The organism is Chelativorans sp. (genome assembly GCF_031180965.1).
Lineage (GTDB): Bacteria > Pseudomonadota > Alphaproteobacteria > Rhizobiales > Rhizobiaceae > Chelativorans.
The window spans coordinates 1-55,638 of record NZ_JAPSLH010000023.1; the positions used below are offsets into that span (position 1 = coordinate 1).

Consider the following 55,638-nt stretch of genomic DNA (forward strand, 5'->3'; position numbering starts at 1 on the left):
GCCGGCCTGTCGCGGGCCCTCAGCATGCCTCCAGGTACCGATCCCTGGAGGGGGAGGTTGCCGCCGCTCTCCCGAACACCCGGTGCGCATCCGGTTCCCGCAAGAGCGATGGGACAGATGATAAGAGGGCTGCCGGGGGGTGGGGATAAATTTTCCGGCGAAAAAAAGCGGAAATCGTGCAGGAGCTTGTTTTTGCTGCAGATTATTTTTGCGCATCCGGACGGCGGGGCCGATTTGATCCACACCCCGCTTGGCGGGCGGGCGGAGGGTGAAGGATCGGTTCGAAAGAACCCCTCTCTGGCGTTTTCCAAGCACTTGCTCGGGGACAAACCCGCTCGCAAGTGCAGGAAAACGCTTTCTCCTCGCAAGGGGGGAGATCTCGCCGGCATCAGGCTCGCCGCCTATCGTCGAGGTTGCCGGGCCGGGTCTGGTGCGGCTGCGAAGGAACGCCCTGGTCCCTCGCCGAGCGTCAGAAGGCGGAGCGGATGATGCCGCCCTCCATGCGCCAGACCACGCCATTGACGGCAGGGTTGGTCATCATGGCGACGACGCCGCGTCCGTAATTGGCTGGGTCGATGAGGCCCTGGACGAGGGAGGTCGGCTCCTTCTCGACGAAATAGTTCTTCTCCACCTCCTCATAGGTGATGCCCTGCTCGGCGGCGATCTGGTTGAAGTAGTCGCGCACGGAATCGGTCGCCGTCGGGCCGGGCATGAAGGAGTTCACACGCACCTTCGTGCCCTTGGTCAGCTCGGCCATGCCGCGGGCGAGCGCCACCTGCGCCGTCTTGGTGAGCGAGTAGTGGATCATCCAGGGCACGATCTTGGTCGCCGCGTCGGACGAGGTGAAGAGGATGGAGCCGGAATTGCGCTCCAGCATCTCCTTCAGCGCGATCCGGCTCATGCGAATGCCTGTCATGACATTCACATCCCAGTAGAGCTGCCACTCGGCGTCGGAAATGTCGAAGAACTCGCGCACATTGAAGATGCCGAGATTGTTGATGAGGTATTCGACCGGGCCGCGCTCGGAGGCGAACCGCCAGAGCCGCCCTGCCCCCTCCTCGGTCGTCAGATCGACGGAAAGCCCGTGCGAGTTGCCGCCGATATCGGCAAGCGCGGCGTCGATCTTCGCCTGATCGCGGCCGTTGATGACGACCGTTGCGCCCTCCTCGGCGAAGGTTTTCGCGATCGCCTTCCCGATACCGGAACTGGCGCCCGTGATCAGGGCGACCTTGCCCTCAAGACCGTAATCCATGGGATCCTCCCTGCCCTTCCCCTGCCCGGCATTCTGTGCCTTATGGAGACTTGCGGAGCCGGCGGCGGGGAAAGCCTATGGAAGTTATTCCCTTTGTCAACGCGCTTGCGCGGAAATTATTTTCCACTATCGTGAACGGCACCGGCGCGCCGACCCGGGGGGAGGTGAAGGATGAGCGAGACTGCGCAAGGCCAGGCGGTGCTGAGTTCGATCAAGCGCAGGCTACCCTATCTCAATCCCGCCCTGCGGCGCATCGCCAACTACACCCTGCGCAATCCCACCATCGTCAAGTCGCTGACCATCGGGGAACTGGCGGAAAAATGCGAGGTGTCGGAATCGACCATCACCCGCTTCGTCAAGGAGCTGGATATCCGCAGCTTCCCGCAGCTGAAGATCCTGATCGCGGAGGACCTCTCGCGCGCGCCGCAGGCGCCGGAGCAGACGGAAGAGGCGCGGTCCGTCTATGAGGACATCACCGTCGAAGACAATGTCGACACGATCACGCGCAAGATCCGCTACCGGCTGCAGCACACGCTGGACGAGACATTTTCCCAGCTCTCCATCCCCGAGATCATCCGCGCCGTGGAGGCGATCGAGAAAAGCGAGACGCTCGCCTTCTTCGCCGTGGGCTCCTCGACGCTGGCGGTCGGCAGCGGCCTGATGCGCTTCGTGCGCGTGGGCAAGAAGTGCCAGTTCTTCGAGGAGCAGAACCTGCAGCAGATGTCGGCGGTGGCGCTGGACGAAAGGTCGACGGCGATCGGCATCTCCAATTCCGGCCGCAGCCAGGCGGTCGTGCGCGCCCTGCAGGTGGCGCAGCAGGTGGGCGCGCGCACCATCTGCATCACGGCGTTTCCCGGTGCGCCGATCGTCAATTATTCGGATGTGAAGCTGATCACGCCGACGACGACCGTGCCCATCGGCCGGCCCGAATACCACGAGTCGATGACGTCCAAATTCGCCCAGATCGCCATCATGGACCTGGTCTATTCCATTTACGCCGTGCGCAATTACGAGCGCTCCATCGAGAAGCTGGAGGCGACCAACCGGGTGTCGGAGGATACGCGGTTTCTGTAGAGCCCGCATGCTGGTAAGCGCTGGCGGCGCTTCGATGTTCCGGCATGGATCCTCGGGTCACCGGCGAACAAGAATAGAGCTCGGGGAATAGCCCGCCGCTCAATTACCCGGCTCCGAACGCGTCAGCGCCAGGAACAGCTCTTCCAATGTCGCGCGGCGGCGCGTGACGGAGAGCACGATGCCGCCGGCATCGATGGCGGCGCGCGCAAGGGCGGCGCGGGCCTCCGGCACCTCCTCGGCGAGCTCCACCTCGATCGCCTCCCCCGCCGCCGAAGCGCTGGCCACGAAGGGCAGCGCGGCAAGCCGGGTTGCGACGGCTTCAGCCGCCGAGCCGGGCCCAAGCTCGATGGCATAGGCAAGGCCGCGCAGCTGGCGGCTCACCGCGTCCACGGTGCCTTCGGCCACGAGACGGCCGCGGCTCATGATGCCGACCCGGTCGCACAGTTTCTCGGTTTCGCTGAGATGATGCGAGGAGAGGATGATCGTGCGGCCTTCGCCCCTCAAGGCCAGGAGGAGTTCGCGCACCTCCGCCAGCCCGCGCGGGTCGAGGCCTGAGGCGGGCTCGTCGAGCACGAGCAGTTCCGGATCGTGCATGAGCGTGCGGGCGATGCAGAGCTTCTGCTGCATGCCGCGGGAATAGGCACCCGCCGCCAGGTCGGCATGGGCCGCGAGGCCGACCTTCGCGAGCAGTTTTTTCGCCCGTGACTGCGGCTCGCGCAGCCCATAGAGCCGGCCGAAAAAGGCGAGATAGTCGAGGCCAGTCATGTCCGGGTAGAGGCGCGGCTTCTCCTGCAGCGCGCCGATGCGCCGGCGCAGCGCCGCGCCGCGCGTGCCGAAGGGGATGCCGAGGACGTGGAAGGAGCCGCCGTCCGGCGGCAGGAGGCCAAGCAGCATGCGCAGCACGCTGGTCTTGCCGGCGCCGTTGGGGCCGAGGAAGCCGTAGATCGCGCCCGCAGGCACGGCGAGCGACACGGCATCGACGGCGAGGAGGCCGCCATAGCGCTTGGTGAGCGCCTGCGTCTCGACCGCAAGCGGTAAAGAGGCTTGCACGGCGGCGGAAGCCATCAGACGAGCTCGGCGAAATATAGGTAGACCAGTGTCGAAACGATCATCACAACTGCCGAAAGGAGCAGGAACTCCATTGGCCAGCTGACAACGCGGAAGCGGTCGTTTGCCACCTTGCCTGCCGCCATGATCGCCGTCGCGGCGGCCAGCGCCGGCCAGTGGTCGAGATTGCCGGAGATTGCGGTGCAGCCGCCGAGGAGCAGCATCAGGATCAGGACAAATCCGGTCCAGGAGGTGCGCGAGGTCATGCCGCCCTCCCCTCGCCGCTCACCGCCGCGGCCTGGGCCAGGGTGCGGCCGTCGCGCGGGTCGAAAAGGTAGATGCGGCGCGGATCGAAGCGGAACAGGATGGGCCGGCCCTCGCCGCCATCGATGTGCCGCGTTTCATAGGCGGCGGCGCGGGCAAGCACGATCGTTCCTCCCACATCGCCGGCAAAGGCGTTCTGGTGGCCCATGGTCTCGATGGTGAGCAGCGTCGCCTCCACGGCGCCCTCCGCGCCCGCTTCGCCCGGCAGCGCAACGCCGATATGTTCCGGCCGGATGCCGAGGCGCACCGCGCCGTCGGAGCGCTGAAGGTCGCCCGAACGCGCGAGCCAGTCCGGATCCACCTCGATGCGGAAGCCATCACCCTGCAGGAAGGCGCGCGCCCCCTCGGTCGTCAGGCGGCAGTCGAGCACATTCATATGCGGCTCACCGATGAAGGTGGCGACGAACTCGTTGGCGGGCCGGTCGAAGACGGCCTTGGGCGTGTCGAATTGCTGGATGGTGCCGTCGCGCATGATGAGGATGCGGTCGGCCATGGTCATGGCCTCTAGCTGGTCGTGCGAGACATAGATGGTGGTGGCCTTCAGCTCCCTCTGCAGGTGCTTCAGCTCGATGCGCATCGCTGCGCGCAGCTTTGCGTCAAGGTGGGAGATGGGCTCGTCCATCAGGAAGACGTCGGCCTGGCGCACGAGCATCCGACCGATGGCGACGCGCTGAGCCTGGCCGCCGGAAAGCTGGCCGGGCCGGCGGTCGAGCACGTCGGCGATCTGCAGGCGCTCGGCCACCGCGCTGACGCGCGACCTTATCTCCTGCCGCGACATGCGGCGCACGCGCAGCGGATAGGCGATGTTCTCGAACACGGAGAGATGGTTGTAGAGGCCGTAGCGCTCGAAGACCATGCCGACATTGCGGTCGCGCGGGCGCAGATAAGTCACGTCGCGGCTGTCGATGGCGATCCTGCCGCCCGAGGGCATTTCGAGGCCGGCGACCATGCGCAAGGTCGTGGTCTTGCCGCAGCCGGACGGGCCGAGCAGGAACAGGAACTCGCCATCCTCCACGGTGAAATTGACGTCGGCGACGGCCGCGACGGAGCCGAAGCGCTTGTTGAGGTCTGTTACGGCAACCTGGCCCATTACTTCATCATGCCCATGGAAAGGCCGCGCACGAACTGTCTTTGCACCGCCACAACGAAGAGGAGGATCGGCAGCGTGATGAACACGCAGGCCGCGCCCAGGAGATTCCACTGGATGTCGCTGCCGCCGATGAAGCTGGCCACAGCAGGCGGCAGGGTGCGGGTCTGCGCGCCGGTGAGGAAAACGGCGAAGGCGTATTCATTCCAGGAAAGGATGAGCACGAAGATCGCCGTCGCAGTGATGGACGGAGCCATCAGCGGCAGGGTCACGCGGCGGAAGGCGCCGAACCAGGTGTCGCCGTCGACGAGGGCCGATTCCTCGATCTGGCGCGGGATGTCCTCGAAGAAGCCTTTCAGCATCCAGACGACGAAGGGAAGCTGCATGCCGGTGTAAAGGAGGATGAGGCCTACAAGGCTGTCGAGCAGCTTGAAGGTCTGGAAGAACATGAAGATGGGCAGGATGACCGCCACTGGCGGCAGCATGCGGTTGGACAGGATCCAGAAGGCCACGTCGTTCTTGCCGGGGAACTCGTAGCGGGCGAGCGCGTAGGCGCAGAACATGCCGAGCACGACAGAGAAGAAGGTAGCCGAGACCGAGACGATGGCCGAATTGCGCATATAGAGCAGCATGTCGTAGCGCGTGAGCAGCGTCTCGAAGGCCTCCAGCGTGGGCGTGAAGATCCATTGCGGCGGCACGCTCTGCGCCACGGCCCGGTCCATCAGCGCGGTGAGCACGATCCAGACGATCGGCACGAGCGCGACGAAGCTGACGAGGAGCAGGATCACATAGACCCACCAATTGCGCTCTCTTGGTGGAGCGGAGGGGGAGACGGGCAGCGGCTGCGTCATGCTCATGGATCAGGCCTCGTCAAGCTGCTTTTTGGCGAAGACGCGGATGAACAGGAAGGAGAGCGTGATGATGATCACCAGGATGATGAAGGAGAGCGCGGCGGCCTTGGAGATGTTGAAGAAGCCGAAGCCGATATTGGTGAGGAGGATGTTGAGCGTCTCCGTCGCGTTGCCCGGCCCGCCCTTGGTGAGCACCGCGATCGTGTCATAGGTGCGGAAGGCGTCCATGGTGCGGATGACCAGCGCGATCATGATGGACGGCTTCAGCATGGGCAGCGTGATGGTCCAGAAGACGCGCCAGCTAGATGCGCCGTCGATTTCCGCCGCCTCATAGGGCTCCGGCGGCAGCGAGGCGAGGCCGGCATGCAGGATCAGGAACATGAAGGGCGTCCACTGCCAGACATCGATCATGATCAGCGTCTGCAGCGCCGCGTCGGGCGAGGACAGGAACTGCGGCGCGGGCAGGCCGAAGAAGCCGAAGAGGAGGGTGGAGTAGTAGGTCACCAGCCCCGAATGCGGGTAGAGCAGGTAGCGCCAGGTGAGGCCGACCACCACCGGCGGCAGCACCATGGGCAGGAGGATGGCGAGGCGGAAGAACGCCTTGCCGCGGATGCGCCGGCGGAACAGGAGCGCCAGGCCGAGCCCCGCCCAGAACTCGATGAAGACGGCGAAGAAGGTGAAGATCGCCGTGACCTTGAGGGCGTTCAGGAAGCGGCGGTCCTGCACCAGCTCGTGATACTGGTAGAGGCCGACGAACTCGGTCTCGAGATAGGGTTTGGAGAGGATGATATTGGTCGAGGCGAGATAGAGCGAATAGAGGAAGGGGAAGACTCCGAGGATCAGCAGCACGATCAGCGTAGGCGCCATCAGCGCCCAGGGGAACCAGGGCGCGTCGTGGGCTCCCGCCCGCGCGCTGCGCGCCGGCGCTGCGCCGACATCCATTCGTTCCGCCGTTTCCTTAAGTGCAACCAAGATGCCTCGTCCCTTCCTCTACCCGGCGCGGAGCAGACCCGTTCGTCAGCGGAAGCCGCCCCGGCCACAAGCACTTCGCGAAACGAAACCGGGAACGGGGCCTGCCCCGTCCCCGGCCATGCCCGTCCGCCGCTATTTCCAGCTCGAGGGCTTTGCGTCGTAGACGCTCAGGTCACGCCACAGCTGCGGCGGGTTCTTCGCGCCCTCGCGATAGTAGCCGCCGCGCCGGAACGCCGCCTTGATTTCGCTCTCCATATTGGTGAGCGCCTCCTCGGGCGTGATTTCGCCGAGCCAGGCCTGGTTGCCGTAAAGGCCCATCACGTCTGAGATCTCGGCCCATTCCGGCACGCGGATGCGGGTGTCCGGATTGGTCGTGTTCAGCATGAAATCGTAGATGCCCACATAGTGCGGCGTATACTGCTTGGCTTCCTCGCTCTTGTAGGTGGAGTGCCGCGTCGGCGCCGTGCCCCCCTTGAGCGCCTTCAGCGACTGGTTCTTGTGCGTGATCCACTGCATGAAGGTCCATGCGGCCTCCTTGTTCTTGGAGTCGCGGGAGATGCCGAGGCCCCAGGAGCCGAACCACGGGTCGATTTTCCCGTGCGGGCCGATGGCCGTGTGGAGGTAGATGTTCTTGCCGGAGATTTCCGCATGGCGCGGGTCCTCAAGATCGCCCGCGACGAACTCCGTATACATGAGTGCGCCGGCGGCCTTGCCCTGCTGGTAGAGCGACAGCATCTCGGGATAGCCGAAATTGGCGCTGCCCGCAGGGCCATATTTGGCGAGACCCACATACCATTTCAGTGCTTCCAGGTTCTGTGGGCTGTTGATGGTGACGTTCCAGTTCTCGTCGACGAACTCGTCGCCGGCGGTCTCGTCGGTCTGGAAGGCGTGCATGAGCTGGGTGAAGGTCCAGCCCCAGAACCAGCGCTGCGGCTGGCTGACATAGCCGGCGACACCCGCATCCGGATTGTTGAGCTTTTCCACCGCTTCCATGAAGCGCTCGGTGGTCCAGCTCTTGTCATACCACTCGGGAACGGCGAGGCCCGCCTGCTCCATCATGTCCTTGCGGAAGACGTGGCCGGTCACGCCGGCGCCGATCGGAAGATTGTAGATGGCGCCATCCCACATGCCGTTGCCGCTGTAGATGCGCGGCAGGAAGTCGTCGACGTCGTAGTCGGCGGCCGTCAGCTCGGGATCCTTCACATATTGGGTGAGCGGGTGGAGATAGCCGGCCGAGACATATTCGGCGAGCCACATGACGTCGACGGTGAAGATGTCGTAACGCCCGGTGCCCTGGCTCATGTCGAGCAGGCTCTTTTCCCGCATCTGGTCGAAGCTTGCCTCCTCCAGATTGACCTTGATCCCGTATTGCTGCTCGAATTCCGGGATCTGCGCCCAGAGCGGCGCGTATTGCGGCATCTGCACGGCGAGGATGTTGACGGTGGCGCCGGCAAGCGCCTTCTGGCGCTCTGTCTGGGCGGCCGCCGGCATGGCCGTGAAGGCCAGCAGGGCAGCCAGGCTCGCGGCTGCCTTCAGCCCGCATCCCCGTTGCGGTCTCGTTTTCGCGTCCATCGTGATCTTTCCTCCCTGTTGCGACGCTTGCGGCGTCCTTCCTTAGTTCAGCCCGGCCACGGCAAAGCGCGCCTGCACGGCCGTGCGCCCGTTTGCCCTGTCGAAAAGGTAGATGCGGCGCGGATCGACCCGACACCGGGCAGGATCGCCGATCCCGCTCGGAATGCCATCGGCCGGACCGAGCCCGGTGCGTACCCGCAGCATGCCGCCGCCCCCGAGCTCGATGTCGTAAATGCGCTCGGAGCCGAGTTCCTCGACACCGAAGATGCGCCCCTCGACGACGTTTTCCCCCGCGCCCGGCCGCAGCATCTCGATGTCCTGGGGGCGAATCCCCATCAGCCACTCGCGGCTGCCCGCAAAGCCGTCGCGTGAGGCGGCGCCGCCATCGTCGAAGGCCAGGCGGAAAGATTCGGAGACGAGGAGTGTCGCCTGCCCTTCGCGCAGAAGATTTACCGGCAATATGTTCATGCCGGGCTCCCCGACGAAGGAGGCGACGAAGACATTGGCCGGGCGATAGTAGATGTCGGTCGGGGTTCCCGTCTGCAGCTTCACGCCCTTGTCCATGACGACGATCTGGTCGGCCATGGTGAGGGCCTCGAGCTGATCATGCGAGACGAAGATGATGGTGGCGCGGAACTCGCGCTGCAGCTTCTTGAACTCCACGCGCATATGGGCGCGCAGCTTGGCGTCGAGATGGGAAATCGGCTCGTCGAGGAGGAAGGCATTGGCGTCGCGCACCAGCGCCCGGCCGATGGCAACGCGCTGCATCTGGCCACCGGAAAGCTGGTTCGGCTGGCGGTCGAGCAGCCGGCCGATCTGCAGCACCTCCGCGACTTCCGCGATCTTCGCGCGGATCGCCGCTTCCGGCATTTTGCGCACGCGCAACGGGTAGGCGAGATTCTCGAAGACGGAAAGGTGCGGATAGAGCGAGTGCTTGTCGTAGACCATCGCGAAGTTGCGGTCGCGCGGCGGCAGGCCGGTGATGTCGCGGCCGTCGACCTCGATACAGCCTTCGTCCGGCCGCTCGAGCCCGGCAAGAAGACGCAGCGTCGTGGTCTTGCCCGCGCCGGAGGGGCCAAGCAGGAAGGTCATCTTCTCGTCGGCCGCCTCAAAGCCGAAGTCATCGAGGGCAACAACCCGGCTGCCGAAGGTCTTGCGCAGGCCGCGCGTTGCGATCGACGCCATGGTCAGCGCGCCTCCCGGGCCCGCAAGTGAACGCCGCGCCGAACCAGAAAACCACGCACGAACTTTATCCTCCGCTGTCAGGCCGGGCGTCTCCCGAGTGACGGCCGCAGGGGCGGCCCGAGCCCTTTCCCTCCGGCTCTTTTGAAGCTTGAAAGAAATTAATTTCGATGTCAACATGAAAGCATGGAATTTTGTGTTGCGGCGGAGCGCGCACAAAAGGGGCACCGAAAGGAAGAGTGCGAATGCGCGGTTCCGAGTGGATTCAACGGCTTGAATATTGACGGCCGCCGAGGCTTTGATGTTCAGGCAGGAGTCCTTCTGGTCAAGCCGCAGGATGACGATTGCGCGGCGGTGTCTGCATTCTGCAAGGCTGGGGAGAGCCTTGCCGTCGTCATCCTCAACCGGAGGGACCGCGCCTCAGCGGCGCAACTGCAGGAAGGCTGAATTCGGGCCCGGTGCACACCAGCTGCCGCGGGCATCAAGGGAAGGTTTTCGAGATGGATTTGGGACTGAGCGGGAAGGTGGTTCTGGTCTCCGCATCGAGCGGCGGGATCGGGCTTTCGACAGCTGAATGCTTTGCGCGCGAGGGGGCCCGGGTGGTCGTCAATGGCCGCACGGAACAGACCACCGGCGCGGGGATCGAGGAACTGCGCCGGCGCCTGCCCGGCGGCACCTTCCTTCCCCTTGCCGCCGATCTCGGCACGCGCGAGGGATGCGATCAGGCCATCGCCGCCTTTCCGGATGTCGACATCCTCGTCAACAATCTCGGCATCTACGGCGCGCGCGATTTCTTCGCCATCACTGACGAGGAATGGCTCGAGATGGTCGAGGTGAATGTGATGAGCGGCGTGCGCCTCTCGCGCCACTATCTGAAGCGCATGCTCGAGCGCAATTCCGGCCGCATCATCTTCGTCTCGACGGAATCGGCCATCAACCCGGACCCGGAAATGGCGCATTACAGCGCGTCTAAGACGATGCAGCTCGCCATATCGCGCAACCTCGCCGAGCTCACCAAGGGGACGGGCGTGACCGTCAATGCCGTCCTGCCCGGTCCGGTGCGCAGCCCCGGCGTGGAGAAGCTGGTGGTCGACATCTTCAAGACCGATCTTGCCACGGCAGAAAAGCGCTTCATGGCGGAGAACCGCTCGCACTCACTGATACAGCGACTGACCGAGCCGCGGGAGATCGGCGACGTGATCGCCTTCGTGGCGAGCGACCTCGCCTCGGCGATCAACGGCGCGGCCGTCCGCGCCGACGGCGGCATGGTCCGCTCGGTCTTCTGATGCAGGGGAGGACGGCGCTTCTCCTTGCGGCATCTGCCGCGGCGGTCGTGGCGGCCGCGGGCGCCATCCTGCTGCGCGCGTCGGAGCGGGGCGAGGTGGCCGGGACGGTGAGGGATGCCCGCTCCGGCTTGCCCGTGGCGGGCGTCACCCTGGTGCTGGGTGAGCGCGTGCAGACGCTGATGGCGTCGAGCCGCTTCAGCTTCGGTGAAGGCGGCGGGACCCTTCATGCGAGCGCGCCCGGCTACGAGGATCTCGCCGTTGCCATAGGCGGCGGGCCGCTCGACCTGCGCATGGAGCCGCGGACCGTGCCGCAGGCCCAGTCGCTGACCGCGTTCCTGCGCCTTGCTGGGGACGCGCTGATGATCGACGTGCAATTGCGCGGGCGGGAGGGGCTGGCGCTCGAATTCTTTCCGGCCATCGACATTCCGGCGGAGGTGCGGCTCGCCACGGAGGACGGGCGCGTCCTCTTTGAAGGCCGTCTCCAGTCCGAGATCGACCCCGGAGCGCGCTTCGAGAAGCTGAAATACCGCCTGCCCGGCTCCGCCGTGGCCGGGCTTACTGGGACGGAGCGCTTTCTGCTCGACATCGCCCTCGTGATGCCGGAACGGGTCATCTCCTGGCGGCGCGAGGGGCTCGCCCTCTCCAACGCTTCCTCATGATCGCCGCCTCCTGGCAGATCTTCCGGCGCGACCTCATGCGGCTTGTCGCCAATCCCGGCACATGGGTCATGATGGCGGCGATGACATTCGCGGCGACGCTCGTGCTGCGCAACCTCGTCTCCACATTCGACACCGAGTCCGTGCTGGTCTCCACGCTGCCGGGCGGCGCGGTCGCGGGAGGGCTGATCGCCGTCGCCGCCATGCTGGCGGCGATCCACACGGCGACCGCCATCGCCGCGGAACAGGAGAACGGCACGCTTGAAGTGCTCTTCGCCGGCCCGGTCAACGCCGCCGATTTCGCCGTGGCGAAAATGCTGCGCGGACTTGCCGTGGCAGCTCTCCTGGTAGCGCCCATCCTCTACCAGCTCGCCGCCATCGGCCTTCTGTCCAACCTGATGATGGGCTGGCGCGCGGCCCTGCTGCTGGTCCTCGCCGTGCCGCTCTGCGCGCCGGCGATCGGGCTGGGGCTGGTGATCTCCAGCCTGTGCCGGAGCGCGCGGGCGGCGGTCGTGCTCTCGACGGGATTCTTCGCCTTCCTCATCCTCCTGCATCTGAGCTTCCTCCGGCTCGCCGCGGCAGATCCGGCAGAGCTCGATCTCTTCGCCCACTACCTGCGCGAGGCGGCCCTCGGCGCAGCGCCGGTGCTCTCCTGGCTGTCGCCGGTGGACTATGTCGCCGAGCTGGCGCAGGAGCTGCGGCAGCAGAGCCTGACCGCCCCCTGGGCGAAAACGGCGGCAGCGCTCGCCTATGCTTCGCTCTGCACCGCCGCGGCGGCCATCATTCTGCGTTTCAGGGGCGCGGCCTCGTGAGGGCCCTTCTGCTTCTCGCGCTGGCTCTGATCACCGCGCCCTTCCCGGCGCGCGCCATCGAGCCGGAGCAGGTGGAAAGGATCGCCTATCGCCTGTCGAGCTTCGACGGGGCGGAGCACGGCCCGGCCGCCTCGCTTTCCGCGGGCGAGGAGATCGTGCTTCTGGCCGATACGGTGAACATCATCGATCCGCGCCAGACCCTCGTCTATTACTGGCCGCTCTCGCGCTCCTTCCGGGCGGATTGGGACCGGCTCGACGTGGAAGCGGCGGGCGAGCTCGAGATCGCCGACGAGGAGGGAGACGCGCGCACCCTTAGGCGCGAGTCGGTGGTGACGGTCTATCCTGCCGGGGTCGGCGGCGGCTTCTCCCTGATGATGGCTGGAGCGGAGGCGGAGAAGGCGCGCCGTTCCTACGAGCAGATCCAGTCGGCCTTCAACAGGGCGCTGTCCGAGGCAACGCGGGCACGCATCGCTCATGAGCGGCTTCTGCGCGACAACCCGGCGGAAGCGCGGAAGCGCCCGCCCCCGCCGCCCGATCCGGTGCCGCCGCCGCTCTTTGTTTCCGAGCCGCGCAGCGCCTTCGTGCTGAACCTGCCGGCGGGAGACTATCGGCTGCGCCTGAAGCGTGATGGCCGCATCGTGGAAGGATCGGAGCGCCGGCTGCGGGTGGTCTCGCCGATCGCATCAGGCTCGGTCACGTGGCAGGTCATACCGGAGGAACGCTGGACCAGGCGTCTGGCGGCCGAGCACCCGGAAAGCGCCATCTATGCGGCACCGGGCGCAACGCTCTATCTGGTGCCTTTCCGCGCCGATGCGTATCGGGCCGCCGACATCGCCCGACTGAAGGATCCGCAGGCGCCGCTGCCGCCGCCAGGCGAGCAGTGGATCGTCCGGGAGCCGCTGACGGGGACGCGCCTCCTCGCGGGCGACGTGGAAGCCGAGCTCAAACCCTACCGGGTGGTGCAAAGGCCCGGCGCGGCGCTCGGCTACCGCATCGAGGAAGCCTCGGCCCCGCAGGAGGCAGAGCTCTTCGCCTTCGCGCTGGGGATCCCCGACGAGCTGGCGGGCAAGGATCTCCGCTTGGGGCTCGTCGACGCCGGCACAGGCGAGCCGGTGCCCGGTGCGGGGCGGACCATCCGCATTCTCGCCGCTGAGCGCTACTGGCTCGCCTGGTGCACGGCGGCCCTGCCACTCCTGCCGGCGCTTTTCCTTTTTCTGGGGCGCAGACGCCGATCCGGAGCGGGATGAGGCGACGGCAAAGCCGCCATGGCCGGCCGGGCGGGGCGGAACCTATCTTCGTGCAACCGCATTGCCAAGCATCTGCAACAAGCGCATGTTTCTGTGATTTTGCCGGGAGAGGAAGGCCAGATGCGGGTGCTGGTTATCGATGACAATCCCGATGACCGCTTCCTCGCCATCCGCGAAATCCGCCACGAATATCCCAAGGCTGAGTTCATCGAGATCAATTCGGAGCGCGCCTTCGCCGCCGCGCTCGCGGACGGCGCCGACGTGGCGGTCACCGACTACCAGCTCGGCTGGACCGACGGCATGTCGGTGTTCAAGCGCATCAGGGGGTCGCTGCCGGACTGTCCGGTCATCATGTTCACCGGCACGCTTGGCGAGGAGCATGCGGTGGATGCCATCAAGGCGGGCATAAGCGACTATATCATCAAGGATGCCCGCCGTCTGCCAAGGCTGCGAGCGGCGGTCCACTCGGCGCTCAAGCAGGTGCGCGAGCGGCGTGAGAGGCGCAGGGCGGAGGCGCGCCACCGCGACCTCTTCATGAATGTGCAGACCGGCCTGTTCGTCTGCACGCAGGACGGCACCTTCCTGGACGGAAATCCGGCGCTTCTCGCCATGCTGGGGCTGGCGGAGGCGGAGGAGCTGCTCAACCTCAACCTGCTCGTTCTGACCGCCTCCGAGCCTGCGCGGCGCGCATGGAGCGAGATGGGCAAGAACGGTATCCGCGACATGGAGGTCGATCTGCAAATGCCCGCCGGAGGACTCCGTACGGTCCTGCTCAATGCCCGGCCGGCCAGCAAAGAGCAGGAATTCCCGGGGGTGCTCGGCAGCATCACGGACCTGACGGAGCTGCGCAACGCGGTGGCGCAGCGGGACGTCCTGATGCGGGAGATCTTCCACCGCGTCCACAACAGCCTGCAGATCGTGCTCTCGCTTGTCTCCCAGCAGATCCGCGCCGCCCATCATCCGGAGACCAGCGAGAGCCTCGAACAGCTTGGTGAGCGGATCCAGGCGCTCGCGCTCATCCACCGGCGGCTCTACGAATCCGAGGATTATACGAGCGTGGATTTCGGCGAGTTCCTGGCTCATTTCGCGGAAGCGCGCCTGCAGCGGCGGTCAGACCTTGCGCTCCTCTTGCATTCAGGCCCGCTCAAGGTCGCCATCGAAAGGGCCGCGGCCCTCGGCCTTGCCGCCAACGAGATGCTGGGACTGCTGCGCGAACGGACGATCCTGGACGAGGGCGGGCGGCTGAAGATCGCGCTTCGGCGGGAGGGAAGGATCGCCGTCTTCGAAATGGCCGCAGACAAGGGCCGAGCCGGCGCCGCCAAGGCCGATCCGCTGCGCATGCGTCTATTGCAGGCGCTGGTCAAGCAGGTGGATGGTGAACTCCACCTTTCGCAGCAGGCCGAGCTGCCTGAGGTCGCCCTATCCTTTCCGATAAATCCGTGACGCGGCGGAGCGATTTGATGAAGGATGAGCAGACCGACGCCGGCACCGGGGGAGCGGTGCTGCCGGACAGGCGGCTAAAGGAACGGGAGGAAGGCCTGCGCCTGCTCGTCGAGAGCGTCTCCGACTACGCCATATTCATGCTCGACCCGGCCGGCTTCATCATGAGCTGGAACGCGGGCGCAGAACGAATGAAAGGCTGGCGCGCGCACGAGATCATCGGGCAGCACTTTTCGCGATTTTATTCGGCCGAGGATGTCGCGGCGGGCAAACCGGTCATGGAGCTGAGGATCGCCACGGCTGAAGGCCGCTACGAGGAGGAGGGATGGCGCTTCCGCAAGGACGGGACGCAGTTCTTCGCCCATGTCAGCATCACGGCCGTGCGCGACGCCGCCGGCACCCTGCGCGGCTTCGGGAAGGTGACGCGCGACATAACGGAGCGCATGCGCACCGACATGGCGTTGCGCGAGAGCGAGGAGCGGTTCCGCCTTCTCGTTGAGAGCGTCGGGGACTATGCGATCTACATGCTGGACCCGGAGGGATATGTCGCGAGCTGGAACACCGGCGCGGAACGCCTGAAGGGCTGGCGGGCGGACGAGGCGATCGGCCAGCATGTCAGCCTGTTCCACACGCCCGAAGGGCGCGCCGCGCGCAAGCCGCAGATCGAGCTGCAGATCGCGCGCGAGCAGGGCGTCTTCCGCGAGGAGGCGGAACGGCTGCGCAAGGACGGCTCCATCTTCATGGCCGACGTGACGCTGACGGCGCTCTTCGACGAGCAGCGGCGGCTGCGCGGCTTTGCCAAGGTCACGCGTGACATGACCGAGCGCAAGCGTGCGGAGGACGCCGTCCGGGAGCTCAACCGGGACCTGGAGCTGCGGGTCGCGGCGCGCACGGCCGAGCTCAGCGAGCGTAATGCGGAACTCAACGCCTTCGCCTATTCGATCGCGCATGATCTGCGCGCGCCGCTGCGCGGCATCATCGGCTTTGCGGATGCGCTGGCGGAGGATTTCGCTGACATCCTGCCCGCCGAGGCAACCGGCTATCTCGGCCGCATCACCGCCGCGGCCGGCCGGATGAACGACCTGATCGAGGACCTGCTCGCCTATAGCCGCCTGGGCCAGGGCGAGATAAGCCCCGTGCGCGTCGACCTGGAGCCCTTGTTGCGCGACATCCTGGAGAACATGCGCACACGCCTCGATGAACGCAACGCCGAGGTCGAGATCATCCGGCCGCTCGCGACCCCTCGGGCACATTATGCGACGCTGCAGCAGGTGGTGGTCAACCTGATCGAGAACGCGGTAAAATTCGTGCCGCCTGACCGTCGCCCGCATGTCCGCATCCACACGGAGACGCATGGCGGCGCCTGGGTCCGCCTCTGGGTGGAGGACAACGGCATCGGCATCGCGCCCGAACACCAGACCCGTATCTTCAACATCTTCGAACGCCTGCATGGACAAGGCAGCTATGAGGGTACCGGCGTGGGGCTGGCGGTGGTCCGCCGCGCGAGCGAGCGGCTCGGCGGAAAAGCCGGCGTGGAATCGGAGCCGGGCAGCGGCAGCCGGTTCTGGGTGGACCTTCCCGCCGCGTCGGAGAGGAGCGAATGAGCGGGCCCTGCATCCTTCTCGTCGAGGATGAGCCAGACGACGCGGCGCTCATCCAAAGGGCGATCTCGAAACTGCCGCAAGGGCAAAGCCTGGTGCTGCGGCATTTGTGGAACGGCGACGAGGCGGTGGCCTATCTTGCGGAAGCGGGGCCATCCGGCAGCGCAAGGGATTCCCTGCCCGATCTCATGCTCATCGACCTGAAGCTGCCGCGGCGCTCCGGCTTCGAGGTGATCGAATGGGTGCGCGGGAGGGACGGCCTCCGGCGGCTGCCGATCGTTGTCCTCACATCATCCGCGCAGCAGGTCGATATCGACGGCGCTTACGATGCCGGCGCGAATGCGTATCTCGTGAAGCCGAGCAGCCCGCGCGAACTTGCGGCGATGCTGGAGACAACCCTCTCCTTCTGGCTGCACTTTGCGGCGCGCGGCGCTATCCGGCCGTCCTAGCACCCGCAAGCGACCGCAGCCGTCAGGCAAGCCTCCTCGCCCCCGGCTGATCCGGATCGATGGCGTCAAGGAAGCGGCTTATCATATCCGTTCCATCGAGCGGCTCGCTTCCGGCCATCACGGCGACCGAAAAGGCGATCAGGGACGAGGCGGGCGTGTGGCTGCTTGCGCCGGCGCGCAGATTCATGACGAGCGCCGGGCACAGGAAAAGCGCGAGCCTCACCACGCGGCGCCAGTCTTCCGGCAGCATCGCGCGATGCTTGAGTTCGCGCAGCAGCGGCCGCCAGAGCTGGAGGGCCTTCACCTCGAGCAGGCCACGCCGGATGCGCGAGAGCTCCCAGTCGGTCTCCACCGCGAGCGTACCGCTCGAATAGGTTGCGCGCGCGAAATATCGCTGCGTCGCCTCGGCCGGATCGTAGAGCCAGAGCGGGTGGGCAAAGATGTTGTGAAAGGTCGTCTTCACTTCCGCGAGAAGCGTCGGCACGTTCCGGCCGGCAAAGGCGGGGTCGAACAGGACGAGCCGCGGCGAGCCGCCGTTCTGCTCGTACCAGACATTGGCGTTGTGCGCGTCGCCATGGGCTGTGACGCCGCCCGCGTCCGCCAGCCTTTCGGGGCGGAGCCGCTCGCCAGCGGCCGCGAAAAGTTCCCCTACGGTGGAGCCGTAGCGGCGGCCGTTAATGACGAAACGCGCTTTCGCAAAATCGTCCCAGGCGAGCTCAAGATCCGGAAACCGGACGGTCCGGCCGATATAGAAGCCGGCGTAACGTCCGCCCGGCATTGCGCCTGTGCGCGGATCGATCAGGCGCTCGTGGAAGAGCCTGTGAATGGGCTCGGCGGCCACCTCTTCCGCGGTCACCGGATGGAGCGTCGCACGATAGACGGCAAGAAGCTTCTCCGACAGCTCCCTCTCAGCGCGCAGAGCTTGCTCCTCGGCCTCATTGTCAGGCTCAAGGTCGAGTTGGCGCAGTACATCGGAAAAGCGCGGATCGGAACGGCGGCGATAGAGGAGGATCTGCTCGCCGGGGAGTGCCGACACGTGCACGGGACGGTCAACCGGGAGGCCGGCATTGGCCAGGATATCGGCGCGGTAATATTCGCCCGACATCGCCTCCTCGCCCTCCTCCTGGTGGAACTTGAAGAAGAAGTCCTCGCTTCCCGCTTCGAGAAAGCCGTTGAGGGAGTTCAGGCTGTACTGGTCGTGGTTGAACCTGATGGAGCGGGCCTCGATGCCGAAGAGGTCGCGCAGCAGGCCGAACAGCAGCCGGGCCGCACTTTCTCCGTCCGCGCGGGCAAGGCGGCGTATCTCCGCGGTCCTGCTCCCGGCCCCGGTCATTGGCGATCCGCCCTCGGGCTCGTCGCGGCCGGAGAATAGCGGCTGCCCAGGGAATATCGGCCGCCCGCATAGACAAGCCTGTTGACCGTGGCCACTATGCTGCCGGACCAGGTGCGGCGGTGGAGAAGCAGGCAGGGATCTCCCTCTTGCAGCATCAAGAGCCGCGCCGTCTGCTCGTCGGCGAGGATGGCCGAAATCACATGCTCGACCTCGGTCAGCGGTGTGCTCTGCTGCAGATAGTCGTAGGTGGTGATGGCCTCGAAATCCTGCCTGTCATAGGCCGGCACGAGCTCGGCATTGACGAAGCGCTCCTCCAGCAGCACGGGCAGGTCGTTCTCGTAATGGACGATGAGGGAATGGCCGACGGGCAGGCCTCTTCCCGAATATTCGAAGGCGGAGACAAGCTCGGCGGAAGCGTCGATCGTTTCGAGCACGATGACGCGCGACCGGTGCCGCCCGTTCCGCTGCCGGATCTCGCTGGCGATGTTGTTGATCTCGATCAATGCCGACCGGGGCTTGGGCGGGGCTATGAAGGTGCCAACGCCCTGGACCCGCAGGAGATAGCCCTCCGAGGTGAGTTCCCGCAGCGCGCGGTGCACGGTCATGCGGGAAACACCGAGGGACGCGACGAGCTCGTTCTCCGAAGGGAGCCTGTGATGCTGGCTCCACTTCCCGCTGCCGATATTGGCAAGCACATAGGCCTTGACCTTTTCGTAGAGCGGGCTCGCCGTCGCGGGGAGCGCCGCGCCGCCGATTTCCCCGGCCGATCCCTCGCCATTCTTCATGAGCCGCCGTTCCCGATCCGAATGATGGTTTTGAGGCCCCGCGCCTGCCCCGCCAGCAGCCGGGCATAGGCCGCCGGAATCTCCTCAATGCCGATTTCGCGGTCGATCAGGCGCCGCAGCGGGGAGGACAGTTCGGGCAGCATGGCGACGGCCTGCGGAAGCTCGCCGGCGAAGGCATGGCAGCCGACCAGGGCGGTTTCCCGCTCCACGAGGGTGTTCGGATCAAGCTCGATCTTGCCGTGGGCGATCCCGACCAGCGCCAGGGAACCGCCGCCGGCAAGAAGGCCGAGGAGGGCCGACAATACCTCGATGCTGCCGGTTGCATCCAAGGCGTAGCGCAGCACGCCCTCGCCAAGGACGGATTGGACGGAGGGGCGGTCGAGGGTCACCACGGCGGCTCCCGTCACCTGCGAGACGAGAGCGGCGCGTTCCAGGTTCCGGTCCGCGACCAGCAACCGGCCTTCATGCAGCCGCGAGAGAAGCAGCGCGGCGAGCCCGCCGATCGGGCCGCAGCCCGCGACGAGGACCGGCTCTCCGGCCGGCGGGGCAAGTCTGCGGATCGCATGCAGCGCCACCGCGAGAGGTTCGGCCATGGCGGCGACAGCGGGATCGAGTCTGGGGTCGTGCTTCACCAGGAGCCGCGCGGGAAGCAGAACCTCCTCCGCGAAGCCGCCGTCGCAGACCTCGCCGACAAATCCCAGGTTGAGGCATAGGTTCTGCCGGCCGCTTCGGCATGCGGGACATTCGCCACACCAGAAGCGACTGTCGGCGACGACGGGGTCTCCCGGCGCCAGTCCCTCGACGCCTTCTCCCACCTGCGTGACGATGCCTGCAAATTCATGCCCGGCGACGGAGGGGGACCTCGTGATCCACTGGCCGGTGCGGAAATTGTGCAGGTCCGAGCCGCAGATGCCCGCCGCAGTCACTCGCAGCCGGGCCCACCCCGCCTCGGGGGCGCCGAGCGGGGAGATTTTCTCGACCCGCAAATCTCCCGCCGCATGGAGCCTTGCCGCGATCATCCTAGAGATAGGCCTTGCGGATGTCGGAGACGGCGTGCTCGTGGGACGAAAAACCCTCATAGCGCGCCAGCGTCACGGCGTGTCTTGCGAATTCCGGATAGGCGGAGGCCGTGACATAGCCGATGGAGGAGCGCTTGACGAAATCCATGACCGAGAGCGGGCCGTAGGTGCGCGCCCAGCGGCTGGTCGGCAGGACCGCATTCGGTCCGAGGCCGAAATTGCCGATCGCCACGGGCGTGTGCGGGCCCATCAGGATTTCGGCTGCCTCGGTGATATGGCCCAAATGGGCGAAGGGATCGGTTGAAAGGATCTCCAGGTGCTCCGGCGCGTAGTCGTTGATGAAGCGGTAGCTCTCCTCGACCGACGGCGTCAGCACGATGCCGCCACACCTGCCGGTGAGCACCGCCATGGAGAAGGCCACGCGCTGCTCGGTCATGCGCGCCCAATGCTCAGGCAAGGCGGCAAGCGCCTCCTCCGCCACCCGGCGGCTGTGCGTGACGAGATAGGCGGATGAGTCCGGGCCGTGCTCGGCCTCGATCAGGAGGTCCAGCGCGGCGAGTCCGCCCTTGACGCTCTCATCGGCGAAGATGATGGCCTCCGACGGTCCGGCGGGCAGGCCGGGATCGATGACGCCGGCAAGCAGGCGCTTTGCGGCAACCACCCATGGGCTGCCGGGTCCGACGATCTTAAGAGCCGGCTTCACCGTCTCCGTCCCGTAAGCCACGGCGGCGACGGCCTGGGCACCGCCCACTTTATAGACGGTCTCCACTCCCGCAAGACGGGCGGCGACCAGCGTCGCTGCATCCACGGAGCCGTCCGGCGCGGGCGGCGTAACGATGGCAAGCTCCGGCACGCCGGCAACGACCGCGGGCACTGCGGTCATCATGGTGACGGACGGAAAGGCGCCCTTTCCGCGGGGGACGTAGAGCGCCACCGACCTGATCGGCGTGAAGCGGTCGCCGGCATAGGCGCCAGGGCGCATCTCCTTCAGCCACATGGCCTCGGGCTTCTGCTCCTCATGGAAGCGGCGGATATTGTCGATGCCGAAGCGGATGGCTTCGATCACCTCCTTCTCGACCTTGCCGAACGCCGCTTCGAACTCGGCTTCGCTCGCCTTGAGCCCGCCGATCGCGAGATCGGCTTTGTCGAGCTCGCGGGCAAGGCGAACAAGGGCTGCGTCCCCTTCCTCGCGCACGGCCTTGATGATGGGCTGCACCTTCTCGACGAAGGCCGAAAGGTCGGTTTCGGAGCGGCGAAGCAGTGCCGCGCGGCCCGGCTCGTCGAGCTTTTCCAGTTCGTGAAAGGAGACGTCGGACATTGCTTTTCCTGCCGTCATTTGGATTTGAGGAAGATGTCGAGCCCGACCAGCCGGTCGAGCAGGACGATTGCCGCCGCTGCGCAGGCGATGAAGACGACCGAAATCGCTGCCAGATCGGGCGTGATGATGGAGCGTATGGAATTGTAGATCTGCACCGGCAGCGTGACGATGCGCGCGTCCACCAGAAGCAGGCTGACAAGGAATTCGTTGAGCGCCAGGATGAACATCAACAGCGAGCCGCTGATGACGCCGGGCATAACCGCCGGCAGCGTCACATGCAGGAAAGTGGAGAGCGGCGGCGCGCCGCAATTGGCGGCGGCGAGCTCGAGATCCGGATCGAGGCTCGCCGCGCTCGCCGTCACGGCCCAGATCATGAAAGGCAGGTTGATGACGCAGCAGGCAACGCCGATGGGCCAAAGCTGGCCGAGCACTCGCGCCTCGCCGAAGACGAGCATCAGCCCTATGCCGGAGCCGATCAGCGGGATGGTGAAGGGCAGGAGCAGATAGATCTGGATCGTCCGCTGGAAACGTAGCGCGTATTTGGCGAGCGCGATCCCGGCCAGGGTGCCGACGGGAATGGCGATAATGGTGCAGATCGCCGCCACGTAGAGAGAGCGGAGGAAAGCGCCGCGCAGGTCGCTCGCGCCGGCGATCCTGGCATACCATTTGAGCGACAGTCCCTCGGGCGGAAAGGTTATGATATTACCGGAGGTGAAGGATGCGCCGAGCACGACGATGGTCGGCGCCGAGAGCATCACCAGGACGGCGATGACGAGCGACCAGAGAAAGATGGCCTTGCTGAGCGGCATTGTCATCGGCGCGCCCTTCCCATGGCGAGCGTGCCGGCGCCGAAAAGGGTGAAGACGAGGCCGACGAGAAGCGAGCCCACGGCGACGAGCAGCAGGGCGAGCGTTGCCCCGAGCCCCTGGTCCGAGGTCCGGAAGAACTGGTCGTAGATGGCGTTGGCGATGAAGTCCTGGCTGCCGCCGCCGAGGATGGCGGGCATGGCGAAGTCGGTCAGCGAGAGGGTGAGGACCACGAGCCCCGCGCCGATCAGGCCCGGACGGGCGAGCGGCAGGACGACATAGGCGAAGCTGCGCACCCAATCGGCGCCGAGGGAACCTGCCGCGGCCTCAAGCTCCTCGGGTATCGCGGTCAGCGCCGGCGCCAGCATCAAGACGGCGAAGGGCAGCATATACTGCACCAGCCCGAACAGGACGGCGGGGTAATTGTAGAGGAGCCGCACGGGCTCGACGCCGATGAGGCCGAGCGCCTCGTTCACCATGCCCTGGTTGCCGAGGATGATGAGCCAGCCATAGGCACGCACGACCTGGCCGATGAAGAAGGGCAGGAAGAGAGCGATCAGCAAAAGCTTCCGTAGCAGCGCCGAAGGCGTGCGCACCATCACATAGGCGTAGGGAAATGCGAGGATGAGGGTAACCACTGTGACGATAAGCGAGCCGATGAGACTGCGCGTGGCGACCGTGGCGAAAAGGGTCTCCGTCAGCGCCCGGTGGTAGTTGGCGAGCGTGTAATCCTCCGACATCAGGAAGGTCGAGGGGTCGAGCGTCCTGAGACTCGTGTCGGCGATCTGGATCAGCCCGAGCACGAGCAGTCCGACCAGCAGCAGCGCCGGGGCAAGCATCAGCCACGGAACGGCGCGGTCGAAGCGCGCTGGCCAGACCGCGGCCGCGAAGGCCTCCAGCGCGTCCATCACGCGCCATGTGAGGGGGTAGGCGGTTCTTGAAGCTCGCATGGGCAATTCCGGCTGTCGGGCACGAGCGGGCGCGACGAACACCGCCCGCTCGTCCGCCGCCCTGGGTCGGGAGCGGCGGGACGTCAGCCCTGCATGATGGCCTTGAACCTGGCGAACCAGTCGCTCTCGTTCTCGACCTGGACCTTGGACGAGATGCGGATGAGCTTTTTGAAGTCCTCCTCGGTGGTCGGATAGGAGGGATCGCCGACGAGATCGGCCGGCGGCTTCAGGCCGGGCACCACGCCGGGCAGTCCCAGCCCGTCGAGCCAGACCTGCTGCGCCTCCGGCGTCAGCGCGTGGTTGATATATTGCTTGGCCCAATAGAGCTCGTTCTCCGGCAGGCCCTTGGGGATCCAGAGCCCGTCCGTGTCGAATTTGGCGCCTTCCTCCGGCACCGTCCAGGCAACGTCGATGCCGTTCTTCTTGGCCTCGCGGGCATTGGTGGAGATGGTGCAGGCGGCGTCGATCTCGCCCTTCTGGAACCAGGTGGTGAAATCCGGATCTTCGCCGAGCAGCGGCTGCTGCTCCTTCACCTTGGCGATGAAATCCCAGGCCGGCTGCATATTGCCCGGAATGTCCTTGAGCTTCCCGCCTCCTGCAACCTGTGCCGGGAAATGGAAGCCGATGCCGTCATTGTAGAGCGCGATGCGCCCCTTCAGCCGCGGCTCGAGCAGAACCTTCCAGGAAGTGGGCGGGCCGTCGGGAAAGGCTTCCGGCCGGTAGGCCAGCACATAGACATAGCCGTAGGTATTGACGATCGGATAGCCGTCGAGGCCGACCGGCTTGGCAAGCTCGGTCGTGTTCTTGAGGTTCGGAAGGTCGGACAGGTCTTCCGTCACGCCGCGCAGCGCGGATTTGGTGGCGTTCGTGGTCGTATCCCAGTTGATGTGGATCGGCGGCACGCGGCCCTGCGCGACGGCGGCCCACACTTTGGGCTGGATCTCGTTGTCCTCCGTCAGGTCGTGGCGGATGGCGATTCCGGTCTTGGCGGTAAAGCTGTCGGAGACGCCGGCCTTCAGGCTTTCCACCCAGCTCCCGCCCCATGCGCGAACGATAAGCTCGCCCGGTTTTTCCGGCTCCTGGGCCAAGGCGCGGGACAGGCCGAGCGTCGAGAAGGCCCCTGCGGCGCCGAGCGCCGCCGTCCCCTGTAGGAACCTCCTGCGGTTCAAGGCGGCAAAAAACATTCTTTCGTTCATGTCCGTTCTCCTCTGGTCTGCCGGTTCGTCCGGCTAATCGTTGAACACAAGTAGATCGCGTCTATTCCATCCAAGGTGCACAGGGGCACCCGGCTCGAATTCCGTATGGCCGGCAGGGTCATGGTCGAACACTCTGAGCAGTGCGCCGCCAAGGGCGGGCACGCGCACCTCGTAGACCACGCGCTCGCCCTCGAAGATGGCGTCCGCAACGATCCCCTGGGTCACCGTATCGAGGCCAGCCAGCGCAGTCTTGTCTGCCGAGAGCCGTATCTGTTCGGCGCGAATGGCGCCTGCGGCCCCGCCGCCCGTGTTGGGTGCGCTGCTCGCATCCGCCACGATGCCCGGGAACGCAAATCCGTCGTATTCCAGCATGACGTCGCGACCGCTGCTCAGACGCACCTTGCCGCGGATGAAGTTCGTCACGCCGATGAAATTCGCCACGAAGGGATTGGCGGGGTTGCGGTAGGTCTCCGCCGGCCGGGCCTTCTGCTGGATCTCGCCGCCTTCCATGACGATGATCTCGTCGGAGACAACGAGCGCCTCGCGCTGGTCATGGGTCACGTTTATCGTGGTGACGCCGAGTTCGCGCTGGATGCGGCGGAATTCTAGCTGCATCTCCTCGCGAAGCTTGCGGTCGAGCGCCGCGAGCGGCTCGTCGAGAAGGAGAAGATCGGGTTCGAAGACGAGCGCCCTCGCAATGGCCACGCGTTGCTGTTGTCCGCCGGAGAGCTCATGCACGCGCCGCGAACCGTAGCCGCCGAGCCTTACCAGCTCGAGATAGCGCTCCACCCTGTCAGGGATGGTGCGCGCGTCATGGCGCCGCATCTTCAGAGGAAAAGCTATGTTTTCCGCCGCTGTCATGTGCGGGAAGAGCGCGAGCCGCTGGAAGACCATGCCGATGGAGCGCTTGTGCGGCGGCACGGCGCTGACCTTTTCGCCATTGATGACGATCTCGCCGCTGGTCGGCCGCTGAAAGCCGGCGATCAGCCGAAGCAATGTCGTCTTGCCGGAGCCGGACGGGCCCAGGATGGTCAGGAACTTGCCTTTGACGAGGTCGAACGCGGCATCCTTGACGGCATAGAAGCCATCGAAGCTCATGCTGACGTCCTGAACGGAGACGGCAACCGCCTGCTTGCCCGGCGCTTCAGCCGCCCCGGCCCCAGCATATCGCATTCCCTGCCCCTCTGAGCCCCGACGCCTCTTCGGGCGCCAAACCCCCCTGTGGTATATACAACCATGTACAAAGTGGAAGAACAACCCTTTTCAGGATGGGCGGAAGCTGCCGCGTCCGCGGGGGGCCCGGTCAGATCGAGGCCAGAAAACCTCCGTCGACGGGAATGCAATGGCCGGTTACATAGGCCGAGGCGTCGCTCGCCAGAAACAGCACGGCCCCTGCCAGATCCTCCATCTGCCCGAAACGCCGCTGCGGGATTTTTCCGAGCATGGCCTCCTGCCATCCTTCATCGCGATAGAAGATGTCAGTCATCGTGGTCCGGAAATAGCCGGGGGCGATGGCATTCACGCGGATGCCCAGCGGGGCCCATTCCGTGGCAAGCGCGCGGGTCATGCCGAGGAGCCCGGATTTGGACGAGCCGTAGGGTGCGGCCGTCGGCACGCCCACATAGGAAGTGAGCGAGCAGAGATTGACGATGGCGCCGCGATCTTGCCGCGCCATGGCCCGCGCGGCCGCCTGGGCGCAGAAAAAGGCGCCCTTGAGGTTGGTGGAGACGATCCGCTCCCATAGAGCCTCGTCCACCTCCAGCGCCGGGCGGATCTCCTCATAGCCCGCATTGTTGACCAGGATATCAAGGCCGCCCATCGCCTCGGCCGCGGCGGCGATCACCTCCGCGCATGCGTTGGCGTCGCGAACGTCAAGCGAGAAGCCCCTCACCTCTCTGCCTGCCCTCTTCATCCGGTTTCGGGTCTCCTCGAGCGAGGAAATATCGCGGGCGGTCACGGCGACCTCGGCGCCCGCGCATGCGAGAGCTTCGGCGATGGCCTGCCCGATCCCCCGGCTAGCACCGGTGACGATCGCCTTGCGGCCGGTCAGATCGAAGAGTTTCGGAAGGTCCATTGCGCTTGCCCTTTTGCCTGCGACGGTGGCAGTCAATCCCGCACTCGTTCACCGATCGGCTGCGCAAGTCAATCGCCGCATCGGCGGTCACGAAAACCGGCTGCGGAGGGACATCCGAGTTGTTGCCGATGCCGGATTTGTATATGGGCCGCACTGCCAAGCGCCGCGAAGGTAAGGAAACGAGTTGAGCGTCCGGATCCCAAAACGATGAACGGCCCGCTTTTCATAGGCCTAGACGCCGGCACGTCGCTGACGAAGGCGGCGGTTTTCGACCTCGCCGGCCGACAGCTCGGCGAGGCGCGGCGGGGCACGACGCTGTTGCGGCCGCATCCGGGCTGGAGCGAACTCGATCCCGAGGAAGCCTGGCAGGCGGCCCTCGACGTGCTTCGCCGGGTCGTCTCGGAGAGCGGCGTCGACCGCTCGCGCATCGCCGGAATCGGACTTACCGGAGCGATGGTTGGCGCCTGGGTGGTGGATGGCGAAGGAAATGCTCTGCGGCCAGGCATCACCTGGGAGGACAGCCGCGCGCAGGGCTGGATCGAGCGCAGGCTCGCCGCCGACGCGCGCTTCCTCAGCCGCATCTTCGCCTCGTCGGGCTCTATGATGCAGCAGGGCTGCACCCTGCCGGTGCTTGCCTGGCTCGCCGAGAACGAGCCGGAGATCCTCGCCCGCGCCGCGCACGTGATGAGCTACAAGGACTTTCTGCGCATGAGGCTCACCGGCCTTGCGGCTACCGACCGCAGCGAGGCCTCGGTCATCCCCGGCAGCGCGCGGGAGCGGACGCGCAGCGACGCCATGATCGCGCTTTTCGGGCTCGAGAAGTTCGCGCAACTGCTGCCGCCGGTCATGGATTCGGAACGCTTCATCGGCGGTCTGATGCCGGCTGCCGCCGATGCGATCGGCCTTCCCTCCGGACTGCCCGTCGCGATCGGCGCCGGCGATGTGCCCGCCACGGTCATCGGCGCCGGCGGGCTTGCCACGGGAATGGCGACCGCCGTGCTCGGCACCACCTGCATGGTCGGCGTCTGCCACGACCGGCCCGTCTTCGAACCGGCCGATCTGGGGCTTCTCTTCACCCTGCCCGGGCACCGCTGGTATCGCGCCATGGTGAATGTGGCCGGCACACTCAATCTCGACTGGGCCTTTTCCGCGCTCGCACCCGACCTTGCCGCCCGGCCCGACCGCTTCGACATGATGAACGAGATGATCGGGACCGTGCCGCCCGGCGCGCACGGGCTCGTCTACCTGCCCTATCTTTCGGAAAGCGGGATCATCGCTCCGGTGGTCGACTACGGCGCGCGCGCCCAGTTCCACGGGCTCGTGCCGCGGCACGACCGGGCAGCGCTCTTCCGTGCCGTGATGGAAGGGGTGGCCTTCGCCATGCGCGACCTCTTCGACGCCCTCGATTTTGCCGGAGACCGGGTGCTGCTCACGGGCGGCGGGGCGCAGAACCCGGTCTGGGCGCAGATGATCGCCGATCTTGCCGGGCGGGACGTGCACGTGCCCGAGGGCACGCAGTTCGGCGCGCGCGGGGCGGCGCTGCTCGCCGCTACTGCGGCGGGCCATTTCGCCTCCGTCGCCGATGCCTCCGCATCCGCTGCGGGCGGCGGAACCTCTTACCGGTCGGACAGGGAGGGAGCCGCGGCGCTCCTACCCGCCCTCCTGCGCTACAGGGAAACGCGCGACCGGTTGCTCCGCCCGCGCAAGGATTGATGTTGACAGCGGCCGGAAGCGACGCGACAGTGGTATATACCACATACTTGTCAGTCCATACCGGGGACGAGGACCGCGCGCATGGGCACCGCGCCACTCTATCTGAGGATCGCCTCGGACGTTGAAGCCGAGATCCGCTCGGGCAGGCTGAAGGCCGGCCAGAAGATCGAGTCGGAACGCGTGCTCGCCGAAAAGCTGGGCGTCAGCCGCATGACCGCACGGCAGGCGCTGCGCCACCTGTCGGTAAAGGGCCTGATCGAGACCCGTACCGGCCAGGGTACCTTCGTGGGCAATCCGCGCATCGAGCAGCGGCTGGAGACGCTGTCCGGCTTTACCGAGGAGATGGCCCGCCAGGGGCGGCAGGTCACCAGCCTGGTCTTGTCCGCCGAGACCCACATGCCGGACGAGACCTGCCGGATCGCGCTCGCCCTCGCCCGCAGCGCTCGTGTCCATTGCCTTGTGCGGGTGCGCCTCGCAGACGGCGTGCCCGTGGCGCTGGAGAGCACGGAGATCCCCGCCGAGCGCACGCCTGATCTGCTCGAGCGGGCCGATTTCAGCAGTACGTCGCTATACGGCACTCTGCGTTCGCAGTTCGGCATCATGCCCACCCGCGCCGAGCAGAGCCTGACGGCCAGCATCGCCGATGCCAAGACCGCGCGGACGCTGCAGGTCGAGCCGGGAGCGCCGGTCCTGAAGCTGACGCGCCTTGCGCGCGACCAGGACGGCCGGGCCTTCGAATTCGTCCGCTCCGTCTACCGCGGCGATTTCTTCGTCATGAAAGTCCACCTCACGATCGGAGCTTGCGAAGCGCCATGAACGCCGTTGCCGACGCCTATCTTGCCGACCTCGCCGATCGCCTGGCCGCCTTGCGCACAGGTCTTGCGGAGCCGATCGCGCAAGCCGTGGAGATGATCGTCGAGGCGGCGCGGCGCGATGGCCGCGTCTATGTGTTCGGCACCGGCCACTCGCACATGCTTGCGGAGGAAGTGCACTACCGCGCGGGCGGGCTGGCGATCACCGTGCCGATCCTGGCGGGACCGACAATGCTGCATGAGGGCGCGGTGGCCGGCACGGTCTTCGAGCGGATGGAGGGGGTCGTGCGCCCGATCCTGGAACGCTACGGTATCGGCCGGGGTGACGTGCTCTTCGTCTCGTCCAATTCCGGCATCAACGCCGCCCCGCTGGAGGCCGCCCGCTACGGTCGCGAGAAGGGCGCGCGCGTCATCGCCATCACTTCGGTCGACTATTCGACCGCGGCCGCCAAGGGCGCGACGCGCCTTGCCGACCTCGCCGATCTGGTGCTCGACAATGGGGCGCCGCCGGGGGACGCCGTGCTTGCCGTGCCGGGCAGCGATCTCAAAGTGGGTCCCGTGTCCACGGCTATCGGAGTGGCGATCATGAACGCGATCTTTGCGGGCGCCGCAGCCCGGCTTTCGGCCGACGGCGACGCGCCGATCTATCTCAGCGCCAATATGCCCGGCGCCAAGGAGATCAATGCGAAGCTGGTGGCGCGGTTCCGGCCCCGGAATCCGCACCTCTAAAGGGCAGACCAACAGGGAAAGGGAACGGCAATGAGAACGATGCTGAAAGCCGCGCTTGCGGGCGCAACGCTGCTCACGCCAGCTTCGGCGGGGGTCGCGCAGGAGAAGATCGAGCTGAAGCTCTGGCATATGGAACAGCCGCCGCACCGCGTACAGCGCGTGCAGGAGCTGATCGACGCCTTCAATGCGGCCAATCCGGACATCGTGGTCACCCAGGAGCCGCAGAACTGGGGCGAGGTCTATGCCAAGGCGCCGGCCGCCATCTCGGCCGGCCAAGGCCCCGATCTCCTCTTTGCCATTCCCGATTTCACGCCCATCCTGAAGGATATCGGCGCCCTCACCTCGGTCCAGGATTTCGTTGAGGAACTCGACGCGAAGCACGATTTCGTCGACAGCGCCGTCGATGCCTACAGCTATGACGGCGGCGTCTGGGCCGTGCCGCTCTACAACATGGCCATGAACCTCTGGTACCGCAAAAGCGTGTTCCAGGAGGCGGGCATCGAGGTGCCGACGACCTGGGACGAGTGGAAGGCGGCGGCGGAAAAGCTTTCGGCCGACGGCGTTCACGGCATCGGACTGCCCGCCAACAAGCAGCTCTACACGGACCAGACCGTCTATTCCTTCATGGTGAATGGCGGGGCGACCGAGATCTACAACGAGGATGGCACGCTACGCTTCAACAACCCGGAGACGGTCGCCTCCTATAAGTTCTATGCCGATATGCATAAGCTCTCGCCGGCAGACTCCACGTCCTGGACCTGGGGTGAGGCGGAAGCCTGCTTCTCGTCGAGGAGCTGCGCCATGGTGCTGCAGTTCTCCGTCATTGCCACCTATGATTCACAGGCCGAGGGCGACGCCAATGATCTCGGCGTGGCGGCCATCCCCCATGCGGAGGGGCAGGAAGGCCACCACACGATATCCTATGCCAATGCCGTGATGCTCCTGTCCAAGCACGAGGCGAAGCTTCAGGCGGCGAAGAAGTTCGTCTCCTTCCTGCTCGAGCCGGAAAATTACGGCCGGTTCCTCAATATGGAGCCCGGCCTCTTCATGCCGGTGACGGCGGACGGCGCAAAAGCCGAGAGCTTCTGGTCCGATCCGATGGTGCAGAAATACAGAAGCCAGGTCGAGACCGTGATCAAGAATGCCGAGAACGGGCGCCTGTTCGGCTTTACGAGCGGACGCACCTTCCCCTCCATTGCCGCCATATCGGCGCAGAACATCATTGCCGAGACGCTGCAGAACATCGTCGTCAACGGGCAGAGCGCCGAGGAGGCCGTGGCCGCGGGCCAAGCCCGCATGGAAGACGTCGCACGATAGGGACCAACGCGCCGGATGCCGCAATCCCCTGCTCTCGCATTCGCCTTTGTGGCGCCGGCGCTTCTCTTCCTGGCGGCGATCCTCGGATGGCCGCTGGTGCAGGCTCTCGCGCTTTCCATGCAGGACGTGCGGGTGATCGGGTCGCCGGGGGCCTTCGTCGGGACGGCGAACTATGAGCGCATCCTTGCGGCGCCGGAATTCTGGCGCGCGGCGGGGCTCAGCGTGGTCTGGGTCGTGGCCAACGCCGTGCTCCAGACGGCGCTCGCGCTTTCCGCCGCGCTCGTGCTCGCCGAAAAATTCCCGGGCGTACGGGTCGCCCGCACCTGGATCATCATCACCTGGATCGTGCCGACCGTGGTCGTGGTCGTCATCTGGCGCTGGCTCTTCTCGACTTCCGGCGGCATCATCAACCCGCTGCTCGTGCAGTCCGGCCTCATTGAGCGGCCGGTGGGGTTCTTCGCCACCCCCTGGACGGCGATGGCCACCCTCATCTTCATCAATTCCTGGCGCTGGTTCCCCTTCATCGCCCTTATGATCCTTGCGGGACTGCTGCGCATTCCCGGCGATCTCTACGAGGCGGCGCGCATCGATGGTGCGGGCACCTGGAGCCGGTTTCGCTATGTCACCTGGCCGCTGCTTGCGCCGACGCTCTCCGTCCTTGCCGTCATCGGGACGCTCCTGTCCTTCAATGTCTTCGACGTCATCTGGCTTTTGACGGCGGGCGGTCCGGCGGGCGGTTCGCGCACGCTCCCGGTGCTCATCTACGAGACGGCCTTCAAGGGCTATCGCCTCAGCGAGGCGGCAACCATCTCGGTGCTTGCGACCGTCTTCCTGATGGTCTTCGCCGTCATCGCCACCCGGACGCTGGAGAAGGGGGAGGCAAGATGAGCCGCCCCGTCGGCTGGACCGCAGCGCTCCTCGCCTGCCTCGCCTTCTTCGCTGCCCTTGTCGGCCTGCCCTTCTGGTGGGTTCTGACGGGATCGGTCAAGCTTCCACAGGAGATCATCGCGCGGGTGCCGACGATGATCCCGCACTCCTTCACGTTGCAGCATTACCAGAAGCTCTTTTCGGCCTCGGACTATCCCGTTTACCTCGTCAACAGCCTTATCGTGGCGGCCGTCTCGACCATGTTTACCCTGCTGCTGGCGCTGCCGGCGGCCTATGCCTTCTTCCGCCTGCGCTTTCCCGGGCGGGCGCTTTTCTACCGCACGATCCTGCTTGCCTATGCCTTCCCGTCCATCGTGGTGCTGATCCCGCTTTTCGGGCTGTTCGCGAAGGTCGGCCTCGTCGACCGGCTGCCGGCGCTGATCCTCGTCAATGTCGCCTTCGCGCTTCCGTTCGCTATCTGGATGCTGCGCTCCTTCCTTGCCGGCATCCCCAAGGAGATCGAGGAGGCCGCGCTGATGGACGGCGCCTCACTCCTGGCCATCCTCCGCCACGTCATGATCCCGCTCATCGCTCCCGGCATCGCCAGCGTCGGCATCTATGCCTTCATCAGCGCCTGGACCGAATATGTCTTCGCCTCGGTGCTCATCCTTTCAGACGCCAAGCGCACGCTGCCGGTCGGATTTTCCGGCATCATCGGCCAATACCAGATAGACTGGGGCCTGCTGCTTGCGGGCGCTTCCGTCGCCATCATTCCCGTCGTCGCGCTCTTCGCGCTGATCGGGCGGGGATTCGTCAGCGGCCTCACAGAGGGCGCGGTCAAGTAAGGAAGAGTGCCTGGGCCGGTAAGCTGCCTGCTCACCCTCGAGGTCGCTTCTCTCCTGAAGTAAGCGCGATGATGCAGATGTTCCGGACCCTATTTGCCGGATGCAGTATTCTTTTTAGAAAATATTTAAGTGTTCTCCTTTGTGTGCGTAAACTCTGCGCAGTAATCCAAGTTGAATACGATATCTTCTTGCGCTCTAGTGCTGACCTGCTCGGCGGGAATGTGCAATCAAGCAAAACCGCCCGGCAATTCTGAAATTCTCAGCTCTGTGAGGGCGATCCCATGTCAGTTCGTACTTTGAGTATCTCCGTCGCCGCGGCCACACTGGTCATTTTCGCCGGAGCCGCGCCGGTTCAGGCTCTGACCATGCAGGAGTGCAGCGCAAAATATCAGGCGGCGAAATCGAGCGGCGCCCTGAACGGAATGAAGTGGAACGATTTCCGCAAGACCGAGTGCAGCTCGGACGCTTCAGCCGCAAACAGCGGAACGTCGAGCGGCAGCGCGCCGGCGGCGGAAACGGCCAATGCGGGCGCAAGCACCGGCTCGGCGCTCAACAGCCTGCTGGGCGATCTGGGCCTTTCCGGCGGCAACACGGGGTCCCCTTCGGGCAATGCGATCTTCCCCTCGGCAGTCTCACAGCGATACTCGAACGAGTCGGCTGGGAAGGCGCGCATGCACACCTGCCTCGACCAATATCGTGCCAACAAGGCCAATGGCGGCAATGGCGGCCTGAACTGGATCCAGAAGGGCGGCGGCTACTACAGCGAATGCAGCAAGCGTCTGGGCGGCGGCTGAGACGGCGCCCGCATTCGCGATGCGCCGCCGCTTTGCCTCGAGCGGCCAACACAATCACGGTTTTCGCAACGGAGAAAAGCAATGGGACTTCTTGGTGATATTCTGAACCCTGGGCCGGCCAGCACCGGCGTCGGCAAGCCACTGATGCTCGCGCTTGGCGCGCTGGCCGTCGGCAAGATGGTAAGCGCTCACAACAAGAGCGCGGCGGCGCAAGGCGCCGGCGCAGCGGCGCAAGGCGCCGGCACCCGCGCGGGTGCGGTTCCCCTGGGCGGCGCTCTTGCGGGCGGCCTCGGCGGCCTGCTGAGCACCCTGCAGAATGCCGGCCATGGCGACGTGGTCAACTCCTGGCTCGGCAACGGCCCCAACAAGCCCATCGACCCGAACCATCTTGGCTCGGCGCTGGGCCCCAATACCGTGTCTCAGTTGGCCCAGCACACCGGGCTCAACGAGCAGGAATTGCTGACGCAGCTGTCCTCGGCCTTGCCCGGCCTGATCGACCAGCTCAGCCAGAACGGGAAGCTTCCCAACGTGCAGGAACTGGAATCCATGTTCCTGCCGCAGCAGCAGACCCAGGCTTGACACGCCTGCCCTCCCCCGCCCGCCGGGGCTTGGGGGAGGGTTCGGTGATCCGGCCGAAAGCAATGCAATGCTGGAGATCTCCGGCATTGCATCGTCTGCCGTCAGCGAAGCGACACGATCCGTTTGGCCTGCGACTCCCCCGGCGCGCCTATAGGAGGTAGGACCATGCGAGCGAGACTTTTGGGGACAGTCCTGCTGGGCTCAGTGCTCCTTGCGGGTGCCGCGCCCGCGGCAGAGACATATACCACCGCCAATGCCGTGCTGCGGGCCGGCCCCGGCACCCGCTACGCGCGGCTCGCCGTCCTGCCGCCGCAAACGCCGCTGGACCTGCGCGGCTGCAAGCGGGGATGGTGCGACGTGCGCGCGGGCGGCCTGCCGCCCGGCTGGGTCGCCGCCTCGCGCCTTGCCCCCGCCGCCTCCGCGGTGCTCCAGTCTCCTCAGCCACCGGTCCCGACCCCGACTCCCCGGCCGCGTGTTCCGCATTTCGGCCCCGGCCCCGCCTACCCGCCGGACGCGCCGCGGCAGATGATGCCGCCCTTTATCGGTCCTGGACCGGTGATTCTCCCAGGTTCCGCGCCGACGCCCTGACCGGGCCACTCGATGCCTGTCCGCCTAGCCGCGCGCCGGTATCAGGCGGAAGTCCGGCAGGTCGCGCAGCGCCTGCTCGGGCCCCGCAGGGGAATAGACCACAAAAAGCCGCATCGGCTCGTTGCCCGTGTTGAGCGTGGAATGGTAGCGGCTTTCGGGCACATAGATGGTGCATCCGGCACGCACCTGGTGGACGACAGGGCTGCCGGCCTCATCCTCCACCATCTGCTCACCGCTGCCGGAAATCACGAAAATGATCTCTTCCGCGCCCGGATGGCTGTGGCGGGCGTGGCCCTGCCCTCTCTGGAGGTCGACCACGCCGCCGGAAAAGCGCTCCGCGCCGCTCACCTCCGGTCCAACCGTCAGCGCCAGCCGGCCCCAGTCGAAGGCAAAAACGTCAACCTCGTCCGGATAGACAAAATTCCTCTCGCTGCCGCTCATTTCATCCTCCCGTTTCAGTCCTCACGCGCAATGGCAGACGCTTGAAGCTTTCGATCTGCTCGCGGATAGCCACCTCGACCGGCAGCCGTTCCATCGAGCTCGCGCCGTAAAAGCCGTGGCAGCCGCGGCAGCGCTCCAGCACGTAGCGCGCGTCCTCCGGCATGGCGATCGGCCCGCCGTGGCAGAGCACGATCACATCCTCGCGCACCGCGCGGGCGGCGGCAGCTATGGATTCGATCTCCGCAACGCACTCGTCGAGCGATTTGGCCGAGGTGGCGCCGATCGCCCCGCCGGTCGTCACGCCCATATGAGCGACGACGATGTCGGCGCCTGCCCTGGTCATGGCGGCTGCTTCTTCCGGGTTGAAGACATAGGGGGTGGTGAGGAGATCCAGCTCATGGGCGGTCGCGATCATGTCCACCTCGAGCCCAAAACCCATTCCCGTCTCTTCAAAGCTCTGGCGCATGCGACCGTCGAAGAGCCCTACGGTGGGAAAGTTCTGCACCCCGGAAAACCCCATCGCCTTCAGCTCGGCCAGGAACCGCGGCATGAGCACGAAAGGATCAGTGCCGTTCACGCCGGCGAGGACCGGCGTCCGCTTCACTACGGGTAGCACCTCGACGGCCATTTCCCTGACGATCTCATTGGCGTTGCCATAGGCGAGGAGCCCCGCCGCGGAGCCGCGGCCCGCCATCCGGTAGCGGCCGGAATTATAGATGATGATGAGGTCGATCCCGCCGGCCTCCTCAGCCTTGGCTGACAGCCCCGTGCCCGCACCGCCGCCAACGATCGGCCGGCCTTCAGCGATCATGGCGCGGAATTTTTCCAAGATGGTCTTGCGGGGTATGGATGGCATTCGGCGCCTCACGGGTTGGCGATTTCGAGGAAGGCGGCGGCAGCGGCCTTGGCGAATTCGGGATGGTTGATGTGCATGGGCAAGCGGACGATCTGGCGGCCGGGGCCGGGTTTCAGGGTCCGCTCCACCGCCGCGAAAAGCTCCGCGTCGGCCTCCTGATCGAAAAAGGCTCCGCCCTCGACATCCAGCGCGGAGACGCCGCGTTCCGGTATGAGGAAACGGATCGGGCCCTTGCAGGCATCGAGCCTGGTGCCGATCCATTCGCCGATGGCCCGGCATTCCTCCGCCGTGGTGCGCATGAGCGTCACATTCGGGTTGTGGCGGTAGAGATTGCGGCCACGAAGATGTTCCGGGATTGTGTCCGGCGCCCAGTAATTGACCATGTCACAGGCGCCGAGAGACCCGACATAGGGCAGCCCGGTCCGCACAACCGCGCCGAACCGGTCCGCCGTGGCCGGCAAGACGCCGCCGAACAGGAAGTCGCAGACCTCAGTGGTCGTGATGTCGACGATGCCGGCGAGCATGGCACTGTCGGCGAGCTTTTCCATCGTGCGCCCGCCGGTCCCGGTCGCATGAAAGACCATGCAGTCGTACCGGTCGCGCAGGTGCTGCGAAATCGCCGTCACGCATGGCGTCGTCACGCCGAACATCGTGAGGCCCAGAGCCGGCCGCCCCTCCGCCCGCGGTGCCGGGCGCGCCGCCATGCCGGCGATGGCCTGCGCCGCGTTGTGCAGGATCGTGCGGCTCAAGCCGTTGATGCCCGCCATGTCGGTGACTGCCGGCATCATGGCGATGTCGGAAATATCGACATAAGGCGATACGTCTCCGGAAGCGAGGGTCGAGACCATCAGCTTGGGCAAGCCGTAGGGAAGCCGGCGCATGCCGGCGGTGACAATGGACGTGCCGCCGCCGCCGCCAATGCCGATCACCGCCGCCACATCCTCGCGCGCGGCGATGAAGTTGGCGAAGGCCTCGCCCATGGCGGAAACCGCCCTGCCCCGGTCGCTCGTGCCGAGCACCGCCTCGGCACCGTCGGGATGGTGCGCTGCCACCTCGGCGGCGAGCACGTCCACCGCGACGGAGGGATTTCGCGTGCCGACATCCACGCGCAGCACCGCCGCGCCGGCTCCGGCGATCGCGTCGGCCAGGAACGCGAGCTCCTCGCCCTTGGTGTCGGCCGTGCCGACCACATGGATGCGCTTCATGGCTCCCTCTCGCCGGCAAGCCTGCCGGACTCTCCTCCCCGCGCAAAGGCCTCACAAAAAGGCCGTTGCAAAATTTTGAGACGCGCGTATCGTATTGACATGGAAGTCTCACGTCAACAGTTCGGGCCGGTGGAGGAGGTCGAGCGCGGTCCGCGGGCAAGGACCCGCCGCCTGATGCTGGAGACTGCCACGCGGCTGATGCAGCGCGGCGTCACGCCGTCGGTGAGCGAGGTGGCGGAGGCGGCGGGTGTCTCGCGCGCTACCGCTTACCGATATTTCCCGAGCCAGGCTGCCCTCGTGCATGCGGTGGTGGGAGAAGCGCTAGGGCCCATTCTCACGTGGAAGTCGGGCGCGGCGAGCGCGGAGGAACGGGTGGCGGAGCTGTTCTCCACCTCCCTGCCCCGCATTGACGAGTTCGAGGCGACGTTCAAAGCCGCGTTGAAGCTTTCGCTCGAGCAATGGGCGCAGCGCCAGGCGGGGTCGCTCGGCAATGAGCCGCAATTCAAGCGCGGTCATCGTGTCGAGCTCCTGCGGCACGCATTGGCGCCGCTGAAGGGCGAACTCACCAAGGCTCAGATCGATCGCCTGGCGCAGGCACTGTCGTTGATCTTCGGGGTGGAGGTGCTGATCGTGCTCAAGGACATTTGGGGGCTCGAGGCGGGCAAGGCGCAGACAGTTGCACAGTGGGCTGCAAATACACTTGTGCGTGCAGCCATTTCAGAGGCAAAATCGATTTAAATGGCGCGAGACGCCAGGCCGCTGGCAAAGGAGGGCGTGGAGGGAGGCGAGAAATAGGGGTGCAGGGATGCCGCGAGGCTGCGTTTGCGGGGAGACGAGGCGAGGAGGCCACTGATCCCATCGCATCCGCAGCGCGACGGAGAAGCTGGGAGGCTTCGCGTCGGGAGACGGCAAGACAGGAGGAGTGCAGGAGCCGGCGCTGCCGCGGTCCTGCAAATGCGTAGGTGCAATTGGGAGGATTTCGACATGCGCATGAAATGGACCGGCATGCTTGCCGGCATCGGCTTAGCTTTGTCCTGCGGAACGTCGGCGCTCGCGCAGGAGCTCACCATCTTCTGGGCGGAGTGGGATCCGGCCAACTACCTGCAGGAACTGGTCAACGAATACGAGGCCGAAACCGGTGTCGTGGTCACGGTCGAGACGACGCCCTGGGCAGATTTCCAGACCAAGGCCTTCACCGAATTCAACGCGCGCGGCAGCGCCTATGACCTTATCGTCGGCGACTCGCAGTGGCTTGGCGCTGCCTCCGAGGCCGGTCACTATGTCGATCTGACCGAGTTCTTCAACAAGCACAAGCTGAACGAGGTGATGGCTCCGGCCACCGTCAAATACTATGCCGAATATCCATCGAATTCGGGCAAGTACTGGGCGATTCCTGCGGAGGGCGACGCGGTCGGCTGGTCGTACCGCAAGGACTGGTTCGAGGACCCGAAGGAAAAGGAGGCTTTCCAGGCCAAATACGGCTACGAGCTGGCCGTTCCGAAGACCTTCAAGGAGCTGCGCGACCTCGCGGAATTCTTCCACCGCCCGGACGAGAACCGCTACGGCATCGCGATCTACACCGACAACTCCTACGACGCGCTGGTGATGGGTGTGGAGAACGCCATCTTCAGCTATGGCGGCGAGCTTGGCAATTACGAGACCTACGAGGTCGAAGGCATCATCAATTCCGACAAGAATGTCGCTGCCCTCGAGATCTATAAGGAACTGTATAAGTTCACGCCGCCGGGCTGGGCCAAGAGCTTCTTCGTCGAGGACAACCAGGCCATCACCGAGGGTCTGGCGGCGATGAGCATGAACTATTTCGCCTTCTTCCCGGCGCTCGTCAACGAAGCGACCAACCCGCATGCCAAGAACACCGGCTTCTTCGCCAATCCGGCAGGGCCGGACGGGGACCAGTTTGCCGCGCTCGGCGGCCAGGGCATCTCCATTGTCTCCTATTCGGAGAACCAGGAGGAGGCGATGAAATTCCTGGAATGGTTCATCCGCGATGACGTGCAGAAGCGCTGGGCGGAGCTGGGCGGCTACACCTGCCACGCGGCAACGCTGGAATCGGCTGAGTTCCGCAATGCCACGCCCTATAACGAGGCATTCTACCAGACCATGTTTAAGGTGAAGGACTTCTGGGCGACCCCGGAATATGCCGAGCTCCTGCAGCAGGCGAACCAGCGCCTCTATCCGTTCGTGACCGGCGATCAGGGCACAGCCAAGGAGACCCTCGACGCGCTGGCCGCCGACTGGAAGGCGACCTTCGAGAAATACAACCGCTAGAGCCAGTGACGTTCACGAGGGGGCGGCTCTCCGCCCCCTCCCCTTCCTGTAGCAGGCTCTGGGGAGGAGCAGCGCTTTGACGACCGCAGTGATGGCAACGCTGGACCCGAAATCGCGCGCCGCTGCCCGCGGCATGAGCGATCTTGCGATCCGCAACCTCTTCATCATCCCGACGATCGCCTTCCTGATCATCTTCAACGTCTTTCCGTTGATCTACTCGCTGGGATACTCCTTCACCGACTTCCGCGCCTCGATGAACGCGCCTGCCAGATTCGTCGGTCTGGCGAATTATCGCGAGCTCCTGAACGACCCCTTCATCTGGTCGAACTTCGTCATCACCGCGAAATATGTGATCATCTCGGTCGTCGGGCAGGTCCTGGTCGGTTTCGGCGTGGCCATGCTGCTCAACCGCACGATCCCCTTCAAGGGCCTGATCACGACGCTCCTGCTCCTGCCGATGATGCTCTCCATGGCAGTCGTCGGCCTGTTCTGGAAGCTGCTCTACAGCCCGAACTTCGGCATCATCAACCACGCGCTCGGCCTTGGCACATTCGAGTGGCTATCCGATCCCGACATGGCGCTCTACGCCGTTGCCATCGTCGATATCTGGATGTGGTCGCCCTTCGTGATGCTCCTGTCGCTTGCCGGCCTGTCGGCCGTGCCCAAGCATCTCTACGAGGCGGCGGCGATCGACCGAGCCGGGCCGCTCTACACCTTCTTCCGCATCACGCTGCCGCTGGTCGCGCCGATCCTGATGATCGCGATCATCTTCAGGACCATGGAGGCGTTCAAGACCTTCGATCTCGCCTTCGTACTGTCGAGCCAGCCGACGACGGAGGTTATCTCGATCCGTCTTTACAAGATGGCCTTCCAGCAGTGGCAGACGGGCATGTCCTGCGCGCTTGCCTACATCATGCTGATCATGGTGCTGGCGATCACCAACATCTACGTGAAGTACCTGAACAAGGTGAAGGAGCGCTGAGATGGCCGCGGTAAGGACATCCACCGAAAGAGCGCTCAACCGGCTCGCCATCGTATGCGTGCTGATCGTGACGCTGATCTTCCTCGCGCCGATCTACTGGATCGCCTCCACCGCCTTCAAGCCGCGCGAGCTGGCGACGAGCGTGCCGCCAACCGTGCTTTTCGAGCCGGAGATCACGCCCTTCGTGAAGCTATTCGTGCGGCGCTCGCAGCTGCGCGAGCCGGTCGCTCCGGAGGTCTATGACGAAGCTCCCTGGTGGGAAAAGCTCGTCTATGACGACGGCGAGCGGCTGGTGCGCTCCGGAAGGACGGGAGAGGTCCAGCTGTCCGGCTATCCCGACCGGTTCCTGAATTCGCTCATCGTGGCGACGATCTCGACGATCCTCGCCGTCGGCATGGGCACGTTTACGGCCTACGGCTTCTCCCGCTTCAAAGTGAAGGGCGAGAGCGATCTCCTGTTCTTCATCCTGTCGACGCGCATGCTGCCACCGATCGTGGTGGCGATCCCGATGTTCCTCATGTACCGCGCGGTCGGCCTCAACGACACCCATGCCGGACTGATCATCCTCTACACCGCCTTCAACCTGTCTTTCTCCGTCTGGCTCATGAAGGGGTTCATCGACGAGATCCCGAGGGAATACGAGGAGGCGGCGCTGGTCGACGGCTATACGCGCATGCAGGCCTTCTTCAAGATCGTGCTGCCTGAAGCGGCCACAGGCATCGCCGCCACCGCGGTCTTCTGCTTCATCACGGCATGGAACGAATACGCGTTCGCACTGATCCTGACCAACCGCGAAGCGCAGACCGCGCCGCCCTTCATCCCGAGCCAGGTGGGCTCGGGCCTTCCTGACTGGACAGTGATCGCCGCCGGCACGTTCCTGTTCCTGCTGCCGGTCGCCATCTTCACTTTCCTGCTTCGCAATCACCTTCTGCGCGGCATGTCCTTTGGAGCGATCCGCAAATGAGCTTTCGCAGGCTGAATCAGAAATATCTGGCGCCGGGCTCGCAGGCGCTAATGATCTTCGGCATCGCCGCTCTCTGCCAGCCCTGGAGCTTTTTTCTGCATCGCTACGGCATCACGCTGACACTCATCGGCCTTGTCGTTTTCATGATCACCTCCAAGATCGGGCCGGAGGCCGGGCCGCAGGAGGTGGACCCCTATGAGGGGAGGCCCGGCCAATGACGCAGATCGAGCTTCGCGGCGTCGAGAAGTTCTTCGGTGAGGTGCAGGTCATCAGGAACCTTGACCTGTTCATCGATCACAACGAGTTCATCGTCATGCTCGGTCCCTCGGGCTGCGGCAAGACGACGACCCTGCGCGCCATCGCGGGTCTCGAGACGATCGACAGGGGCGACATCCTCATCGACGGCAAGGTGGTGCAGCACCTCAAGGCTGCCGACCGCGACATCGCCTTTGTGTTCCAGTCCTTCTCTCTCTACCCGCATATGACGGTTTACGAGAATATCGCCTTCCCATTGCGCGCGACGCGTCAAAGCAAGGCGCAGGTTGACCTGGCGGTGCGGCAGGTGGCGGAGATCCTGCAGATCACGCCTCTTCTTTCGCGCAGGCCGTCGGCGCTTTCGGGCGGCGACATGCAGCGCGTGGCCATCGGCCGCGCCCTGGTGCGCAGCCCGAAGGCGCTCTTGATGGACGAGCCTATCGGCGCGCTCGACGCCAAGTTACGCGAGGAGATGCGGGCCGAGATAAAGCGCCTGCATATGAAGCAGGGCTCGACCACCATCTATGTAACGCATGACCAGGTGGAGGCCATGTCGCTCGCGGATCGCGTCGTGATCATGCATGAGGGAGTGCTGCAGCAGGTTGGGACGCCCGAAGAGGTCTATTCCCGCCCGGCAAACCTTTTTGTCGCGCAGTTTGTGGGCAGCCCGGTGATGAACATCGCCGAGGCACATGTAGCTGAGGAGCATGGTGAAGCGCGCGTAAGGATGGCGGGCGCGGAGCAAGGATTTTCCTTTCCGCGCGATCTTCTCGGCCGCCTACCGGCCGGCAGTGCCGGCAACGGAATCGCCCTTGGCATCCGCCCCGAAGGGATTGCCGTCGAGCGGGAACCGCGCGAAGGCTTCCTGCCGGTGGAGGCGCGTATCATCGAGCCGCTCGGGTCCCACGATATCGTCGACCTTCAGGTCGGGTCGCAGATGCTGCGCGCACGCACCAAGAGCGGGTTCGTGCCGCGACCGGGTGAGCGGGTGTGGGCGCGCATCGACCCCGTGCAGGCGCATTTCTTCGACACACAGAGCGGCCGATCGCTCGGGGTGAGGCTGTAATGGCGATCGCCCTGTTGCTTCAGAGAGAGGATGCGCTCGGAGCGTCCACCTCTCCACGGCGCCGCCATTATTCTTTGGGGGCGAACTGATCCATGGCCCATATCCAGCTCAGAAACATCACCAAGAAATTCGGCGAGCACACCGCGCTTCGCGGCCTGGACCTGGAGATTGCCGATGGCGAGTTCTTCGTGCTGCTCGGCCAGACCGGAGCCGGCAAAACGACGACGCTAAGACTCATTGCTGGCCTGGAAAAGCCCACCGAGGGCCAGATCTTCATAGACGGGGTCGATGTGGGCGACTGGGGCGCTGCGGAGCGCGACGTGGCCCTGGTGCTGCAGCAATATTCTCTCTACCCGCGCTATACGGTGCGCGAGAACCTGGAATTCCCGCTGAAGCCGAAGCTCCGCCGGGTAGAGCCCGCCGAGATCAAGGAGCGCGTTGCACGAGCGGCCCGGACGCTGCGCATCGAGCACCTGCTCGACCGCAAGACGGACAGGCTCTCGGGCGGCGAGATGCAGCGCGTCTCCATCGGCCGCGCCATCGTGCGAAAGCCGCGCGTCTTCCTGATGGACGAGCCGCTGTCGGCGCTCGACGCAAAGCTGCGCGAGGCGCTGCGCACGGAACTCAAGAACCTGCAGATGACACTTGGCGCGACGTTCCTTTTCGTCACCCATGACCAAATCGAAGCAATGTCGATGGGCGACAAGATCGGCGTGCTCGACCGCGGCCGGCTGGTGCAAACCGGAACGCCGCAGGAAATCTACAACAATCCGCGCAACACGTTCGTCGCCCGCTCCGTCGGCTCGCCGCCAATGAACCTGGTGGAGGGAAGGCTGGTCGGCGGCCGGGCAGTGGTGGCGCCAGGCAATTTCGAGCTGCCGCTCAACGGCCAGGTCGCCAGCGCCGCGGAAGGGAGGCCGCTCATCTTCGGCATTCGACCCGAGGATATTTTCGTCGAGCCGGGCGCGCCGATCGCAGCAATGATCCACGACGTGGAAAACCATGGGGTGGAGAAGATCCTGACGCTCGTTGCGGGCGAGGCGACTCTGCGCGCCACGGTTCCGGCGCGGATGAACGTGGCAGTGGACGAGACCGTTAGCTTTGCCTGGAATCCGGAGAAGGTCCTCCTGTTCGATTCCGCTAGCGGCCTCAGCTTGCGGCACGCAGGTTAGCGCAGCAGTCGAGGGATAGTCAGGGTTCAGGGCGCAGCGTGGCGTGTCGGCCGCGGGAGGGACCAGTGAAAATCGGAATGTGCATGTTTCTTTGGACGACAAGCGTTTCAGGGAAGCACGAGGCTCTTCTGCGCGACATCAAGACGGCCGGCTTCGACGGCGTGGAAATTCCGGTGTTCGTAGGAACGTCGGATAAATATCGCCGGCTGGGTGCCCTGCTCGACCGCATCGGGCTGGAGCGCACGGCGGTTTCCGCCATTGGCGATCCGCGCAAAAACCTTATCTCGCCGGTTGCCGCCGAGCGGAAGGCCGGCATAGACCATATGCGATGGGCAATCGACTGCGCCGCCGCGCTCGGCGCCTCTACTTTGAGCGGACCTTTACACTCCACCCTCGGCCATTTCACGGGCACGGGCCCTACCCCGGCGGAACGGAAGCGTTCCGTCTCCTCCCAGCGGGCGATTGGCGACCATGCGGCCGCCCGCGGCGTAACCGTCGCGCTCGAGGCCCTTAACCGCTTCGAATGCTATTTCCTCAACACGATGGACGAGCTCTCTGCGCATATCGACGAGATAGGCCACCCTCACGTCAGGGCCATGTACGACACGTTCCATGCCAATATCGAGGAAGCCGATCCCATCGGCGCCTTCCTGCGCAATGCCCACAACATCGTTCATGTCCATATCTCCGAGAATGACCGCGGTGTGCCGGGGCGCGGCAACATCCCCTGGCAAGAAACCTTCGCAGCGATCCGCGGGAGCGGCTATGACGGCTGGCTCACCATCGAAGCGTTCGGGCGGTCGCTCAAGGAACTCGCAGCGGCCACCAAAGTGTGGCGGGACTTCGCCGAAAGCCAGGAAGCGGTCTATCGGGAGGGCTATCGACATATTCGGGAGGGCTGGGCGCACGCCGCTTGAAGCTGGTTACGACGGTCTGCCCTCCCCTGCCCGCTCCGGGGCAGCTTCAGTCGTGTTCTTCCACCTCGCCGGCCACCCCCCGCCGCCAATAGGCAGCGACCAGATTGCTCCGGCGCGGCAGCCCGCAATCCCTGCGCAAATAAGTGCGGATCTCCCGGGCGGCGGTGTGTTCACATCCTGTCCAGACAAACAGGGAATCATCGCCGGGAAGGTCGAGCGCCTTAACCGCGTCGGCGAGCAGGGTCGTTGTGCCAGCCGCCTGGCCGTCGCGCGGGAGCCAGCGCAGGTCGAGATCCGCCTGGGTTTGAAGCTCCTGCCGCTCGGCATTGTCGGCGATCTCGATCAATGCGATTACCTTCTTGCCCGGAGGCATTTCCTCGAGCATGCGCCCGATCGCCGGAAGCGCTGTTTCGTCGCCGGCGAGCAGGTAGCGGTCGGCCTCGCGCAGCTCGCCCCCGCCGGGTCCGATCATGCCCACCACATCTCCCAGATCGGCCTCGCGCGCGAAGCTGGCGCCGGGCGTCTCATGGCCTTCGTGGAGCACAAAATCGATGTCCACCTCGCCCGCATCCACATCGATGCAGCGGATGGTGTAAACACGGGCGACCGGCCGTGGCCCGTCGGGCCACGCCTGGCGGCCGTCGGCGGCCATCACCGGCCAGACCGGCTTCACACCCTTTTCAGGCGAAAGCAACAGGCGCACATGCAGGCCGCCATGGCTGAAGCGCTCGAGATCGCTGCCCTTTAGCGTCATGCGGCGAATGCGCGGCGTGATCTGCGTTGCGCGCAAGACCCGCATCTCTCGGAAATAGGGTAGCGGCGCGCCGGGCTGCGCGCCGCCGGCCCAGACGATCTCGGGCGTCTCGCCGGGTGCGAATTCGCTGACATGCTCGGCCACGCCCCATTGCAGGTAAGCGAGCGAGGTCGCATCGGCGGCTGCGACGCTGAAACGGATCGCGCCCTCGCCGGCGAGCGCCTCCGCCACGCCTATGTCGAAGACGACCCTCCAGTTGTCGTCGGTACCGGACACGGTGCCGTGTTCGATGAAATGGTCGCGCAGCCTTGCCATCACCTCGGACGGATTGGCCAGGGAGATCGCAGTTTGCGCACGCAAAGTGAGATTTGCGTTCACCGGCCTTCTCCGACGGATATGGGTATGGCCGGAGGAGTTTGCGGCAAGGACCTTGCGCCGTCTGTAGCCCCGCGGCCGGAGGCGATGGCGATTGCCGGCGCCGCGGCCACCGCGACCAGCCCCGCGCCGGCAAAGAAGAGGCCATAGCCGAGGTGCTGCGCTGCGTAACCCGCCGCGACGCCTGCCGCCATGCTCACAAGCGCGTCCACGGACTGGAACAGGGTGAAATCGACGCCGCCCTGGCGCGGGTCGGACCAGTGCATGAACTGGGCATAAAGTGCCACAAAGCCAAGCGCCATGGTTCCGGAGGAGCCGGCGACCGCGACGGCGACGAGTGCCCAGCTCGGTAGTGCGGGATAGGCTTCGCGCGCGGCGAAGAAGAAGAGTGCCGCAGCCTGCAGCAGCAGCGCCGTGAGCAGGACTGGGCGGGCGCCGAACGCCCGGACCAGTGCGCCTCCGGCGAGTGCCGCCGCCGGTCCGACGACCATGCTGCCAACACCGTTCACCAACCCTACGGTCGCAAGGTCAAGCCCCGCGTCGATGAGGAACGGCCCTACCATCATCATAGCCGTTTTCTGGGCCAGCACGTAGAGGGCGGCCACCAGGAGGCCGCGGCGGATCTCGGGCCGGCGCAGGGCGGAAGCCAGCGACGGGACGTGCGAACGCTGCTCATAGGCCCCTCCCCTGCCCCGGGTCAGGAGGAAAGGTATTCCAAGGAAGGCAAGAAGCGCGGCCATGGCCCAGACCGCGACGGCCCAGCCATAGGCGGCGGCAAGGACGAGAAAGAGTCCCCCGCCGATCGCTGCGCCGAGATAGGCCCCGCCCACCTGGGCGGCATTGACCCAGCCGTGCTGTTCGCGGGGCAGGCTCTCGACCGCATAGCCGTCGCAGGCGATATCGACGGTGGCGGCGGCAAAGGCGATGACCGTGAGGCAGGCGAGGACCGGACCGAGCGATTCCGGGCCGAGCGCGCCGACGATGCCGAAGCCAAGGATGGAAAGCCCGCCACCGGCCATGACGATCATGCCCGACCGGTTGCGGCCGACTGGCGGCAGCCGGTAACGCTCCACCATGGGTGCCCAGAGGAATTTCAGCGCCCAGGGCAAGGCGATGAGAGACAGCAGGCCCACGCTGTCGAGCGGCAATCCCCGGTCGCGCAGGACCGCCGGCAGGCCTGCCCAGGTGACGCCGCCGATGACACTCTGCGCCACATAGAGGCCGCCCACCGCCAGCACGACGGCGGAGGGCGACGGCAAGGCGGCAAGGTTCCTGGCCATCGGTTCAGAACCTGTAACGCAGGCTGCCGAAGACCGAGCGGCCCTCGTCCCAGTAGCAGTTGCCAGCCGTGCAGATCGGCTTGCGCTCATCGAAGAGGTTCTTCGCGTTGACCTGCAGCATGAGGCCGTCGAGGTTCGGATGGTTCGCGCCGAAATCGTAGGACAGTGCTGCGTCGACGAAGATGCGGTCGTCGTTCTCGAACGAATTCAGGTCGTCGCCGTAGCTTTCGCCGACATAGCGGAGGCCGGCGCCGAGCCCGAGACCCGCCAGCGCGCCGGACTGGAACGTGTAGTGGCCCCAGAGCGAGAAAATGTGATTGGGCGTGGAGGAGAGTTCATTGCCTTCTGTTCCAGGCGCGCCTTTCTCGATCTTCATGCGCATATAGGTGTAGGAGGCGATGAGGCCGAAGCCGTTGTCGAAGGAAGCGGCAGCCTCCAGTTCCAAACCCCGGGCGTTCAGGTCGAGCTGGCGCTGCCGCTGGTTGCCGGCATCGTCAAAGGTGCCGTCGAAAACGACGCCGTCCGTCTGATCGATATTGAAGACGGCCGCGCCGAAAGTCGCGTCGTAGTCGGGGATCTCGTATTTCGCGCCGACCTCGATCTGTTCGCCTCTGGTGGGCCGCGCCACCCGCCTTTCGTTGGTTACACCGTCATAGACGAAGCCGATATTGGGCGAGAACGAGGTGGAATAGCTCGCATAAGGTATGATGCCCCACTCGGTTCTGTAAGACAGGGCTATGCGGCCGGAAAACGCCTCATCGGTCTGATCGTGCTCAGTGAATAGATGATCGGTGCTCCGGCTGTCGGCCCAATCGTAGCGGCCGCTGGCGAACAGGGTAAAGCCATTCCACTGCATCTGGTCATGCAGGTAGATACCTGCCTGATGCATGGTCTGGCTGCCGGAAAAGGACAGCGGCATTGCAGCGGCGTCATCGACGGAGGTGTAGGAGACCCCGTTGTGAGCCTCGTAGTCCGACCAGCCGTAGTCGATCCCGGCGACCGCCACGTGGCTGACAGGCCCAGTGTCGAACTCGAACTGCGCCATGTTGTCCATGACGAAGTTCCTCATGTCCTCCTTATAGTGTCCCCAATAGCGGGCGAGCAGGTCGGGGTCTGCCGGATCGGCGGGATAGTGCCCGCTATATTCAAGGTCGGCATCTACCGTGCTGAAGCGAAGGTTCTGGCGGACCGTGAGCAGATCGTTGAAGCGGTGCTCAAACTCGTATCCGATACGGGCCTGTTGGCCGGTGAAGTCGTTCCAGGCCGGATCGCCTTCATAGATGTTCGATACCTGACCGTAGGCCGGATTGTAGAAAAACGCGGTGCCGCCGGTGACCGCGCGGGACACCTCCCCGAGCACCGTCAGCTTGGTGTCCTCATCCGGTTGCCAAGTGAATGCCGGCGCCAGATAGAGCTTGTCGTCGGGATAGCCCGGAAGCTCCGTCTCGGACAGACGGCCCAAGCCGGTCAGGCGGTACAACAAGGTGCCATCTTCATTGACCGGCCCCGAGAGGTCGAACGCCGTCTGGTAGCGGTCGTTTTCGCCGAACAGCAACTCGACCTCGCGGAACTGCTCGTCCTTCGGCCGCTTGGTGACAAGATTGACGATGCCTCCGGGGCCGCTGATCCCGTAGAGCGAGGAGGCTGGCCCCTTCAGGACGGTGAGACCCTCGATCCCGTAGGGCTCAGTCCGGAACCATGCGGACGGGCCGTTGTACTGACGCAGGCCGTCCCGGAACAAGCCGTTGTAGTGGGCAGGGAAGCCGCGGAGATAGAAGGCGTCGTACCGGCTGTCGAAACCGAAGCTGTTGGGATTGGCGCTTGCGGTATAGCCGAGGGTCTCGTTAAGCGTGCGCGGCTTTTGGTCCTCGATCTGGTCCTGTGTCACTACCGAGATCGCCTGCGGAATGTCCGCGATCGGCGTGTCCACCTTGGTCCCGACGCGATCCTGCCTGGCGACATAGCCGTCCTGCACCAGGATGTCGTCGCTCTCAGCCTCCACCTCGAGGCGCTCGAGGCGCGTCGGTGCCTCCTGGGCCAGAACGGGTCCCATCGGGTAGGAGAGCGCGGATGCAGCCAGAAGGACGAGCTTGAGCCGACGGCAACGCGGACGGACAGCCATGGGAAAGAAAACCCCTGCAAGCAACTGATTTGTTCTGAGGTTGCTTCGCCCGATGCAGGGGCGTGGCTGCCGGACGGCACTGATAGTAAAGGTGACTGCTCATGTCAACTTACAGAGAGAGGAGTCTGCCAGTCGGTCGAGCTGGAGCAAGCAACGCGAGCTCCGCAGGCAAGTCTCGCGCCCTCCCCTCCCCTCGTGACAACCACGTCTGCCGGGTGAAGCTGTCCCTTCGGACGAGTTGGCCGCGGCCAACTCCATCATCCGAACCGGCGGAATAACCGCAAAGCTCTGACTCACAGGTCCGGGGCCCGATCACGTGGGTGGAAGGCGATGGGTCCGGCAAAGCCGACCGCTGCGGGCCGCTCGTTGGCAATGGTTAGCGAATCATGTCATCATCGATACGCTTTTTAAACATAGCTGGGCTAAAAAGCGCATCGAAAGGAAAAATCGATGTTGCAGAAACAAGACGTCTCGACAGCAATTTCCTCGGATGCGCGAATCTCGCAGCATGCTAGGCAGCTTTCCAAACAGCTGCAAATGCTGCGCGAGAGGCTTTTCCCACCATCCTCGACGAAGAGCATGAAGACGTTCACGTCGGGCGAAGCAGCTCAGCTGGTCGGCGTATCGGACGGGTATCTCCGCCAGCTGTCGATTGATGGGAAAGGCCCCGCGCCGGAAGTTTCCGCGACCGGTCGGCGTTCCTACACTTTGGAACAAGTCAACGAGCTCCGCCACTTCCTAGCAGCCTCGAAGCCGAGGGACACCTTGAACTTCCTGCCTTGGAGGCGGCGCGGCGAGAAGCTTCAGACCATCGCGGTAGCCAACTTCAAGGGCGGATCGGCGAAGACGACCACATCCATATACCTGGCGCAGTATCTGGCCCTGCAAGGGTATCGGGTGCTGGCCGTCGATCTGGACCCCCAGGCATCCCTCTCCTCGATGCTGGGGGTGCAGCCCGAATTCGATCTTTCGGAGGGAGACACTCTCTACGGCGCCATCCGCTATGACGAAAGAAGGCGGCCGCTCAGGGAGATCATCCGCAAGACCTATTTCGCCGGGCTCGACCTCGTTCCCGGAAATCTGGAGCTGATGGAGTTCGAACACGAGACGCCGCGGGCGCTCGTCGAACGGCGCATGGGGCAGAGTGACATCTTCTTTAGGCGAGTCGGCATCGCTCTTGCCGAGGTGGATGCCGACTACGACATCGTGGTGATCGACTGTCCGCCGCAGCTCGGCTACCTGACGCTCGGGGCTGTCTGCGCGGCAACGTCGCTCCTGATCACCATCCACCCGCAAATGGTGGATGTCGCCTCGATGTCGCAGTTCCTGCTGATGACCTCGGATCTGATGGCCGTGGTCCGAAAGGCCGGCGGCGATCTCAATCACGACTTCATCCGATATGTGGTCACCAGGCACGAGCCCCACGACGGACCGCAGGCGCAGATCGTAGCCCTGCTTCGGAGCATGTTCGGCGGCGAGGTGCTTGCCGCGACCGTCCTGAAATCGACTGCGATCGCCGACGCGGGCCTGACGAAGCAGACGCTCTATGAGATCGAGCGGGGGCAGGTCCGCCGTTCGACCTATGACAGGGCGCTCGAGTCGCTGGATGCGGTCAATGGCGAGATACTCGCGAACATCAAGCAGGTATGGGGCCGCACATGAGCAGGCGGGAGAAGTTGTCCGGCATTTTCGCTGAGACAAGCCGCGAGTTGGCCGCGGCCAACTTTGCGGATCAGGAGCGGGAGGGGCGTGTCCTGGCGGGCCCCGTCCGCACGATGGGGCTGGCGCTTGACCGCATGGATCAGCAGGCAAGGGAGCTTCAGGAGGCGCTCAAGTCGGGCGAAAAGGTCGTCGAGCTCGATCCCGCGCTTATCGACAGTTCCATTGTGCGCGATCGCCTCGAAGGCGAGGTGCTGGAAGACGACGATCTGGTGAAATCCATCGAGGCCAACGGGCAGGAAGTGCCTATCCTGGTCCGGCAGCATCCGCGGTTCGAAGGCCGCTATCAGGTCGCCTACGGCCATAGGAGGCTGCAGGCAGTAAGGCTTCTGAATCGAAAGGTGAGGGCGGTCGTCCGTCCCTTGACAGACGACGAACTCGTCATCGCACAAGGCATCGAAAATACCGCGAGACGGGACCTCTCCTATATCGAGAGAGCGGTTTTTGCCTCTAGCCTCGAGGCAAGAGGCTTTGCGCGAAGCGTCATCATGCAGGCCTTGTCTACCGACAAGACAGAATTGTCGAAGCTGCTGTCGGTCGCCAAGAGCGTGCCGGACGACCTGGTGAAAGCAATCGGCGCTGCTCCCGCCACCGGCAGGCGCCGCTGGCTGGACTTGGCGGAAAAGCTGGCGGGCGAGAGGCCGCTGAAAACGGCAAGAGAAGCAGTTCGGACAGACAGGTTCAGGAGCCTGGATTCCGATGAACGTTTCATGCTGGTTCTTGCCGCCGTCTCGCAGAAAGCGCGGCCGGCAAGCACCCTGAAGGAATGGAAGCCAAAGAACGGGGCGACGGCGGCGAAGATCAAGGACAACGGAAAGACGCTCTCCTTGTCGCTGACCTCGCAGGACGGGTTCGGAGGGTATCTCGCCGATCGGCTGGACGAACTCTATGCTGATTGGCAGACACAACGAGGTTTGAAGCAGGAGTAGATCAACCGCAAAAGAAAAAGGCCCCCGAACGTCGCCGTCGCGGAAGCCCTTCTCTGTAGCTAGCAACACAGAGAATCTCATTTCCGCGAATCACTGTCAAGAGTCCTAAGCGTCGATTCGGCGAGCAGATTTCTTTTGCCCGATGAAAGGGTGAAGAGAAATGGAGACGGGAATTGCGACGACGCCCTTCGGGCGGCGGCCGATGGCGCTTGCCATCTTGGCGGCGCAGAAGGAGGCGCGGGAAATCCCTGCAGGGCGCGCCGTCGACAAGTGGCAGCTCTACCGCAACCTCTGCGAGGCCAAGGGGCTTGTGGGCGTCGGAGATCGTGCGCTGGCGGTGCTCAGCGCGCTGCTGTCGTTCTATCCGGACAATGATCTCAGCGAGGAAAACGGGCTGATCGTGTTTCCCTCGAATGTGCAGCTTTCGCTCAGGGCTCACGGTATGCCGGATTCCACGCTCAGGCGGCACCTGGCGGCTCTCGTGGATTGCGGCCTGATCATCCGTCGCGATAGCCCCAACGGGAAGCGGTACGCCCGCAAGGGGAGGGGAGGGGAGGTCGAGGAGGCCTTTGGGTTCTCGCTTGCCCCGTTACTGGCGCGGGCGGACGAGTTCCAGGCGGCCGCTGAGCGCGTTCGCGCCGACAACAGGGCGCTGAAACTCATGCGCGAACGCATCACGCTCTACCGCAGGGACATCCAGAAGCTCATCGAGGCGGCCGTCGAGGAACATGTGCCGGGCGACTGGGGCGGTCTCTGGGGGCGGTTCCGGACCATAGTCGAGGCTATTCCGCGCCGCGCCTCCGTTGCGGAGCTGGAGCCGGTCGTGGCCGATCTCGCAGGCTTGCGCGAGGAGGTGGACATCCTGCTGGAAAGGCAGATGAATTTTACGAATCCGAGCGGCAATGAGTCCCAAAGCGAGCGGCAGCATTCTAATTCAAACACCGAATGCATCCTTGAATTTGAACCTGCTTTGGAGAAAAGCGGGGCGGCCGAGCCAAATCCTGCGGGAGCCGAGCCGGCGAAAACCTATCCGCTAGGGCTGGTGCTGAAGGCTTGCCCGGAGATCCTCGACTACGCCGTTGACGGTATAGCCAATTGGCGCGACCTGATGGAGACCGCCGCTCAGGTCAGGGGCTATCTGGGTGTGTCTCCGTCAGCCTACGGAGATGCCTGCCTCGTCATGGGGCGGGAAACAACCTCGATCGTCATTGCCTGCATCCTGCAGCGGGCGCAGCATATCAATTCGGCGGGCGGATATCTGCGGGCGCTGACGGAGAAGGCGAGGGCAGGTGAATTCTCTGTCGGGCCCATGTTGATGGCCGCGCTGAAGGCCAGCGGTGGAAATTCGCGAAAGACCGGGTGAGGGAGGTGGATGGGCTGAGCGCGAACCGAGGGTCGGGACTTGTTGCCCGCCTCATGTGAGGCTATATTTGGGCTCAGGTGAATGGAGGCAGTGATGCTGGCTGTTGCAAATGTCGCGGATGTGTTGGGCCTTCCGTCCAAGGAGGTGGCGGCCCGGTCGCCGTTCGGGCTCATCAACCGGATCGAGCACGGCCTGCCCATTGAGGCGCTCGATCGCATCGCGCAGCTCCTCGCGCCTGGTGATGCTCAGTTCAAGTATCGACTGGTCCCCAAGGCGACCTATGAGCGCCGGAAGTCCGCCCGCCGCCTCTCGTCGGAGGAGGGAACGCGGCTGGCGCGCGTGGCTCGGGTCTGGAGTCTTGCCCTCGACGTCTGGCGGAGCGAAGACGATGCGCGCGATTTCCTGTTTCGGCCGCATCCGATGATCGAGGACAGGCGGCCGGTCGACGTCGTGATTCAGAATGAATTCGGCGCGGAGCTGGTCATCGATATCCTGGGCAGCCTGAAATATGGCAGCGCCGCGTGACGGCGCAGATTCTCGATCGCACGCTGTCGTGCTTTCGCATTGGTGACCCGGACGGAGCTTATCCCATTTTTGACGCGACCGGCTCCACCATCGCCCCAGGACGGTGGAACACTTCCGGCAGCCCCGTCATCTATGCAAGCGAGCACTACTCGACCGCCCTGCTCGAGAAGCTCGTGCACGGTAGCGGTCGCTTGCCGCCCAATCAGCACTATATCGAGATCACCATTCCGCGCGGGCTGACTTACGAGATCTTCTCGCCACCGGCCCTGCCGGGCTGGGACAGCATGCCCGCGACCGTCAGCAAGACCTTCGGCGAGGGCTGGTGCCTTGAGAAACGCAGCGCGGTTCTCATGGTGCCAAGCGTCGTTGCGCGACTTGATCGCAATGTGCTGATCAATCCAGCTCATCCGGAATTCCCTGCCATCGAGGCAAGCCTGCACGCGCCCGTCTTCTGGGATCGGCGCCTGTTCGGCATATAGCGGCAGGGGAGGGGGCCTTTTGCCGCCCGTCAGAGGCCTGCGGCCTTGGTGAGATTGACACGGAAACGGTCGCGCCGGCGCTGGTATTTACGGGTCATCTCCGCGCTGGCATGGCCGAGCTGCCTTTGAACATAACGCTCGTCAACCTCCGCCGAGGACGCAAGGCCGGCACGCAGGGAATGGCCGGAAAATCTTCCTGACCGCTCTCCTTCGGGAAGGTCGCCCCGTACCCCGGCAGCCAATGCGGCACTTTTGACCAGGCGGGCGACCTGCTTGTCGGCCAGCCGGCGGGAACCGACACCCTTTCCTTCGCCGGTCACGCGGCGGAACAGCGGCCCCATGCGCGATGCGAGCGAGTTTGAGCCAGGTCTCAAGCGTGACGACCGGGCAGGTGGCGTCGGACGAACCACGCCCGACCTCGACTTCGCGCCACCCGGTCTTGCCGCGCAATGTGATCAGTACCCCGTCCTTGAAGATCTCGGCCCAGCCGCACCCGTCCTCCGTCTGGTCCGGTCCGGCATCGAGGCCGACGATCTCCGAACGCCGCAGCCCTCCTGCGAAGCCCAATAGCAGCATGGCTCGATCGCGCAGGCCGCGCAGCGTCCCGCGCTCGAGCGTCTCCAGCATCGCACGGAGGTCCTCCGGGAGGATGGCCTCCTTTTGCCTAGGCGGCCGGGCATGAGAATTGCGGATGCCGGCAAGCACGGTGGCAATGTGGCGGTCCCTGCGGTCGAGGGGCTGGCCGCGCTGCGCATAGCTCCAGCTCAGCGCCGAAAGGCGCCGCTCGATGGTAGCGACCGAATTCGGCTTCCGGTTCGCTGTTGCGTCTCCCGAAGCGCAGGCAGTGATGTAGAGCCCGACCACCTGCGGATCTGGCGAGAGATGGGGGAGATTCTGCCGGCGGCACCAGCCCGTGAAGTGACGCCAGTCCGAACTATACGCGCGGCGTGTGTTGGCCGAGCTCGCCGCCTCTACATAATCGCGGGCACGATGGGCAAGCTTTTCCAGATGTGCCGGTAGGGGAGGGGAGGAGGGCGGAGGTGCGCGCCCCATTTCCGCGATAAGCTCGACGACGTCAGGCAGGTCATCCTGCGCGCTGACGATCGGTGACTTCGGCTCGCTCTGGCTCATCGGCGCGGCGTAAAGGTCGGCTCCGGCGAACTCTTCGCCTTTCCGCGGGAGCGACTCTGCGAACACTGGGGCAAAGCCACCACAAGTCGATCTTTGATGTCCAGCACCATTGCGGATATCGCCTCTCGAATCGGCATTCTACCTGTCGCCGTGCGCAACCAGAACTTCTGACAGCCCCTATCGAGAGCGCGCGCCGCTGAGCATCTGTTGCGCGGCTCCGCTGCACGAGAACGGCCG

The 55,638-nt window shown here is 65.1% G+C and carries 54 protein-coding genes and 1 pseudogene; 31 read left to right on the forward strand and 24 right to left on the reverse strand.

Annotated elements, in window-relative coordinates; all coding sequences use genetic code 11:
• Positions 1-469: 469 nt before the first annotated feature.
• Complete coding sequence (locus RIN79_RS15945; RefSeq protein WP_309085664.1) at positions 470-1,252, reverse strand: SDR family oxidoreductase; 783 nt, start codon at positions 1,250-1,252, stop codon at positions 470-472.
• A gap of 171 nt (positions 1,253-1,423) precedes the next feature.
• Here RIN79_RS15945 and RIN79_RS15950 point away from each other — a divergent pair, with 171 nt between their 5' ends.
• Positions 1,424-2,326 carry a MurR/RpiR family transcriptional regulator gene (locus RIN79_RS15950; protein ID WP_309085665.1) on the forward strand — a complete coding sequence of 301 codons (903 nt, stop codon included), beginning with the start codon at positions 1,424-1,426 and terminating at the stop codon, positions 2,324-2,326.
• Positions 2,327-2,425: 99 nt separating this feature from the next.
• On the opposite strand, the gene RIN79_RS15955 is transcribed toward RIN79_RS15950, so the two are convergent.
• The 7 genes from RIN79_RS15955 to RIN79_RS15985 all read right to left on the reverse strand — a co-directional run bounded on the left by RIN79_RS15955 (position 2,426) and on the right by RIN79_RS15985 (position 9,364).
• Entirely contained in the window at positions 2,426-3,391 is a 966-nt protein-coding gene (locus RIN79_RS15955; protein ID WP_309085666.1) for an ABC transporter ATP-binding protein, read from the reverse strand.
• Complete coding sequence (locus RIN79_RS15960; protein WP_309085667.1) at positions 3,391-3,639, reverse strand: hypothetical protein; 249 nt, start codon at positions 3,637-3,639, stop codon at positions 3,391-3,393. Before RIN79_RS15960 ends, RIN79_RS15955 begins: the two co-directional genes overlap by 1 nt.
• On the reverse strand, positions 3,636-4,787 hold the full coding sequence (locus tag RIN79_RS15965; RefSeq protein WP_309085668.1) for an ABC transporter ATP-binding protein: 1,152 nt from the start codon (positions 4,785-4,787) through the stop codon (positions 3,636-3,638). The genes RIN79_RS15960 and RIN79_RS15965 overlap by 4 nt, the downstream gene beginning before the upstream one ends.
• Positions 4,787-5,641 (reverse strand): carbohydrate ABC transporter permease, encoded by an 855-nt coding sequence (locus RIN79_RS15970; protein ID WP_309085669.1) that lies wholly within the window; start codon positions 5,639-5,641, stop codon positions 4,787-4,789. Before RIN79_RS15970 ends, RIN79_RS15965 begins: the two co-directional genes overlap by 1 nt.
• A 3-nt stretch (positions 5,642-5,644) precedes the next feature.
• Positions 5,645-6,577: a sugar ABC transporter permease gene (locus tag RIN79_RS15975; RefSeq protein WP_309085670.1), complete on the reverse strand. Its 933-nt coding sequence runs from the start codon at positions 6,575-6,577 to the stop codon at positions 5,645-5,647.
• A 162-nt stretch (positions 6,578-6,739) separates the two neighbouring features.
• A complete protein-coding gene (locus RIN79_RS15980; RefSeq protein WP_309085671.1) occupies positions 6,740-8,179 on the reverse strand; it encodes a sugar ABC transporter substrate-binding protein in 1,440 nt (479 codons plus the stop codon).
• A gap of 42 nt (positions 8,180-8,221) precedes the next feature.
• Positions 8,222-9,364, reverse strand: a complete 1,143-nt coding sequence (locus tag RIN79_RS15985) for an ABC transporter ATP-binding protein (RefSeq protein ID WP_309085672.1) — start codon at positions 9,362-9,364, stop codon at positions 8,222-8,224.
• Between the two features lie 183 nt (positions 9,365-9,547).
• Between RIN79_RS15985 and RIN79_RS15990 the strand changes: the two genes are divergently transcribed.
• From RIN79_RS15990 to RIN79_RS16025, 8 genes are all read left to right on the forward strand, one after another.
• The gene (locus tag RIN79_RS15990; RefSeq protein ID WP_309085673.1) at positions 9,548-9,808 is read left to right on the forward strand and encodes a hypothetical protein; all 261 of its coding nucleotides are present in this window, start codon (positions 9,548-9,550) and stop codon (positions 9,806-9,808) included.
• Between the two features lie 53 nt (positions 9,809-9,861).
• Positions 9,862-10,647 carry an SDR family oxidoreductase gene (locus tag RIN79_RS15995; RefSeq protein WP_309085674.1) on the forward strand — a complete coding sequence of 262 codons (786 nt, stop codon included), beginning with the start codon at positions 9,862-9,864 and terminating at the stop codon, positions 10,645-10,647.
• Positions 10,647-11,306, forward strand: coding sequence for a hypothetical protein (locus tag RIN79_RS16000; RefSeq protein ID WP_309085675.1), 660 nt, complete (start codon positions 10,647-10,649; stop codon positions 11,304-11,306). Before RIN79_RS15995 ends, RIN79_RS16000 begins: the two co-directional genes overlap by 1 nt.
• Positions 11,303-12,115, forward strand: coding sequence for an ABC transporter permease subunit (locus RIN79_RS16005; protein WP_309085676.1), 813 nt, complete (start codon positions 11,303-11,305; stop codon positions 12,113-12,115). Before RIN79_RS16000 ends, RIN79_RS16005 begins: the two co-directional genes overlap by 4 nt.
• Positions 12,112-13,362: a hypothetical protein gene (locus RIN79_RS16010; protein ID WP_309085677.1), complete on the forward strand. Its 1,251-nt coding sequence runs from the start codon at positions 12,112-12,114 to the stop codon at positions 13,360-13,362. Before RIN79_RS16005 ends, RIN79_RS16010 begins: the two co-directional genes overlap by 4 nt.
• A gap of 120 nt (positions 13,363-13,482) precedes the next feature.
• On the forward strand, positions 13,483-14,805 hold the full coding sequence (locus RIN79_RS16015) for a histidine kinase dimerization/phosphoacceptor domain -containing protein (protein ID WP_309085678.1): 1,323 nt from the start codon (positions 13,483-13,485) through the stop codon (positions 14,803-14,805).
• Positions 14,806-14,822: 17 nt separating this feature from the next.
• Positions 14,823-16,406 carry a PAS domain S-box protein gene (locus tag RIN79_RS16020; protein ID WP_309085679.1) on the forward strand — a complete coding sequence of 528 codons (1,584 nt, stop codon included), beginning with the start codon at positions 14,823-14,825 and terminating at the stop codon, positions 16,404-16,406.
• Positions 16,403-16,852 carry a response regulator gene (locus RIN79_RS16025; protein ID WP_309085680.1) on the forward strand — a complete coding sequence of 150 codons (450 nt, stop codon included), beginning with the start codon at positions 16,403-16,405 and terminating at the stop codon, positions 16,850-16,852. The genes RIN79_RS16020 and RIN79_RS16025 overlap by 4 nt, the downstream gene beginning before the upstream one ends.
• Before the next feature lie 22 nt (positions 16,853-16,874).
• Here RIN79_RS16025 and RIN79_RS16030 read toward each other — a convergent pair whose 3' ends face one another.
• The 9 genes from RIN79_RS16030 to RIN79_RS16070 form a co-directional block, all read right to left on the reverse strand.
• The gene (locus tag RIN79_RS16030; protein ID WP_309085681.1) at positions 16,875-18,185 is read right to left on the reverse strand and encodes a hypothetical protein; all 1,311 of its coding nucleotides are present in this window, start codon (positions 18,183-18,185) and stop codon (positions 16,875-16,877) included.
• Positions 18,182-18,970, reverse strand: a complete 789-nt coding sequence (gene hutC / locus RIN79_RS16035) for a histidine utilization repressor (RefSeq protein WP_309085682.1) — start codon at positions 18,968-18,970, stop codon at positions 18,182-18,184. The genes RIN79_RS16030 and hutC overlap by 4 nt, the downstream gene beginning before the upstream one ends.
• Positions 18,967-19,989, reverse strand: a complete 1,023-nt coding sequence (locus tag RIN79_RS16040; RefSeq protein WP_309085683.1) for a zinc-binding dehydrogenase — start codon at positions 19,987-19,989, stop codon at positions 18,967-18,969. The genes hutC and RIN79_RS16040 overlap by 4 nt, the downstream gene beginning before the upstream one ends.
• A 1-nt stretch (position 19,990) precedes the next feature.
• Positions 19,991-21,307 (reverse strand): histidinol dehydrogenase, encoded by a 1,317-nt coding sequence (gene hisD, locus RIN79_RS16045; RefSeq protein ID WP_309085684.1) that lies wholly within the window; start codon positions 21,305-21,307, stop codon positions 19,991-19,993.
• 14 nt (positions 21,308-21,321) lie between these two features.
• On the reverse strand, positions 21,322-22,122 hold the full coding sequence (locus tag RIN79_RS16050; RefSeq protein ID WP_309085685.1) for an ABC transporter permease: 801 nt from the start codon (positions 22,120-22,122) through the stop codon (positions 21,322-21,324).
• Entirely contained in the window at positions 22,119-23,063 is a 945-nt protein-coding gene (locus tag RIN79_RS16055; RefSeq protein WP_309085686.1) for an ABC transporter permease, read from the reverse strand. The genes RIN79_RS16050 and RIN79_RS16055 overlap by 4 nt, the downstream gene beginning before the upstream one ends.
• An 83-nt stretch (positions 23,064-23,146) precedes the next feature.
• A complete protein-coding gene (locus RIN79_RS16060) occupies positions 23,147-24,259 on the reverse strand; it encodes a PotD/PotF family extracellular solute-binding protein (protein ID WP_309085687.1) in 1,113 nt (370 codons plus the stop codon).
• 33 nt (positions 24,260-24,292) lie between these two features.
• Complete coding sequence (locus RIN79_RS16065; RefSeq protein ID WP_309085688.1) at positions 24,293-25,432, reverse strand: ABC transporter ATP-binding protein; 1,140 nt, start codon at positions 25,430-25,432, stop codon at positions 24,293-24,295.
• A 130-nt stretch (positions 25,433-25,562) separates the two neighbouring features.
• A complete protein-coding gene (locus RIN79_RS16070) occupies positions 25,563-26,333 on the reverse strand; it encodes a glucose 1-dehydrogenase (protein ID WP_309085689.1) in 771 nt (256 codons plus the stop codon).
• Between the two features lie 207 nt (positions 26,334-26,540).
• On the opposite strand from RIN79_RS16070, the gene RIN79_RS16075 reads away from it, so the two are divergent.
• The 9 genes from RIN79_RS16075 to RIN79_RS16115 all read left to right on the forward strand — a co-directional run bounded on the left by RIN79_RS16075 (position 26,541) and on the right by RIN79_RS16115 (position 34,577).
• Complete coding sequence (locus RIN79_RS16075) at positions 26,541-28,046, forward strand: FGGY-family carbohydrate kinase (protein ID WP_309085690.1); 1,506 nt, start codon at positions 26,541-26,543, stop codon at positions 28,044-28,046.
• 81 nt (positions 28,047-28,127) lie between these two features.
• Positions 28,128-28,862, forward strand: coding sequence for a GntR family transcriptional regulator (locus RIN79_RS16080; protein ID WP_309085691.1), 735 nt, complete (start codon positions 28,128-28,130; stop codon positions 28,860-28,862).
• Positions 28,859-29,587, forward strand: a complete 729-nt coding sequence (locus RIN79_RS16085; RefSeq protein WP_309085692.1) for an SIS domain-containing protein — start codon at positions 28,859-28,861, stop codon at positions 29,585-29,587. Before RIN79_RS16080 ends, RIN79_RS16085 begins: the two co-directional genes overlap by 4 nt.
• Positions 29,588-29,617: 30 nt before the next feature.
• Positions 29,618-30,904, forward strand: a complete 1,287-nt coding sequence (locus tag RIN79_RS16090) for a sugar ABC transporter substrate-binding protein (RefSeq protein WP_309085693.1) — start codon at positions 29,618-29,620, stop codon at positions 30,902-30,904.
• 15 nt (positions 30,905-30,919) lie between these two features.
• Positions 30,920-31,792 (forward strand): sugar ABC transporter permease, encoded by an 873-nt coding sequence (locus RIN79_RS16095; RefSeq protein WP_309085694.1) that lies wholly within the window; start codon positions 30,920-30,922, stop codon positions 31,790-31,792.
• Entirely contained in the window at positions 31,789-32,616 is an 828-nt protein-coding gene (locus RIN79_RS16100; RefSeq protein WP_309085695.1) for a carbohydrate ABC transporter permease, read from the forward strand. Before RIN79_RS16095 ends, RIN79_RS16100 begins: the two co-directional genes overlap by 4 nt.
• Before the next feature lie 281 nt (positions 32,617-32,897).
• On the forward strand, positions 32,898-33,410 hold the full coding sequence (locus RIN79_RS16105; protein ID WP_309085696.1) for a hypothetical protein: 513 nt from the start codon (positions 32,898-32,900) through the stop codon (positions 33,408-33,410).
• Between the two features lie 81 nt (positions 33,411-33,491).
• The gene (locus RIN79_RS16110) at positions 33,492-33,989 is read left to right on the forward strand and encodes a YidB family protein (protein WP_309085697.1); all 498 of its coding nucleotides are present in this window, start codon (positions 33,492-33,494) and stop codon (positions 33,987-33,989) included.
• A 165-nt stretch (positions 33,990-34,154) separates the two neighbouring features.
• Complete coding sequence (locus RIN79_RS16115) at positions 34,155-34,577, forward strand: SH3 domain-containing protein (protein ID WP_309085698.1); 423 nt, start codon at positions 34,155-34,157, stop codon at positions 34,575-34,577.
• A gap of 24 nt (positions 34,578-34,601) precedes the next feature.
• Here RIN79_RS16115 and RIN79_RS16120 read toward each other — a convergent pair whose 3' ends face one another.
• From RIN79_RS16120 to RIN79_RS16130, 3 genes are read right to left on the reverse strand one after another with little or no spacing between them, the layout of a single operon-like run.
• On the reverse strand, positions 34,602-35,018 hold the full coding sequence (locus RIN79_RS16120) for a cupin domain-containing protein (protein WP_309085699.1): 417 nt from the start codon (positions 35,016-35,018) through the stop codon (positions 34,602-34,604).
• Between the two features lies 1 nt (position 35,019).
• Complete coding sequence (locus tag RIN79_RS16125) at positions 35,020-35,874, reverse strand: phosphoenolpyruvate hydrolase family protein (protein ID WP_309085700.1); 855 nt, start codon at positions 35,872-35,874, stop codon at positions 35,020-35,022.
• A gap of 8 nt (positions 35,875-35,882) precedes the next feature.
• Positions 35,883-37,079, reverse strand: a complete 1,197-nt coding sequence (locus tag RIN79_RS16130; protein ID WP_309085701.1) for a Tm-1-like ATP-binding domain-containing protein — start codon at positions 37,077-37,079, stop codon at positions 35,883-35,885.
• Between the two features lie 99 nt (positions 37,080-37,178).
• Between RIN79_RS16130 and RIN79_RS16135 the strand changes: the two genes are divergently transcribed.
• From RIN79_RS16135 to RIN79_RS16170, 8 genes are all read left to right on the forward strand, one after another.
• Complete coding sequence (locus RIN79_RS16135; protein WP_309085702.1) at positions 37,179-37,817, forward strand: helix-turn-helix domain-containing protein; 639 nt, start codon at positions 37,179-37,181, stop codon at positions 37,815-37,817.
• A 246-nt stretch (positions 37,818-38,063) separates the two neighbouring features.
• Positions 38,064-39,368 carry an extracellular solute-binding protein gene (locus RIN79_RS16140; protein WP_309085703.1) on the forward strand — a complete coding sequence of 435 codons (1,305 nt, stop codon included), beginning with the start codon at positions 38,064-38,066 and terminating at the stop codon, positions 39,366-39,368.
• Positions 39,369-39,459: 91 nt separating this feature from the next.
• Entirely contained in the window at positions 39,460-40,350 is an 891-nt protein-coding gene (locus RIN79_RS16145; RefSeq protein WP_375165953.1) for a carbohydrate ABC transporter permease, read from the forward strand.
• 1 nt (position 40,351) lies between these two features.
• A complete protein-coding gene (locus RIN79_RS16150) occupies positions 40,352-41,314 on the forward strand; it encodes a carbohydrate ABC transporter permease (protein ID WP_309085705.1) in 963 nt (320 codons plus the stop codon).
• Entirely contained in the window at positions 41,311-41,532 is a 222-nt protein-coding gene (locus RIN79_RS16155; RefSeq protein ID WP_309085706.1) for a hypothetical protein, read from the forward strand. The genes RIN79_RS16150 and RIN79_RS16155 overlap by 4 nt, the downstream gene beginning before the upstream one ends.
• Positions 41,529-42,635 (forward strand): ABC transporter ATP-binding protein, encoded by a 1,107-nt coding sequence (locus tag RIN79_RS16160; RefSeq protein ID WP_309085707.1) that lies wholly within the window; start codon positions 41,529-41,531, stop codon positions 42,633-42,635. The genes RIN79_RS16155 and RIN79_RS16160 overlap by 4 nt, the downstream gene beginning before the upstream one ends.
• 92 nt (positions 42,636-42,727) lie before the next feature.
• Positions 42,728-43,807, forward strand: a complete 1,080-nt coding sequence (locus RIN79_RS16165) for an ABC transporter ATP-binding protein (RefSeq protein ID WP_309085708.1) — start codon at positions 42,728-42,730, stop codon at positions 43,805-43,807.
• A 65-nt stretch (positions 43,808-43,872) separates the two neighbouring features.
• Positions 43,873-44,724 (forward strand): sugar phosphate isomerase/epimerase, encoded by an 852-nt coding sequence (locus RIN79_RS16170; protein WP_309085709.1) that lies wholly within the window; start codon positions 43,873-43,875, stop codon positions 44,722-44,724.
• Between the two features lie 46 nt (positions 44,725-44,770).
• On the opposite strand, the gene RIN79_RS16175 is transcribed toward RIN79_RS16170, so the two are convergent.
• Genes RIN79_RS16175 through RIN79_RS16185 form a run of 3 tightly spaced genes read right to left on the reverse strand, consistent with a single transcriptional unit; the run spans position 44,771 to position 49,255 of the window.
• Complete coding sequence (locus RIN79_RS16175) at positions 44,771-45,856, reverse strand: siderophore-interacting protein (RefSeq protein WP_309085710.1); 1,086 nt, start codon at positions 45,854-45,856, stop codon at positions 44,771-44,773.
• A complete protein-coding gene (locus RIN79_RS16180) occupies positions 45,853-47,133 on the reverse strand; it encodes an MFS transporter (protein ID WP_309085711.1) in 1,281 nt (426 codons plus the stop codon). The genes RIN79_RS16175 and RIN79_RS16180 overlap by 4 nt, the downstream gene beginning before the upstream one ends.
• A 4-nt stretch (positions 47,134-47,137) precedes the next feature.
• Complete coding sequence (locus RIN79_RS16185) at positions 47,138-49,255, reverse strand: TonB-dependent siderophore receptor (protein ID WP_309085712.1); 2,118 nt, start codon at positions 49,253-49,255, stop codon at positions 47,138-47,140.
• A 450-nt stretch (positions 49,256-49,705) separates the two neighbouring features.
• On the opposite strand from RIN79_RS16185, the gene repA reads away from it, so the two are divergent.
• The 5 genes from repA to RIN79_RS16210 all read left to right on the forward strand — a co-directional run bounded on the left by repA (position 49,706) and on the right by RIN79_RS16210 (position 54,270).
• Complete coding sequence (repA, locus tag RIN79_RS16190) at positions 49,706-50,917, forward strand: plasmid partitioning protein RepA (RefSeq protein WP_309085713.1); 1,212 nt, start codon at positions 49,706-49,708, stop codon at positions 50,915-50,917.
• A complete protein-coding gene (gene repB / locus RIN79_RS16195) occupies positions 50,914-51,903 on the forward strand; it encodes a plasmid partitioning protein RepB (RefSeq protein WP_309085714.1) in 990 nt (329 codons plus the stop codon). The genes repA and repB overlap by 4 nt, the downstream gene beginning before the upstream one ends.
• 160 nt (positions 51,904-52,063) lie before the next feature.
• Positions 52,064-53,266 (forward strand): plasmid replication protein RepC, encoded by a 1,203-nt coding sequence (repC, locus tag RIN79_RS16200; protein WP_309085715.1) that lies wholly within the window; start codon positions 52,064-52,066, stop codon positions 53,264-53,266.
• Between the two features lie 93 nt (positions 53,267-53,359).
• Positions 53,360-53,791, forward strand: coding sequence for a DUF2384 domain-containing protein (locus tag RIN79_RS16205; RefSeq protein WP_309085716.1), 432 nt, complete (start codon positions 53,360-53,362; stop codon positions 53,789-53,791).
• Positions 53,788-54,270 (forward strand): RES family NAD+ phosphorylase, encoded by a 483-nt coding sequence (locus RIN79_RS16210; RefSeq protein WP_309085717.1) that lies wholly within the window; start codon positions 53,788-53,790, stop codon positions 54,268-54,270. The genes RIN79_RS16205 and RIN79_RS16210 overlap by 4 nt, the downstream gene beginning before the upstream one ends.
• A gap of 29 nt (positions 54,271-54,299) precedes the next feature.
• Here the strand turns inward: RIN79_RS16210 and RIN79_RS16215 are convergent.
• Positions 54,300-55,401: pseudogene (locus tag RIN79_RS16215) on the reverse strand (site-specific integrase).
• Positions 55,402-55,638 lie beyond the last annotated feature (237 nt).

Bases quoted from the DNA above. Each gene is read 5' to 3' on its own strand.
- RIN79_RS15945 (WP_309085664.1), bottom strand. From the start codon at position 1,252: ATGGATTACGGTCTTGAGGGCAAGGTCGCCCTGATCACGGGCGCCAGT.
- RIN79_RS15950 (WP_309085665.1), top strand. From the start codon at position 1,424: ATGAGCGAGACTGCGCAAGGCCAGGCGGTGCTGAGTTCGATCAAGCGC.
- RIN79_RS15955 (WP_309085666.1), bottom strand. From the start codon at position 3,391: ATGGCTTCCGCCGCCGTGCAAGCCTCTTTACCGCTTGCGGTCGAGACG.
- RIN79_RS15960 (WP_309085667.1), bottom strand. From the start codon at position 3,639: ATGACCTCGCGCACCTCCTGGACCGGATTTGTCCTGATCCTGATGCTG.
- RIN79_RS15965 (WP_309085668.1), bottom strand. From the start codon at position 4,787: ATGGGCCAGGTTGCCGTAACAGACCTCAACAAGCGCTTCGGCTCCGTC.
- RIN79_RS15970 (WP_309085669.1), bottom strand. From the start codon at position 5,641: ATGAGCATGACGCAGCCGCTGCCCGTCTCCCCCTCCGCTCCACCAAGA.
- RIN79_RS15975 (WP_309085670.1), bottom strand. From the start codon at position 6,577: ATGGATGTCGGCGCAGCGCCGGCGCGCAGCGCGCGGGCGGGAGCCCAC.
- RIN79_RS15980 (WP_309085671.1), bottom strand. From the start codon at position 8,179: ATGGACGCGAAAACGAGACCGCAACGGGGATGCGGGCTGAAGGCAGCC.
- RIN79_RS15985 (WP_309085672.1), bottom strand. From the start codon at position 9,364: ATGGCGTCGATCGCAACGCGCGGCCTGCGCAAGACCTTCGGCAGCCGG.
- RIN79_RS15990 (WP_309085673.1), top strand. From the start codon at position 9,548: ATGGAATTTTGTGTTGCGGCGGAGCGCGCACAAAAGGGGCACCGAAAG.
- RIN79_RS15995 (WP_309085674.1), top strand. From the start codon at position 9,862: ATGGATTTGGGACTGAGCGGGAAGGTGGTTCTGGTCTCCGCATCGAGC.
- RIN79_RS16000 (WP_309085675.1), top strand. From the start codon at position 10,647: ATGCAGGGGAGGACGGCGCTTCTCCTTGCGGCATCTGCCGCGGCGGTC.
- RIN79_RS16005 (WP_309085676.1), top strand. From the start codon at position 11,303: ATGATCGCCGCCTCCTGGCAGATCTTCCGGCGCGACCTCATGCGGCTT.
- RIN79_RS16015 (WP_309085678.1), top strand. From the start codon at position 13,483: ATGCGGGTGCTGGTTATCGATGACAATCCCGATGACCGCTTCCTCGCC.
- RIN79_RS16020 (WP_309085679.1), top strand. From the start codon at position 14,823: ATGAAGGATGAGCAGACCGACGCCGGCACCGGGGGAGCGGTGCTGCCG.
- RIN79_RS16025 (WP_309085680.1), top strand. From the start codon at position 16,403: ATGAGCGGGCCCTGCATCCTTCTCGTCGAGGATGAGCCAGACGACGCG.
- RIN79_RS16030 (WP_309085681.1), bottom strand. From the start codon at position 18,185: ATGACCGGGGCCGGGAGCAGGACCGCGGAGATACGCCGCCTTGCCCGC.
- hutC (WP_309085682.1), bottom strand. From the start codon at position 18,970: ATGAAGAATGGCGAGGGATCGGCCGGGGAAATCGGCGGCGCGGCGCTC.
- RIN79_RS16040 (WP_309085683.1), bottom strand. From the start codon at position 19,989: ATGATCGCGGCAAGGCTCCATGCGGCGGGAGATTTGCGGGTCGAGAAA.
- hisD (WP_309085684.1), bottom strand. From the start codon at position 21,307: ATGTCCGACGTCTCCTTTCACGAACTGGAAAAGCTCGACGAGCCGGGC.
- RIN79_RS16050 (WP_309085685.1), bottom strand. From the start codon at position 22,122: ATGACAATGCCGCTCAGCAAGGCCATCTTTCTCTGGTCGCTCGTCATC.
- RIN79_RS16055 (WP_309085686.1), bottom strand. From the start codon at position 23,063: ATGCGAGCTTCAAGAACCGCCTACCCCCTCACATGGCGCGTGATGGAC.
- RIN79_RS16060 (WP_309085687.1), bottom strand. From the start codon at position 24,259: ATGAACGAAAGAATGTTTTTTGCCGCCTTGAACCGCAGGAGGTTCCTA.
- RIN79_RS16065 (WP_309085688.1), bottom strand. From the start codon at position 25,432: ATGCGATATGCTGGGGCCGGGGCGGCTGAAGCGCCGGGCAAGCAGGCG.
- RIN79_RS16070 (WP_309085689.1), bottom strand. From the start codon at position 26,333: ATGGACCTTCCGAAACTCTTCGATCTGACCGGCCGCAAGGCGATCGTC.
- RIN79_RS16075 (WP_309085690.1), top strand. From the start codon at position 26,541: ATGAACGGCCCGCTTTTCATAGGCCTAGACGCCGGCACGTCGCTGACG.
- RIN79_RS16080 (WP_309085691.1), top strand. From the start codon at position 28,128: ATGGGCACCGCGCCACTCTATCTGAGGATCGCCTCGGACGTTGAAGCC.
- RIN79_RS16085 (WP_309085692.1), top strand. From the start codon at position 28,859: ATGAACGCCGTTGCCGACGCCTATCTTGCCGACCTCGCCGATCGCCTG.
- RIN79_RS16090 (WP_309085693.1), top strand. From the start codon at position 29,618: ATGAGAACGATGCTGAAAGCCGCGCTTGCGGGCGCAACGCTGCTCACG.
- RIN79_RS16095 (WP_309085694.1), top strand. From the start codon at position 30,920: ATGCCGCAATCCCCTGCTCTCGCATTCGCCTTTGTGGCGCCGGCGCTT.
- RIN79_RS16100 (WP_309085695.1), top strand. From the start codon at position 31,789: ATGAGCCGCCCCGTCGGCTGGACCGCAGCGCTCCTCGCCTGCCTCGCC.
- RIN79_RS16105 (WP_309085696.1), top strand. From the start codon at position 32,898: ATGTCAGTTCGTACTTTGAGTATCTCCGTCGCCGCGGCCACACTGGTC.
- RIN79_RS16110 (WP_309085697.1), top strand. From the start codon at position 33,492: ATGGGACTTCTTGGTGATATTCTGAACCCTGGGCCGGCCAGCACCGGC.
- RIN79_RS16115 (WP_309085698.1), top strand. From the start codon at position 34,155: ATGCGAGCGAGACTTTTGGGGACAGTCCTGCTGGGCTCAGTGCTCCTT.
- RIN79_RS16120 (WP_309085699.1), bottom strand. From the start codon at position 35,018: ATGAGCGGCAGCGAGAGGAATTTTGTCTATCCGGACGAGGTTGACGTT.
- RIN79_RS16125 (WP_309085700.1), bottom strand. From the start codon at position 35,874: ATGCCATCCATACCCCGCAAGACCATCTTGGAAAAATTCCGCGCCATG.
- RIN79_RS16130 (WP_309085701.1), bottom strand. From the start codon at position 37,079: ATGAAGCGCATCCATGTGGTCGGCACGGCCGACACCAAGGGCGAGGAG.
- RIN79_RS16135 (WP_309085702.1), top strand. From the start codon at position 37,179: ATGGAAGTCTCACGTCAACAGTTCGGGCCGGTGGAGGAGGTCGAGCGC.
- RIN79_RS16140 (WP_309085703.1), top strand. From the start codon at position 38,064: ATGCGCATGAAATGGACCGGCATGCTTGCCGGCATCGGCTTAGCTTTG.
- RIN79_RS16145 (WP_375165953.1), top strand. From the start codon at position 39,460: ATGGCAACGCTGGACCCGAAATCGCGCGCCGCTGCCCGCGGCATGAGC.
- RIN79_RS16150 (WP_309085705.1), top strand. From the start codon at position 40,352: ATGGCCGCGGTAAGGACATCCACCGAAAGAGCGCTCAACCGGCTCGCC.
- RIN79_RS16155 (WP_309085706.1), top strand. From the start codon at position 41,311: ATGAGCTTTCGCAGGCTGAATCAGAAATATCTGGCGCCGGGCTCGCAG.
- RIN79_RS16160 (WP_309085707.1), top strand. From the start codon at position 41,529: ATGACGCAGATCGAGCTTCGCGGCGTCGAGAAGTTCTTCGGTGAGGTG.
- RIN79_RS16165 (WP_309085708.1), top strand. From the start codon at position 42,728: ATGGCCCATATCCAGCTCAGAAACATCACCAAGAAATTCGGCGAGCAC.
- RIN79_RS16180 (WP_309085711.1), bottom strand. From the start codon at position 47,133: ATGGCCAGGAACCTTGCCGCCTTGCCGTCGCCCTCCGCCGTCGTGCTG.
- RIN79_RS16185 (WP_309085712.1), bottom strand. From the start codon at position 49,255: ATGGCTGTCCGTCCGCGTTGCCGTCGGCTCAAGCTCGTCCTTCTGGCT.
- repA (WP_309085713.1), top strand. From the start codon at position 49,706: ATGTTGCAGAAACAAGACGTCTCGACAGCAATTTCCTCGGATGCGCGA.
- repB (WP_309085714.1), top strand. From the start codon at position 50,914: ATGAGCAGGCGGGAGAAGTTGTCCGGCATTTTCGCTGAGACAAGCCGC.
- repC (WP_309085715.1), top strand. From the start codon at position 52,064: ATGGAGACGGGAATTGCGACGACGCCCTTCGGGCGGCGGCCGATGGCG.
- RIN79_RS16205 (WP_309085716.1), top strand. From the start codon at position 53,360: ATGCTGGCTGTTGCAAATGTCGCGGATGTGTTGGGCCTTCCGTCCAAG.